Raw genomic sequence first — 48,153 nt, forward strand, 5'->3', positions numbered from 1 at the left:
GTGGGGCCGAGCCTGGCGTGGAGTAAGCGAAGCTGCCAGTGCACCATGAAGCACGCGTGCCGGCAGCCAGTACCTTCGATAACGATCCCTGATCGCCAGCCCACGCCAGCATCGCCGTCGCCATAGCATCTTTTGATGCGGGCGCCTGACCTCTCCGATCAACATCGAAGCGTTTCTCTTCAGTGACGCCCTCCCCGCTTGACCAGCGCTCGTAGCTGAAATGGGATGCCGACAATCAGCGCCAGCAGGAGCGTGCCTTGGACGCCCAGCAGGAGCGGATCCTTCAAGCCGGTTGCCAGCGGGGCTTCGGCAGGAAGCCTTCGCATCGTCTCGCTTACTGTTGGCACCATCAGGAGAAACACCGTAATGGTGAGCGCGACGCATTGGAGGTATGTCCACAAACGCTTCGCCGGTCGCCCCAGCGCGATGCCATATCCGAACAGAAGCAGGATGAGGGTGACGCTCGCGATGATGGTGCTTACCGGTTGATGCGCGATCGGATACACCGTAAGTACGCCCAGCAGCATGAACCAGAAATAGGCACGCCCAGGTGAGGTCCCAGGGACGATTCGTCCGTGCTTGACAAGCATGTAGACCGCAAGCGGAATCGCGGGAAGACTGCCCAGCGTGTGGAGCCATCCGATTGGAGAGATGTTCATCGTTCATTCCATTCTGATCAAGCGATATCTGACTAATGCCGGAGAGGCAGAGAAACAGTCCGGAGGGACTCGGGTCACTTGGCCGCCGCCTTGCTGGCGTCGACGTTCTTCAGGTCCAGCTTGCTGCCAGCCAGCCTCCTGCTGAGAACTGCAGCCGCCGTCATAGCGATGCTGATCAGGAGGCATGCGACCGCAAAGCTTGATTCCACGCGATCGGCAGCCGCTCCATCGGGCGCCAGTGTGAAGAAGGCCCCGCCGACCAAAGCGACTGACAGTGCGGCGCCAAGTTGCATTGCCGCGCTGAGCATGCCGGCCGCGAGGCCCGCCCAGCGGGGCTCCACCAGATCGATGTTCAGCCGCACCAGCGCGGGTACGGCGATACCCTGGCCGACACCGATAAGCACCAGGGGCAAAGGAATAAGGGAAGGCTTGCCGATCACAGCCGCGCCGGCTGTCAATACCAGGCCCGCCACCTCCAGCCCCATACCGAACGCAGCCGCGTTCGACCCCAACCATCGCGAGAGCCGCAGGCCCAACGGCGGCCCCAGCAGCTGTCCCACCCCGACCGGAAGGATCGCGAGCCCCGCAGCCAAGGCATCGCGGTGTAGACCCGCTTGCTGATACACCGCGAAGGTCAGGAAGAACGCCGCCAAGGCGTAGAAAAGGACCGCGGCCGCCAGGCCGAGATACAGCCCATTGGCTGCCGACATGACCGAGGGCGGCACCAGGGGCGTCCTGGCCCAGCGTTCCCGATGCTTTTCGTAGCGCCAGAAGATGACGAGGAGTGATGGACTCAGGCCCAGCAATCCCAGACTCCACCAGGGCCATCCATGCTCGCGTCCTTCAATGAGGGGCACCACAACCGCGAGAACGCCGAGCGCCAGCAACACCGCCCCTGGAAAATCCATTCCCCCTGCATGTTCTTCCTTGGTCTCGCGCACCAACATCAATGCGGCAGGTACGGCAAGAACAATGACGGGAATGTTGATGAGGAAGACGCTGCGCCACCCCATGCCCCAGAGGTCTGCCGAGACCAGCACACCTCCAAGAAGCTGGCCGCCGACAGCGGCCAGCCCGAATGTTGCCCCGTACAGACTGAGCGCACGACTCTTCTCGCTTGCCGGAAACATCGCATGAATGGACGCCAGTGCCTGCGGTGCCATCACGGCCGCAGAGATGCCTTGCAGCAGCCTGCCCAAGACCAGCACACCGGCCGAGCCTGCGAGCCCACAGATCGTCGATGCCAGCCCGAATCCGAGCATGCCTGCAACAAATGCGCGCCGACGCCCATGGATGTCACCCAGGCGACCGCCAAGGATAAGGGTGACGGCGTACGCCATCGCGTAAACAGATACCACGAGCTGCGCCACATCTGCTGACGCGTGCAGATCCGTCCTGATCGAGGGCAATGTTACGTTGACAATGAAAAAGTCCAATGGCGGCAGAAGCGTGCCGGTCAGGAGAACGGCCAAGGCAGGCCAGCGGCGTGCGTCGGTCGCACCCGGATTGGAATCAATGGGCATGGAGCTGGTCCTGGTAAGTTTCGCTCGGTCTTCGGGTCAGCGCATTCCGCCGGCGCCAATGATGCGTTCGCCGGTCACCCAGGCCGCATCAGAAGACGCGAGAAACGAGACGATCGAGGCGATCTCTGTTACCTGCCCAATCCGTCCCAGTGGTGTCTGCTGCTCGTTCCACACCTGAAAGTCAGACCCCATCACGCCATTGGCGTGCGTACCGTCCGTCTCGATCAGCCCTGGGTTTACTGAGTTGACGCGGATTCCACGTGGCCCCAGCTCGCGCGACAGCACGCCTGTGATGGCGTCGATGGCTCCCTTGGTACCGCTGTAGATCGAGCTCTCGGCCGGCAATATCCGCGTCACGAAGGAACTGATATTGATGATGCTGCTGCCTTCGGCGAGGAACGGGGCGGCGGCGCCGGTGACCAGAAGCGGGCCAAGCACGTTCAGATCAAACTGCTGGCGATACAGTGCCTCGGTGGTGGCCTCGATCTTTGCGAACTGGTAGATGCCAGCGTTGTTGACCACGATGTCCAGCCGACCGAAATGATCGATGGCCGACTTGATCAGGCTATCCACTTCCGGCTTGTTGCGGACGTCGGCACGCACCGCAATCGCGCGACCACCCTCCCCTTCAATTCCAGCGACCACGTCCTTTGCCTCGCTATCGCTCGTCGCATAGTTCACAACCACCTCGGCGCCTTCGGCTGCCAAGCGGCGCGCTATGCCCGCGCCGATTCCTTTGGATGCGCCCGTTACCAGCGCCACTTTACCGTTCAGCTTACTCATGTCGTCCAACTCCGATGGCAGCAACGTCAATGCAGGGCGGCATGTTGCCCCTGACAGGGTTGTTTGGGGACTGCCATTCCTGCATATTCCGCGTACATTCTTGAACGGGTGGCCGTAGCGTGGACTGGAGTGATATCCGCATATTTCTTGCGGTCGTCCGCGGAAGATCGCTGGGCGAGGCAGCTCGAACCTTGGGCGTGAGCCATCCGACGGTGGGCCGTCGGATAAAGGCGCTCGAGGACGAGGCCGAGCAGCCCCTCTTTCGTAGAACGAAAGACGGCCTGGTGCTCACCGATACCGGAGACGCGGTGCTCTCACTTGCGGAATCCATGGAGGAATCGGCGCTGTCCATGGAGCGGCGCCTGGCTGGCAACCATGGGCGCCTGGAAGGCATCCTGCGGATAGCCGCGGCCGATTGGTTCGCCGCCTACGTCCTGGCGCCCGTTTTCATGGAACTCGGGCGGCTCCACCCTGCCGTCGTGCCCGAGGTAATCGCGAGCTACCGCCTTCTTGATCTCTCCCGTCGCGAGGCCGACGTTGCCTTTCGCATCGTGCCATTCAGTGAGCCAGACATTGTCCAACGCCGACTGATGACCATGCCGTACGGCCTGTACGGATCGGCAGCAGCGGTGCAGGCGGTGATCGATGACCCGCAGTCGGTGCGTTTGATTCTCATGAATTCAGCCCAGGCCCACTTCCCTGATGTCACGTGGCTGCTGGACCGGTTCCCACACTCCAAGCGCTCGCTGACCAGCACCAGCCGTAGCGTTCAGGCTCAGATTTGCCTTCGAGGCCACGGCGTTGCTGTGTTGCCAAGACCATTGGCGGAAGGCATGGAAGGTCTTCGCCGCATCGATCTGCTCGGGCAGCCCCCCGGTAGGGACATCTGGGTTGGTTACCACCAGGACCTTCGCCACATGGATCGGCTGCGCGCACTGCTGGAGATCACTGAACGAACGCTACGTGAACCCGCAAATCCTCCCGATGGCCAGAGAAAACTAAGCGCGAGGGCCGGGCACGCGTCAGACGTTGGGCAAACCTGACAGCCGCGCCAGCACATCCGCCCGGCACACATCCAGGATCTCGTCCGCCAGCGGTGAGTCGTCCGGGCAGGACCGGGACAACACCGTCGCGCCGACGGCCTGGGCCATCAACGCGATACGCCGCGCACGTGACTGTTCGGGTGTGGGACTGTCGGCCTGACCTGCCGGGTAACGGGATACGGCCAGCTGCGCTTCGATACCCGCCGCGAAGGCTTGCTTGACCGACGTTGGCTGCCGCGCCGCATCACTGCAGAGCGCCGCCATCGTGCAGCCCTGGCCTGGATTGTCGCGATGCTCCCGCGACAGGTAATAGCCAAGGAACGCCGCCCCGTCCGTCTCGCCGAGCGACTCGGCCGAGTTGGCGAAGCCGCAGCTGGCAGATTCGGCCATCAAGTCCGCTTTGGACCCGAAGTGTTTGTAGAAGCCGCCGTGGGTAAAGCCCGCAGCGGCCATCAGGTCCGCCACGCCCACGCCGTCGAAGCCCCGTTCCCGGAAAAGCGCGGAAGCGGTTTCGACGATGTGTGCCCGGTTGGCCTGCGCTTGTGCCTTGGTGACCTTCATGACGGCTTGCCTCTTGGTGCTCTGCCCTGCTGGAAGCGCAGTTTACCACGCATAGATGATGCGCATCATCAAACCGTTGACATCTAAGATTACGCTCATCATCATTGCGCCATCCCCGCTTCCGAGTCCTCCTCGCCATGACAGCCACGACGCTCTTCCAGCCCTACCCCCTTGGCCGCGTCACGCTGGCCAACCGCATCGTGATGGCACCGCTGACGCGCAACCGCGCCGGGGCCGGCCTGGTGCCCAGTCCGCTGGCTCCCACCTACTACGCCCAGCGCGCCTCGGCCGGCCTGATCATCACCGAGGCCACGCAGATCTCGGCCCAAGCGCAGGGCTACCAGGACACACCCGGGCTTTACACGCAGGACCAGATAGAGGGCTGGCGCAAGGTCACCGATGCCGTGCACGCAAGCGGCGGACGCATCTTCGTGCAGCTATGGCACGTAGGCCGTATCTCGCACGTGGACCTGCAGCCGGGCAACGCCGCGCCTGTGTCCGCCTCGGCCATCCGGGCGCAGACCAAGACCTTCGTCCACAACGCCTTTGTCGATGTGTCCGAACCGCGTGCACTGGAGATCGACGAGCTGCCGGCCATCGTCGACGACTTCCGCCGCGCGGCTGCCAATGCGATTGCGGCCGGGTTCGACGGTGTGGAAATCCACGGTGCCAACGGCTATCTGCTTGAACAGTTCATCAAGGACGGCGTCAACCAGCGCACCGATGCGTACGGCGGTTCGATCGAGAACCATGCGCGCCTGCTGCTTGAAGTCACCGCCGCCATCGCGGAGGAGATCGGTGCCGATCGCACCGGCGTGCGCATCTCACCGGTCTCCCCGGCCAACGCCATCGCAACCCTCAGCGACCCGCAGCCGCAGTACGACTACATCGTCGACCAGCTCAGCGCGCTGGGCATCGTCTACCTGCATGTGGTCGAAGGCGCGACGGGCGGGCCACGCGACGTGGCCGCGTTCGATTTCGACGGCCTGCGCCGCCGTTTCACCGGAACTTACCTGGCCAACAACGGCTACGACCTGGAGCTGGCCAACGCGCATCTCGCCGCTGGCAAGGCCGACCTGTTCGCCTTTGGCCGTGCCTTCATCAGCAATCCGGATCTCGTCGAACGCCTGAAGACCGGCGCGCCCTTGAACGCCCTGGACCCGGCCACGTTGTATGGCGGCGGCGCGGAAGGCTACACCGACTACCCCGCCCTGGCCGACACGCCCGCGCAGTAACCCCGTCTCAATCGCCATCGCGGCGTCCCCGCTGCCACATTCCCTTTCAAGAGACACACCATGAGCCTGCCCACTGTCCTCATCACCGGCGCCTCCAGCGGGATCGGCACCGTCTACGCCGAACGTTTTGCCCGCCGCGGCCACGATCTGGTCCTGGTCGCGCGCGACAAGGGGCGGCTGGATGCACTGGCCGAGCGCCTGCGCCACGCCACCGGCGTTGCCATCGACGTACTGCCGGCCGACCTCACCCAGCGCAGCGACCTGGCCATCGTTGAAAGCCGCCTGCGCGACGATGCCCGCATCGGCATCCTGGTCAACAACGCGGGCATCGCCCAATCCGGCGGCTTCACCGAGCAATCGGCCGACAGCATCGAACAGCTGCTCACGTTGAACACCATCGCCCTGACCCGCTTGGCCGCGGCAGTTGCACCGCGCCTGGCCAACGCCGGCGAAGGCGCGATCATCAACATCGGCTCGGTGGTTGGGCTGGCGCCGGAGTTCGGCATGTCCGTCTACGGTGCGTCCAAAGCCTTCGTGCTGTTCCTGTCGCAGGGACTGAGCGTGGAGCTGACGCCCAAGGGCGTCTATGTGCAGGCTGTGTTGCCTGCGACCACGCGTACCGAAATCTGGGAGCGCGCCGGCATCGACATCAACACGCTGACGGACGTGATGGATGTCGGCGAGCTGGTCGATGCGGCCCTGGTCGGCTTCGATCGTCGCGAGACCGTAACCATTCCGCCGCTGCATGTTGCCGAACGCTGGGACACGCTGGACGCCTCCCGCCAGGGACTGCTCTCGGACATCCGGCAGGCACAGGCGGCGGAACGTTATCGCCCCGCCCAGTGAAGCCCTGACCGCACCGGCACCCACCCTCCCCGGTCCGCAACCCGACGGCCCCCTCAACCAGAGACACACCGCTCATGAAAGCCTTCCTGATCGACCGTTATGGCAAAAAGGAGACCGGCCGCATCGGCGACGTACCCCGGCCTTCGCTTCGGGATGACGATGTTCTCATCCGCGTGCACGCGGCCAGCGTCAATGCGCTGGACACCAAGATCCGCACAGGGGAGTTCAAGCTGATCCTGCCCTTTCGCCTGCCGCTGATACTCGGCAACGATATGGCCGGCACGGTGGTCAGTGTCGGTGCCGCAGTGCAGGACTTCAAACCGGGCGATGAGGTGTACGCGCGTCCCGATGATGATCGCATCGGCACCTTCGCCGAGTTCATCGCGGTCAACGCAGCCTCTGTTGCCCTCAAGCCCAGCAACCTCACCATGGTGGAGGCCGCCTCGCTGCCATTGGTCGCGCTGACCGCCTGGCAGGCGCTGGTCGAAACCGCGCAGCTCAAACCCGGTCAGAAGGTCTTCATCCAGGCCGGCTCCGGCGGTGTCGGTACCGTGGCGATCCAGCTGGCCAAGCATCTGGGCGCCTTCGTTGCCACCAGCACCAGTACCGCCAACGTGGGCTGGGTGAAGGAGCTTGGCGCGGATGTCGTGATCGATTACAGGCGGCAGGACGTCGTCACGGAACTGCGTGACTACGATGTGGTGCTCAACAGCTTGGGCAAGGATGAACTGAACCGCTCGCTGCAGATCCTCAAGCCGGGCGGGCATTTGATCTCCATCTCCGGGCCACCCACGCCGGCATTTGCTGCGGCGCGCGGACTTGCATGGCCGCTGAAGCAGGTGCTGCGCTTGGTCAGCCGTGGCATCCGCAGCAAGGCCAAACGGAAGCGAGTGACGTACACGTTTCTGTTCATGCGCGCCGACGGGCATCAGCTGAGCGAGATCACTTCACTGGTGGAGTCCGGTGCCATCCGTCCGGTCATCGAACGGGTCTTCCCCTTCCAGGAAACCCGCAGCGCGCTGGCCCACGTGGAGAGCGGGCGGGCCAAGGGCAAGGTGGTGGTGGAGGTGCTGTAGCGCGCAATGCGTTCGGTAGGCAAGGACATGGCAACGGGTTAGAAGGTCCGACCCACAGAATGGAATACAAGGTAATGAACTGAATCGTCCCGGCCACGCATAACCTTGAATCGATAGCGACGCAGCGTTTCCCTTGCTGCAACGTCAAGCACTCTATCTCCCGAACTCTCGTCGATGGCCAGGTCCACCGGAACCCCGGACCGATCGATCTTGAAGCGAGTTCGGGTACAGGATCCAGCCACAGGCTCTTCGCCCATCGGCCCGCGTGGAATCACGAAAGGCTCCCGGTGAACGATGAGGGCTTCGGTTGCCAGAATCCGAGCGTCTGTTGCGCCGCACGGAGATGGCGCAGGCGCTGGCGGAGACAGATGCCAATGCAGGTTGATGAGCAGTCGATCGCAGATGGGGGGATCGCGGTTGCTCAGGCAGGCCATGGTCATGTCATTGGTGGGATAGACCGAAAGCGCCGCGCTGGTCCCAGCCGCGCCCCCGCCGTGTCCCCAATGCGGGAACTCTTCCGGGCCGGAAGAGATGAAGCCGTAGCCATACCAATCGGTCTGCTGCTTGATCGCCTCCTGCAACAGCGGCAACGGGATCAAGGTGCCTGCCTTGAGCGCGCCGACGAATCGCAACTGATCTTCGACGGTCGAAACTCCGCCCCCGGCTGGCGATCCTCGCCACGGTAGCTGGCTGGCACTGGGCACCAGCTTCCCGTCGTCGTCCCGGGTGTAGCCGCGTGCGATTCCCGACATGTGTTCCCTGTCTGGATAGTGGGTCGCCGCCATGCCGGCGGGATGGAAGATGTGCTCATCCAGATAGGCGTAGTAGCTCTGTCCGCTTACCTTTTCCACCAGCGCGCCGAGGAGCAGGAAGCCGTAGTTCGAGTAATCGAAGGCTGATCCGGGTGCAAACGACGGGCCGCGATCACCGTTGAGCTTTATGAGGTCGTCGATGGTGCGGGCCCAGGCGCGATTGACGCCCTCCTCCGGCTGGAGTACGCCGATATCGCCGGTGCCACCCTGATGGGTGAGCAGTTGCCGGATGGTGACCTTCGCCATCTCCTTGTTCGGATAGTCCGGCAGGTACTTCCCGACGGGATCGTCGAACTGCAGCGTGCCGGCGTCGATCATCTGCAACACCGCAACCGCGGTGAACATCTTGCCTTGGGAGGCGAACAAGAAGGGGGTGTCCAGATGCACCGGCACCTGGTTCTCGCGATCTGCCGGTCCGAATGCCTTGCCGTACAGACGCTTGCCATTGCGTTCGATGACGAGCGCGCCAGAAAAACGGTCGGCCCTCGCAAGCTGCGTGGCGAATGAATCCAGCGCCTTCAGCGCCTCGTCCTCCGGCAGGGGCTGCGGTTCCTGCTTGATCTCAGCGAGTTTCGTGTCGCCAGCCGCTCCAGCCGTGATCGTGACCCGCCGGTATGCCGGGAAACTGCGCTCGCGTGTCATCGCCACGAAGATTCCCGGCTCATTCCGCTCAACCGTCACCACGTCCAGGCCGCCGGTTTCTTCGCGGCTGTCGAGCAGGTAGTCCAGGTTGAGATCCGCGTCGGCGAAGTGATGCGCGTTGAACGCCTGAAGCTTGGCCTTGTCGTTGCTGTTGAACGCCACCAGCCAGGCATCAAACGCGGCTTCGGCAGGCGGCTTGGCAACGGTGGTTGACGCCAGCACAAGCAGCGCGGCCGCCAAACCCATGCGTTGGAACGTGATCATGCTTGTCGCTACGGTCATGCGCTCTCCATTGCGTCCCGGCCGAGTTGACTATTGGACCAGACGCAAGCGCAGTCAATGCCCGTACCTGCGGAACCGGCCGGTTTGCCTGAAGTAGCCCTTATCACCGATCATTCAGCGCTAACGTTTTGAACCCACGGAGAACATCATGAAAGGACTCTTGCTCAACATCGCCATTTCGTTGACGGCGGTGACGATATCGCTTTACGCCCTGCATGAAGCGGGCCACGCAAATGACCCGTCCCGCGTCCTGGAAGCCCGTGGCCTGATCGTCAGGGACGCCTCCGGAGTCGCCCGCGTGGAGATAGGCGCGCCGGTGAACGGGCCCATGGTCCTTGGAAAACGCGAAGAACGCGTCGCGCCCGCGGCCGGCATCCTTCTCAACGGTCCAGACGGCAATGAGCGCGGCGGTTACCTGACGGTCGACACCGGCGATGAGGCGGTGCTGACGCTGGATGGTGCAGGCGACGGCGGTGAAGTCTTCAAGGTGGTGGCCAATGAAAAGGCCGGTGCGTCCTTGTTCGTCATCCACCAGAACGGATCGGTCGCCATGTTGACCACCTACCAGGGGCATCCTGAGCTCCGCTTCATCGAGCAGGATGGCACGGTGAGCTACTCACAGGGGGCCAAGGAGTAGCGCGCCCGCCGGGACTACATCATCACCTTGTCCGGCGTGATCGGCGTACTGCGGATGCGCTTGCCCGTGGCGTGATGGATGGCGTTGCAGATCGCCGCCGACACGCCCACCAGGCCGATCTCCCCTACTCCCTTCGCCCCGATACTGCTGACCACCCGGTCGTCTTCCTCCACGAACAGCACGTCCACGTCATGGATATCGGCGTTGACCGAGACGTGGTACTGGGCCAGATCGCGGTTCATGAAACGCCCAAACCGATGGTCGGATTCGGTATGTTCGTGCAGCGCCGCGCCGATGCCCCACACCACCCCGCCGATGATCTGGCTGCGTGCGGTAGTCGGATTGAGGATGCGACCCGCGGCGATCGCACTGACCACGCGCATCACCCGCACCGTGCCGAGTTCCTCGTCCACCCGTACCTCCACGAACACGGCGCTGTGCGTGGCGCGGGTATAGCGGCGCTGCTTCAACACATTGGGCAGCAGCAGGTACTTCGCTTCGATGCTGGCTTTGCCGGCGTCGGCCAGCAGCGTGGTGAGGGCAACGGCGCTGCCCGGGTCAGCCCGCAGTGCCATGCTGCCGTTGGCGAATACCACGTCATCCACGCCGGCACGGCTGAACGCCGAGTCCTTCCTTCCAGCAGCAAGCGCGAGCAGCTGCCGGCGCAGCTTGGCACAGGCCCCATCCACTGCCGAGCCCACCGTGCTGACATGCGATGAGCCGCCCTCGATCGGGGCCACCGGCAGCGTGGAGTCACCCAACTGGAAGGTGACCTGTTCCAGCGGCAGGCCCAGTGCTTCGGCGGCGATCATGCTCATCACCGTATAGGTGCCGGTGCCGATATCGGTGGCCGCACTGCTGACCACCAGCCGGCCATCGGCATGTAGCTCGGCATGGGCGCGCGCGAACATCTGCATCGCGTCCCACTGGCCGGTCGCCATGCCCCAACCCACCCATTCGTTGCCTTCGCGGCGCGCGCGCGGTAAGGGCGCGCGATCGGCCCAGCCGAAGCGCTCGGCACCGCGGCGGTAGCACTCGCGCAGGGCCTTGGTGGAGAACGGTTTGCCGTCGGCAGGATTGGTTTCGGCGTAGTTCTTCAGCCGCAGTGCCAGCGGGTCCATGCCGATCTCATTGGCCAGCTCGTCGATCGCCACTTCCAGCGCATGCATGCCATGCGCCGCGCCGGGGGCGCGCATGTCGATCGGCGTGTACTGGTCCTGGTCTACCAACTTGTAGCCCACATGCACGTTGTCGCAGGCGTACAGCTGGCCGCTCCAGTTGACCACCACTTCCACGTAGTCCTCGATGCGCGATGTCTCGGCCACGGCCTCGTGCCAGATCGAACGCAGGGTGCCGTCGGCATCGGCGGCAAGCTTTACCCGCTGCACGGTCTCCGGTCGGTGGCCGAAGGTGAACATCTGCTGGCGCGTGAGGACAACGCGCACCGAGCGCTCCAGCGCCAACGCGCCCATCACCGCCAGCGGAAGCTGGTACTGCGGGCGAAGCCCGGAGCCGAACGCACCGCCCACGTAGGCATTGCGCACGGTGACCTTGCGCTTGGGCAGGCCGAACACATGCGAGACATACCAGCGGCTGTTCTGCGAGCCCTGGGTCTTGTCATGGATGGTCAGGTGGCCGTCGTCACCGCGGATCACCGTGCTGGCGAACAGCTCCATCGGATTATGGTGCTCCACGCCGCTGTAGAAATCGGCCGATATGCGGTGCGTGGCCTGTGCGAACGCCTGGTCCGGCTCGCCCTTGTCCTTCGGCGGCGCGGAGAATCCGGCCTTCATCTTGCGCGGCTCACGCGCTCGTTCAACGGAGGTGACCAGGTTGGTTTCGTGCGCCTCGACCTCATACCGCACGCCCACCAGCCCGGCCGCGTGACGCGCCGCCTCGAAGGTCTCGGCCAGCACCAGCGCAACCGGCTGGCCGCTGTAGCGTATCTGTGCGTCGTACAACGGCCGGAAGGGTGATCCTGCCGGGGCCGTCATGTCCTTGTAGAAGATGCCGGCACCGCGCATGTGCGGACGGTTGAGGTGGGTCAGCACCTGCAGTACGCCCGGTACCGCCAGCGCGGCGTCCAGGTCGAAGCCGACGATGCGCCCCTTTGCGATGCTGCTGTTGACCACCACGCCATGGACCAGATCCTCGGCCGGCCACTCCGCCGCGTAGCGTGCCTGGCCGGTCACTTTGGCCCGGCCATCGATGCGCGGCGTTCCGGTCCCGGTCGGCACATGGCCGGTTCCCGGCTCGGCTACGGGAACCTGCGGTTGCTTGGGATAGGGACTCATGCGGCATGCTCCGGTTGGCCGCGGCGTCGGCCACGATTGTCGATGGTGCCCTCGGTGGCTGCCTGCAGGGCGCGCACCACCGCGCGTCGTGCCAGCGGGATCTTGAAGGCGTTCTGCCCCTGCGACTGCGCCCCTTCCAGCAGCCGATCGGCCGCTGATTCGAAGGCTGTATCGCCCGGCATCGCGCCAATCAACAGCCGTTCGGCGTCGGTGCTGCGCCATGGCTTGTGCGCCACGCTGCCCAAGGCCAGCCGCGCATCGGTGATGCGTCCGTCGGGCCCGATTTCCAGCGCGGCGGCGACCGACACCAGCGCGAACGCGTAGGACAGGCGCTCGCGGATCTTCAGGTAGGCACTGTGCGCGGCAAAACGCCCGCCTGGCGGGAGCGTCAGATGGGTGATCAGCTCGTCTGCCGCCAGTGTGCTGTCCTGTTCAGGCTGGTCGCCAGGCAGGCGGTGGAACGCGCCGAAGGGAATTGCGCGGGTGCCGCGCACGCTGGTGACATGCACTGTGGCATCGAGCGCTGCCAGCGCGACGCACATATCGGAGGGATGCGTGGCGATGCAGTGCTCGCTGGCGCCGAGGATCGCGTGGTACTTGGTCAGCCCGCCCACGGCCGAACAGCCACTACCCGGTTCGCGCTTGTTGCAGGGCGTCGCACGGTCATAGAAATAGGTGCAACGCGTGCGCTGCAGCAGGTTGCCGCCGTTGCTGGCCATGTTGCGGATCTGCGGCGAGGCCGCCGCCAGAATGGCCGCCGCAAGCAGGGGATACTCGCGTTCCACCAGCGGGTGGTACGCCGTGTCAGCATTGCGGGCGGTGGCGCCGAGCTGCAGACCGCCCTCTTCGGTGGCGGTGATGGCGTCCAGCGGCAGCGCGTTCACATCCAACAACCCGCTGGGCTGCATCACCTGCAGCTTCATCAGATCGAGCAGGTTGGTGCCGCCGGCGATGGGCTGGATGGGGCGCCCGGGGGTGCTGGCAAGCTGCTGCAAGGCCTGCTGCAGCGACGCGGCGCGTTCGTAGGTGGGGGGAATCATGCGGGCACCGTGCCGGGTGTCCAGTGCGCAGGGGATGGCTCGGGGGCATCCGGCGGGCCTTGGGCTTCCTCAAGCACCGTCATCACCGCATCGGTGATCTGCGGGTAAGCGCCGCAGCGACAGATGTTGCCACTCATCAGTTCGCGCACCTGGTCACGGGTGCAGGCCTGGCCCTCATTGATCAATCCTTGCGCCGAACACAGCTGGCCGGGCGTGCAGTAGCCGCATTGCAGGGCATCCTTGGCGATGAAGGCCTGTTGCAGGGGATGCAGGGCATCCCCGTTCGCCAGGCCCTCGACTGTGGTGATGTCGGCGCCCTGCTGCATGACCGCCAGGGTCAGGCAGCTATTGATGCGGCGGCCGTCGACCAGCACCGTGCACGCGCCGCACTGGCCGTGGTCGCAGCCCTTCTTGGTGCCGGTCAGCTGCAGGCGGTCACGCAGCAGGTCCAGCAGGCTGACCGTGGATTCGACCTCCAGCGTATACGCCTCGCCATTGATCGTCAGGCGCAGCGGATACAAGGGGGAAGCGTGCGTGGCGGGCGGCGGTGGGGTAGCCACCCCGGATGTGGGGAAATCGCTCATGGCAGGTCCGGCTAGGGCGTCTGCCAACCACCCTGCGCCTCGGCTCGTCTATTTCGGGTGCACGTTGCATGTGCTGCGTGCGAAGTCGTGTCGGACGAGCTCGGCGGTTCCCTTCTCTGAAGCGCCCGGAAGCGCCACGGTTCCCTTGCTTCCCGCAGCGGAGGCCGGGGAACGGCCTGCCGCTGTTGGAAATACGACGGCAACGCCGAGGGTGAGCAGTTGTCGGGTGCACATGGGCACGTCTCCTTGAACGAGGATCAGCCGGCAGGCCGGGAAAGGTGCGGGTATCCCGCTTCGGCAAGTGCGGCGAGGAACACGGCGGGCTCCCGCACCGTGTCCACGCTCACCGTCCGCGCTGCCATGTCGATCTGGATCCCGGCCGAAGGATCGGCACCCAGCAGGGCGGCCCTCACCGGCTTGGCGCAGGAACCGCATGTCATCCGGGGAATGTGGAACTGAAGCATGGTCATCTCCTGGTGGGTTGGTACGCCGACTACTTTCGGCGTTGCCAACGTGGCAAGGTCAACCTGCTTCTTTGAAGAAATCGCATCGTCCTTGGCTTGCGTTCATGTGGTCGCAGATGCTGCCGAGGGCACTCCGGTTCAACCTTTGCGCTGCAGGCTCCTGCGCGCACGCGGCGAAGCCGGCGTATCCGTGCCGAAGCGCGGCGTCCTGCGCGGGGATGCCGCCGTGGCGCTGACTTTCCCGGCACCGACGGGCTCTGCGAGCTCTTCGATGATCGGGCAGTCGGGGCGATCGTTGCCGTGGCAGCTGCTGGCAAGATCACGCAGCGTGCGCGCCATGGCCTGCAGTCCGCTGATCCTGTCTTCCAGTTCGGCAACGTGCGCCAAAGCGACCCGCTTCACGTCCGCGCTGGCACGTTCGCCGTCACGCCACAGCAGCAGCAGCTCGGCGATCTGTTCCACCGTGAAGCCAAGGTCGCGCGAGCGGCGGATGAAGCGGAGGGTGTGGGCGTCCTGCTGGGTGTAGCAGCGATAGCCGGCCTCCGACCGGGCAGCGGGCGGGATCAGGCCGATGCCTTCGTAGTAACGGATCATCTTGGCCGAAACGCCGGAGGCCTTCGCTGCTTGTCCAATGTTCACGCTGGTTTCCCCTGCACGCTGTGCGGTCAGTATGGAGCACGCGCGAGCGGTGCGCGGAAGCGCTTGAGCCGCAGCGCGTTCACCAACACGAAGATGCTTGAAACGGCCATTGCCGCAGCGGCGAAAACCGGTGACATCAACGTGCCGTTGAAGGGATACAGGACGCCGGCCGCTACCGGGATCAGCACGGCGTTGTAGGCGAAGGCCCAGAACAGGTTCTGTTTGATGTTGCGCAGCGTGGACCGGCTCAGTGCGATGGCGTTGACCACCCCGCGCAGGTCACCGGCCATCAGCACCACGTCGGCGGCCTCTATCGCCACATCGGTCCCCGTGCCGATTGCCAGGCCGACGTCTGCTTCAGCCAGGGCCGGCGCATCGTTGATGCCATCACCCACGAAGGCGACCCGTGCGCCGTCTGCGCGGAACCGCTTCAGCGCGGCGACCTTGCCATCGGGCAGCACCTCGGCCGCCACGTCGTCGATGCCAAGCTGGCGAGCGATCGCCGCTGCGGTGGCGGCGTTGTCACCGGTGATCATCGCGACGCGCAGCCCGAGCGCATGCAGCGCCTTGATCGCCTCCGGCGTGGTGTCCCGGATCGGGTCGGCTACCGCGATGATCGCCGCCAGGCGACCGTCGATCGCGGCATACAGAGGACTCTTGCCCTCCGCGCCCAGCCGCTGCGCAACCGGCAGGAACACGCTGGCATCCAAGCCCAGCCGGGCCATGAAACGGTCCGCTCCGACGGCCACCTGCTGACCGTCAACGGTGGCGGTGACCCCGAAGCCCGGGGTCGCATCGAAGCCTTCGGCCGCCCCGACGGCAAGCCCGTGACGGGTGGCAGCGGCCACGATGGCCTCGGCGACCGGATGCTCCGAGCGGGACTCCACGGCCGCGACCAGCGCCAGCACGCGGTCATGATCGAAGCCTGCGGCCGGCACCAGATCGGTCAGTTCAGGGTGGCCCTTGGTCAGCGTTCCGGTCTTGTCCAGTGCCACCACGCTGACATCGCGCAGGGCCTGCAGTGCCTCGCCTTTCCGGAACAGCACGCCGAGTTCGGCTGCGCGGCCGGTACCCACCATGATCGACGTCGGCGTGGCCAGCCCCATCGCACATGGGCAGGCGATGATCAGTACGGCCACCGCGTTGACCAGTGCGAAGGTCAGCGCTGGCGAAGGCCCGAACACCAGCCACGCCACGAAAGTCAGCGCCGCCGCAGCCATCACCGCCGGCACGAACCACAGCGTCACCTTGTCCACCAGTGCCTGGATCGGCAGCTTGGAGCCCTGCGCCTGCTCGACCAGGCGGATGATCTGCGCCAGCACCGTGTCCGCGCCCACCCGGGTGACGCGGAAGCGGAACGCGCCGGTCCGGTTCAGGGTGCCACCCACTACGCGGGCACCCACGCCCTTGGATACGGGCGCCGGCTCCCCGGTGATCATGCTTTCATCCACCCAGGAAGCGCCTTCGACGACCTCCCCGTCCACCGGCACCTTTTCACCGGGGCGGACCGACACCACGTCGCCGGCCACCACCTGGCCCAGCGGTATCTCCACGCTGGCGCCGTCGCGCTCTACCCGCGCGGTCCGCGGCTGCAGTCCGACCAGTCGCTTGATCGCCTGCGAAGTGCGTCCCTTGGCGCGCGCCTCCAGCGTGCGGCCCAGCAGGATCAGTGCAACGATCACCACGGCAGCTTCGAAGTAGACGTTCGCGGTGCCAGGGGGAAGCACCTGGGGGGCGAACGTTGCGACCACCGAGTAGGCATAGGCTGCAGAGGTACCGAGCGACACCAGCGAGTTCATGTCCGGCCCGCCGCGCAGCAGCGCCGGCACGCCCGCGCGGAAGAAGCGCAGCCCCGGCCCGAGCAGGACCAGCGTGGCCAATGCGAACTGCAGGTACCAGCTGGTCTGCTGGCCGAGCGTATGCATTACCCAGTGATGCACGGATGGCACCAGGTGCGAGCCCATCTCAAGCACGAAGACCGGCAGACCGAGGACCGCGGCAAGCCACAGTGAACGACGCAGGCCAGCCGCTTCGGTCTCGCGGCGCGCGGCCTGCTGGTCTTCCGCCCCGGCATGCGCATCCATCACCGGATGCGCACGATAGCCCGCTTTTTCGATGGCACCGGCGAGCTGGCCGAGGCTGACCACCCCGGCAAGGTGGCGCACCTGGACGCGTTCGGTGGCCAGGTTCACATCGGCCTGGACCACGCCGGGCAGCTGTCGCAGGGCTTTCTCCACCCGCCCCACGCAGGAGGCGCAGGTCATGCCGTGGATCGTCAGCGCGCTGTTTTCTTCCGCCAGCGCATAGCCTGCCTTGACCACCGCATCAGCCACTGCCTGCGGGTCGGGCACGCCGCTGAACGTGACCTGCGCACGCTCGGTAGCCAGGTTGACCACTGCTGTTCTCACGCCGGGAGCCGCGTTGAGCGCGCGCTCGACGCGTGCGGCGCAGGACGCACAGGTCATACCCTTGATCGGGAGGCTCAGCGCCCCGTTGGACGGGTCGCCTCGCCCGTAAGCGTCTGGAAGAACGGCCGAAGCCATGGGATACACCTCGAAAGCCCAAGTTGCGGACAGCTTGGGGATTCCCACCGTGGGAAGGTCAAGGCGGCGCCTCGCCGCCGTGCCGACCCGGCTGGCCCGGCACGCCGGAATCACCGGCTCTCAGTGCGGCGGCTTGTATTTACGCAGTTCAGTGGTCAACACACCGACTTCCTGTACGGCCCGCTTGAGTTGGTCTTCGTCCAGGCCCAGCTCCTTCGCCCAGAAGCGGAGCTCCCATTCTTCATTGATGTTGATCCGGTCCGGATCCTTCGGTTTGCCGCCCGGGGTCTGCACAGGTTTGGGTGGCTGGGTCACGGGGGTCTCCTGAAGGCTGCAGTCCCGGAGAATCTAGCGAGCGGGTAGCGAAGGTGCCCTGCTTCCGGTGTCGCGACGATGGCAACGAAGCGGCGCGTTTCGTCACCCCGGCTGAACCCTCGGGGCGGCCGTCAAGCGCGCGTGACCTGTGTGTCTACGCCTGCGCTCCATCCGCACACAGCTGCATCTCACGGCGTTGCCGGGCCAGGCGGCAGCATCCAGCTTCCTCATCCATGAGATCCGCGCCATGTCTTTCATCGTTCCCCTGCGTGCCACTGTCGTCGCCCTGGGCCTGATCGGCAGCAGCGCCGCCAGCGCACAGACGAGTGCAGCCCCTTCCCCCTCAAGCAGCGCCGCTTCCACCGCCAACGCCCCGTCTGGCGAACTGCGCCAGCAGCAGGCCCTGGGCGTGCTTTCGGCGATCAACCAAGCGGAAATCAACGCCGGGCAACTTGCTCTGTCGCGGGCCCAGACCGAACCTGCCCGCCAGTACGCGCAGGCCATGGTCCGCTCGCACACGGAAAACGAGAAGATGTTGGCAGCGTGGAAGCCCGACCGCAGCAGCGCGCCGGCGCAGGCCAAGACGGCCGAGGCAAAGGCTGAAGCCGCCGCATTGGCCAAGCACCAGGGCGCCGCGTTCGACAGTGCTTACCTGCAGGCCATGGTGAAGGACCACCGCAAGGCGCTGCAGACGCTGGATGACAGCCTCCTGCCTGCGGCAGCCGATGCCGAGGTGCGGGCATTCCTGCAGAAGACCCGTGGACACGTGGCCGATCACCTTGCCCAGGCAGAACGCCTGGCCGGCACCCCCGCCACCGGCCGCTGATCTACGGAGCCCACCATGCACGTTCCCGATCCCCATGACAGCGAAGCTGCCCGCCCAGCACCGATCAGGCGGGCGATTACCCTCCAGGCCAGCGTCGAGCGCGTGCTGGATGCATGGACCGACCCGGCCGTGCAATCCGTCCTGTTTGCCGGCTTCGCCGATTTCGTCGAGTCGAGCAGGGAAGGCAGCCGCTGGCGGGTGAGCGCACCGTTGGGCCAGCATCCGATCGTATTCCTGCGCACCGTGGGGCAGTCCGCGCTGCGGGTGCAGCAGGACGTGGAGGGCGACGCCGGCGTGCTGGCGTCGCTCTCGCTCACCGCCAGGCCCTGCGTCAACCGGGATGGCGTGGAAGCGGAACTGCAGGTGCGTTACGCGCCGGACGGCGTGGTCGAACGGCTGGCAGCGCGACTCCTGGATCCCGCCCCCCCAGCCCTGGCCGGGCAGATTCTGCGCCGCCTCCGCGCCGGCCTGGAAACCGGCGAAGTCCCTACCCTGCAGTCCAATCCGGCCGCGCGTTGAGGCCGAACAGGAGATTCCCCATGCGTGCCCTCTGCTGGAATGGTGTCAACGACCTGCGGGTGGAAACAACCCCCGATCCGATCCTGGTCAACCCGGGCGATGCGATCATCAAGGTCGGCCTGAGCACGACCTGCGGTTCGGACCTGCATTTCATCGATGGCTACATCCCGGGCATGCGCGAAGGCGACATCATCGGCCACGAATTCATGGGAACAGTGATGGAGGTCGGCCCGGCGGTCACCGCGATCCGCCCGGGCCAGCGCGTGGTGATCCCGTCCTTCATCTCCTGTGGCCGCTGCTGGCACTGCGGGCGACACGAATATTCGTTGTGTGACAACACCAATCCGAACGGTCACCTGCAGGAGCCCGTGCTGGGCTACCCCACTGCCGGGATCTACGGGTACACGCACGCCTTCGGTGGCTATGCCGGTTCGCACGCCGACTACATCCGCGTGCCGCATGCCGACGTCGGCTGCTTTGCCATTCCGGACGACGTCAGTGACGAAGACGCGTTGTTCCTGTCCGATGCCGGACCGACCGGGTTCATGGGCGCGGATTTCTGTGCCATCCGGCCCGGCGACGTCGTGGCGGTATGGGGGTGCGGCGCGGTGGGCCTGATGGCCCAGCTGAGCGCACGCCTGCTGGGCGCCGAGCGGGTGATCGGCATCGACCGCCTTGCCGAGCGCCTGGCCATGGCGCGGGACGTGGTGGGCAGCGAAACCCTCGACTACAGCGCCGTGGACAGCGTGCCCGAGGCGCTACGCGAACTGACCGGCGGCCGCGGGCCCGACGCCTGCATCGATGCGGTGGGAATGGAAGCCCATGGCACGGGCGCCGGCTACGCCTATGACCGCGTGAAGCAGGCGCTGCACCTGCACACCGACAGGGGGCAGGCGCTGCGCGAAGCGATCCTGGCCTGTCGCAAGGGCGGCACGCTGTCGGTGCTCGGCGTCTACGGGGTCATGGACAAGTTCCCGCTGGGCACGTTGATGAACAAGGGCATCACCGTGCGCACCGCGCAGCAGCATGGCCAGCACTACCTGCCCAGGCTGCTCGCGCTCGCCCAGCAGGGTGATCTGCTGCCGCGCTTCATGGCCACCCATCGCATGCCGCTGGAGGATGCGGTGGGTGGCTATGACCTCTTCAAGCACAAGAAGGAAGGCTGTGTCCGCGCCGTGTTCGTACCCGGCGCGTGAGCCGCACCAGTGGCAGCGAAAAAGCCCGGCCATGGCCGGGCTTTTCAATGAGCGATGGTCCCGCCCGCCGCAATCAGGGCTCGCGGGGCCGGCGCAGCACCGCGCCGGCGCCCACGCCAGCACCCAGTTCGGCGCCTGTCGCAGGCTCGATTTCCGGATTGGACATCGTTCGCAGGGTCATTTCCTCCACTGCCGCCTGCTCGGCCGGCGTCAAGCCCACTGAGAACGATCCGTCGCCGCCGTCCAGGGCCGCCTGCGCATCGCGGTCAGTGACCCGTTCCCACAATTCCCCGCTGTTCCAGCTGCCAACCTGGTCACCCTCGCCCTGGGACATATCCATGTACAGATCGGTGAAGGCCGGATCGCCCGGCATCTTGCCCGGCGGGAAGTTCGGCGTGATGCTGTAAAGAGCCTTCTCGAAGGACTTCTGGTGGGCCACTTCGCGGGTCATCAGGAAACGCAGTGCATCCTTGATGCCCGGATCGTCGGTCACGTTGATCAGCCGCTCGTAGACCAGCTTCGCACGGGCTTCGGCGGCGATGTTCGAACGCAGGTCTGCGGTCGGCTCGCCAATGGAATCGACGTAGGCGGCAGTCCACGGCACGCCGCTGGAATTGACCAGCGCAGGGCCGCCACCGTAGAGGATCTGCTCGGTATGGCTGGTGCTGTTCTGGCTCAGCAGCCGCATGTCCTCGACCTCGGCCATCGCTTCGGACTGCACGGCCTTGGGGCCCTTGTTCAACATCGCGATGATCGTACCGATGATCTCCAGGTGGCTGATCTCTTCGGTGGCGATGTCGTACAGCATGTCTTTGCGCCCGGGATCGCATTCGCCCAGTGCCTGGGTGAAATAGCGCATGGCGGCCGCCAGCTCACCTTGTGGCCCGCCGAACTGTTCTAGCATGAGGGTGGCAAGCGCTGGATTGCTTTCGCGCACGCGGACCGTGTACATCAGCTTTTTGTGGTGAAGAAACATCAGCAACTCCTCTGTTTGCGACGGCGCCGCAGCGTCTGCGCGGTGCGCGCACGCTGGGTCCGATGGCTCGACATTGATGGTGTGCGCCCAAGGCTTTCGGCCCACGCAACGAGGATGCGCGTGGCACCCGTGTACGGCCGTGGATGGCACGTGGGCAGCGCATGAGTACCTGCCGCCTCGATGCTGATATGGCGTTCACGAAGCGGTCGCCGGCGCAAAGAAAAACCCCGGCCGTCGCGCCGGGGTCTTCCTTGCGCTGCTGCCGCGGACCGGTTACTTCTTCGCGGTCACGCCGGGGGTCGCGTCACGCACGAGAAACTCTTCGGTAACCTCCGGCAGGTTCTCGAGCAGCCAAGCGGCCATCGCCTCTTCCTGGACCAGGATCTCACCGCACACCTGTGCGACTTCATGCTCGCCGGCGGTGCGCGCTGCGGCGATCAGCGAGGTGTAGCTGGCGATCTCGAAGCACTCGAACACATAGCCCGCCATCGCACCCTTGACGATCTCGTCCGATGCGGTCATTCCGCCGACGGCCTGGCCCATCGCCGCCATCTTGCCCAGCGCATCCTTCACGATGGACGGCGACCCGCCCAGGTTGCTGATGCACTGTTCCAGGCGCTCACGCTGGCCCACCGTCTCCTGGATGTGTTCTTCGATACGCGCCTTGAGTTTCGGATAGTGATCGATCCGACCTGCCTGTGCTTTCAGCATCTGCTCGGCCTGCTGTTCCATTGCATGGGCATCACGCAGCCAATCCAGCAGGTTTTCCTTGATCTCTGTCATGTCGTTGCTTCTCCGCGGGTGGGAAGGGACAGCATGTCCGCTGGCCCGTCAATCAGCCGCCAACGGGTCGTGGAAAGCGTGTCCTTTTACGGTGCAGGGGCCGTTAGCCTGCGCTTGTCGCGGTTGCTCACCCGCGCTTCGATCGTGATGAAAACAGCCCGGCACCTACGCGCGGAGCGCTTCAGGTGCCGGGCCCAAGGAGGGGAGGTGCAGATTACCTCTGCTGGCGCCCGCCCTGCTGGTTGCCCTGGTTGCCGCCTTGGTTGCCACCGCCGTCCTGGCGCTGCTGGCCGCCCTTCTGCCCGATCTCGGACATGTGCTCGCGGTCCTGGCTTACCGCCTCGCCACCCTTGCGACCGGCTTCGCGGGCCTCTTCCGAACTGAACTCATGTGCGTTACCGGATTCATGCGCAGCACGTCCGCCCTGCGCGGCGATCTCGCGCTGCTTGTCTTCGTCCATGCCAGCGAAACCACGATTGGACTGGTTGTTGTTGTTTGCCATTTCGTTCTCCTGGATAGCGTAGAAGTCGGTGGAAGTACCGACGTGCACAGCGTAGGCGGCGCAGTTTGAAAACGCCGTCGAACGCATGACGATGCCACGTGACACCAGACGCGGCAGTACTGCACGAGACGATGACGCGGACGGCGACTCCTGTGTCGACACGCGACCGCGCAGCCGCAGAGCGGCGTGCACTCAAGCAGCATTGTCGGCGCAGGCACCTGCTTGGCGCGCTGCAGACGCACCGCGCATCCTGTGCAACACGGTCACGGAATCAACGCGCGCTGGAGACTCCCGCACCTGCCTCACGGGCCTGCAGCTGGAAACCGTCGATGGCGTCGATGCGCCCCCGCCACAGCGGAAGCGCAGGGGCCATCGCATCCGCGCTGCCGGCTGCCGTGACGCGCACATCGATCAGGTGCAGGTAATCAGGCGGGTCGGTACTGTCGTCGGCGTTGCGGCTGCCGTAGCGCGCCGCATGCATGGCGATGCTGTCGTGCGCGGTCTGGCGCTGCGCCTGGTCGGCGAGGTCGAGCGCATCCGGAAACGCGCGCGCGAAACGTTCGAAGTAAGCCGTGCCCGAAACCAGGCTCCCGCTTATCTCCAGCCCATGCACATGCAGCACGATGCCAAGGCGCAGGTGCGGGCGATGGTTGACCAGGCTGACCAGTGATTGCAGGAACCAGTCACCCGGGCGACTGCCGCCCGCGCCCGCATCCGGCCACGTCCGGCTGGCCGGATCGTTCGCGGCCGCATCCTCCACACGACGGCGCATCGGGTCCGTCATGCCACGGTCCCGGCGCGAATGGGTAACACGCAGGCGGTCAGCACCGCAGCGCCAGGTCCTCCGCGCGGCGTAGCGGACGGTGCTGCGTGCGCAGCAGGCGCGACGTGGTGATTCGGGACGAGGGATCGCAGCACGTGGTGGTGCATCCTTAAGCCAAGGTTGCAGTCACTATCGGCGGCGCCCGTCATACAGCACGTGGCCGGCAGGTAACGAATGCATCAACCCCGGCATCACGTGCCGTCACACTCCCTGCACGCGGTGCCTGGGAGTGCGCTGGACGACCGTGTCCACACAGTGTGGTAACCCCGTGCGGCGGCATGATAGTCGGTATTGAACCGGTTGACACATCCACCAGACGGCGGCGAGCATGGCCACTATTTCTCAATTCGGGGCACACCGCGACATGGTGTCAGAAGGAAAATTCCACGTCGTCGGCATCGGTGCTTCCGCTGGGGGCGTAGAAGCGCTGGAGGGGTTCTTCCGCGGCGTTCCCAACGACACCTACATGGCATTCGTGGTGGTCACCCACCTGAATCCTTCGCGCAGGACCCAGCTTCCGGAAATCATCGCGCGCTTCACCCCGCTGCCCGTGGTGCAGGCCGAGGAAGGCATGCCGGTCGAACCCCGCAATGTATACGTGATGCCAGAGGACAGCGTGCTGGGCATCCGCGAAGGCAAGCTGACACTGCAGGATCTGCACGGCCATCGCGAGCCGAAGCCGGTCGACATCTTCCTGAGCGCGCTGGCCGACGATGCACAGGCGCTTGCGGTGGGCGTGATCCTGTCCGGTGGCGACGCTGACGGCACGCTGGGTCTGAAGGCCATCCAGGAAAAAGGCGGCATGACGCTGGCCCAGGTCGCGGACGGATTCGGGCCCCAATATGCGGACATGCCCGATTCGGCCATCCAGCTGGGCTTTGTTGATTTTGCATTGCCGGTTGAATCCATGGGGCCGAAGATCGCCGAGTTCGCCGCCAACATCGGCATGCTCGACCAGGCCATAGCCGGCGCGCGGACGCAGCGCTCCTCGGCCCAGGACGCCGATTCGGTGGCTGAGATCTACATGCTGCTGCGCAGCCAGGTGGGCCATGATTTCAGCGGCTACAAGACCCGCACGTTCCTGCGCCGCGTGCACCGGCGCATGCAGGTGCTTGGCCTGCGCGATCTCGGCGCCTACGTGGACGCACTGCGGAAGGATCCACAGGAGCCGGGGCTGCTGTTCCGTGACCTGTTGATCAATGTCACCAATTTTTTCCGCGACCACGATGCCTTCAAAAGCCTGGAGGACAACGTCATCCCGCAGCTTCTGGCCAACCGCGGGCCCGAAGAGACGGTGCGCATCTGGGTACCTGGCTGCGCGACCGGCGAAGAAGTCTATTCGCTGGCGATCCTGATGCTGGAGCACATGGCGACGTTGCCGGTTGCCCCGCGCGTGCAACTGTTCGCCACCGATATCGATGATCGCGCGCTGGCCGTTGCACGCGCTGCGCGTTACCCGCGGCCGCTGTTGAGCGCGGTCAGCCAGGAGCGCCAGCAGCGCTTCTTCGTCTCTGACGGCGAAAGCATGGTAGTGGCCAAGCAGGTGCGCGAGCTGTGCATCTTCTCGCCCCACAGCGTGATCCGCGATCCTCCTTTCTCGCGCATCGACATGGTGTCCTGCCGCAACCTGCTGATCTATTTCGGCGCGGACGTGCAGGCGCAGGTGATCCCCACCTTCCACTATGCGCTGCGCCCGGAAGGCTTCCTGTTCCTGGGTACTGCCGAGAACCTGAGCCAGTTCGATGAACTGTTCGTGGCCGTGGACAAGCGCAACCGCATCTTCCGGCGACGCAACGGCTCCACGCCGAGCGTGCGGCTGCCGATGTCGCTGATCCTGCCGCGCCAGCAGGCCGCGACCGACAGCAGTACCCGGCGCCTGCCCGCGGCCGGCTCCATGCGCCACAGTGCCGAATCGCAGGTGCTGGACCGCTATGCCCCGCCCCACGTGGTGGTGAGCAGCGACGGCGACGTGGTGTACTTCTCCGGTCGCACCGGCAAGTACCTGGAAGTCCCGGCCGGCGCGCCCACCCGGCAGCTGCTCACCCTTGCACGGCGGGAACTGCGGCTGGACCTGCGCACGATCTTCCGCGAAGCGGTGGAAAGCGGCCGCAGCGCCCAGCGCAGCGGGCTGGCAATGGAAGTGGACGATGGCCGGGTGCAACTGGTCAACATGGTCATCGAACCGCTCAACGAGCGCATGGGCAGCGAAGCCCTGTTCCTGGTGCTGTTCGTGGACCAGGGCCCGGCGCTGACCCGCGAAGAAGCCTCCGAACGCGCGATCGGCCACGGCGGGGACCGCGCCGACCACGCCTCGCAGACCGAGCGCGAGCTGCATGAGACGCGTGACCGCCTGCAATCGCTGATCGAAGAATACGAAACCGCGCTGGAAGAACTGAAGTCCTCCAACGAGGAGCTGGTGTCGGTCAACGAAGAGATGCAGTCCACCAACGAAGAGCTCGAGGCCTCCAAGGAAGAGCTGCAGTCGGTCAACGAAGAGCTGCACACCGTAAACTCCGAACTGCACGGCAAGCTGGAGGCGCTGGACCGCGCCAACAATGACCTGGTCAACCTGTTCCGCGCGACCGAGGTAGCGACCGTGTTCCTGGATGAGCGGCTGGCGATCCGCTCCTTCACTCCGGCGGTCGAGTCCATTTTCAACATCCGCAACAGCGACCTCGGGCGGCCGATCACCGATCTGTCGGTACGCGTGGCCTTGCCTGGGTTCGACGTCGACCTGCAGCGGGTGCTGAAGGAAGAAGTGATGATCGAGCGGCGTGCGTCCTGCGCCGACCGCGGCTGCAGCTACCTGGTGCGCGTGGGTCCGTACGTGGACGCCGCAGAACGTTCCAATGGCGTTGTAGTGACCTTCCTGGACGTGACCAGCCTGATGCGTTCGGAAGAGCGCCAGCAGATGCTCATCGCCGAATTGCAGCATCGCACCCGCAACCTGCTGGGCGTCGTACAGGCCATCGCACTGCGCACCCTGGGCAAAGGCGAGGACGTCGCCGATTTCGGCCAGCGGCTGGCCGCACTGGGACGGGCGCAGAGCCTGCTGGGCGGTACGCTGGCCGGCGAAGTCGACCTGGGCGAGATGGTCCGCACGGAACTGGCCTCGCTGGGCGTGCCGATGGAGCGCGTCAGGTTGAGCGACAACGCGGTCGCGCTGAGCTTCGACATGGCCCAGACGTTCAGCCTGGCTCTGCACGAACTTTCCACCAATGCGACCAAGTACGGGGCGTTCAAGGTGGACGGGGGCCAGCTGCTGGTCGCGTGGGAACTGAAGGAGAATGAAGGCCAGCAGTGGCTGGCGCTGACCTGGAAGGAGACCGGCGTGCCGATCGACCACGCGCCTTCCCGGACCGGCTTCGGGACCCAGCTGATCGTGCACGCGATGTCGCACACGCTCAACGCTGAAACACGACTGGAGTATGCAAGCGACGGGGTCTTCTGCAGCATCGAAGTGCCCTACGACCACACACATTGACAGCCATTCGCGGACGGGGGGCCGCCTGGCGGGAGGCTGAGATGAGCAACGATATTCTGGCCGGATGCCGGGTGTACGTAGTGGAAGACAACTACCTGCTGGCCCTGAGCGTTTCCGAATTCCTCGAATCGGCAGGCGCCGAGGTACTGGGGGTCACCGGCAAGCTGGCCGAAGCGCAGCGCTACGTTGCCGAGCACGACGACCGGATCGACGCGGTGCTGCTGGATGTGAACCTGCGCAGCGAGATGTCCTACCCTCTGGCCGACCAGCTGGTCGCGCTGGACATCCCGTTCCTGTTCACCACCGGCTACGATGCCGCAGCCATCGATGCACGCTTCGGCGACCACCCGGTGTGCAGCAAGCCGTTCGTTCCGGCCACCCTGTGGGAGATGGTCAGCGCGATCTGCACCCGGCACTGAGCCGGGCGCGGGTCGCGCCGACGTGGTCTCGACGCCACTGCGTGCACCATGGACCGTCCCGACCACAGGTAATGCGATGGCACCGCATTCGACGGCGATCTATCAACTTGACGTTTCCCTGTTCCGTGATGGCTGCGGGAGGGGCTGGGGCACTTTGTCCGGTGTCGTCGAGAAGCTCGACTACCTGCAATGGCTGGGCATCACCCACCTGTGGCTGTTGCCGACCTACCGCAATGGGGGCCGCGACGGTGGCTACGATGTGATCGACCACTGCGCGATCGATCCGCGAATCGGCGATTTCGACAGTTTCGATCTCCTGATCCGGGAAGCCACGCGGCGTGGCATCAGGGTGATCGTGGAGCTGGTCATGCAGCACACCTCCGACCAGCATCCCTGGTTCCTGCAGGCGCGCAGCGGCGACGCGCGGATGGCAGCGCGGTATATCTGGGCGGACTCGCCGCCGGAGCAAGGGCCGGACCCCATGTTTCCCCCGATCGAAGCGTCGGTGTGGAGCTGGGACGCGGATGCCGCGCGGTTCTACCAGCATCGGTTCTACCGGCATGAACCCGATCTGGAGCTGGCCAATGCCGAGGTGCGCGAAGAGATGGGACGCATCATCGCCTTCTGGCTGGACAAAGGCGTGGCAGGTTTCCGCGTCGACGCGGTGCCCTACATGGTGGAACGCGCGGCCCTCGCCGACCCGCGCGACGAAGGCCGCTGGCTGCTGGAGCTGATGCGCGGACAGGCGGCCGCGCACCACGATGCGCCCATCCTCATCGGCGAAGCCGACGTGGAGGCGGGTGAGTATGGGCAGTACCTGGACCACGGACGGCGCCTGTCCCATCTGCTTGATTTCCACCTCAACAACCATCTGTTCCTGGCGTTCGCGCTGGAGGACGCCAGCCAGATCACCTCGACCCTGGCCGAGTACAACGCCGATGCGCCGGCACGTTCGCGGCTGGCGTGGTTGCGCAACAACGACGAACTGGACCTGGAGCAGCTGAGTCCCGAAGAACGCGCCTGCGTGATGGCCCGGTTTGCACCCGAACCGGGCATGCGTGTCTACGAGCGCGGCATCCGGCGCCGGCTGGCCCCGATGTTCGATCACGACGTGGACGCACTGGCGATGGCCCACGCCGTGCTGCTTTCGCTGGGCCAGGTGCCGGTGCTGCGCTATGGCGATGAGATCGGCCTGGGCGATGACCTGCGCCTTCCCGAGCGCGATGCCGTGCGCGTGCCGATGCAGTGGGCCCCTGGCCCGCGGGCCGGCTTCAGCGATGGCCCCGCACCGCCCTGGCGCGCTGCGCTGTCCAGTCATGACCGCGGCCTGGCCAGCGATGCGGTCAATGTGCAGGCGCAACGCGACGACCCGGATTCGCTGCTTGGTCGCGTGCGTGAACTGCTGCAGGCGCGCCGTTCGCTGCCATGGCTGGAACAGGACGCCGAAGCGCTGCCCGGCCTGCCGCGTTCCATCCTCGGGCTGCGCTTCCGCAGCGGCGACAGTGCCTTGCTGACCCTGGTCAACGTGGGTCGCACGCCCCATCGCCTGCACCTGGCCGAGGCAACCGACGCGCGCCCAGTGGTCCTGCGCGGCGCGGATGTCGAGGAGCAGACCGTGGTGCTGGCCGGCTACGGCTACGCCTGGCTGCTGGTGGACAGCGGCGGGAGCTGAAGGGCAGGCAGCACCTGGGTCGCGAAGTCGTCGATGAAACGTTCCTGTTCGAGGTTGACGTTGTGCAGGTACAAGCGCTGGAAACCCATGTCCAGGTAGCCCTGCAAGGCCTCACGATGCACGCCGGGATCGTGGGAGACGATCACCCGCTCGGTGAGCCGTTCATCGCTCACCTGCTGGCCGAGCTGTTCATAGGCTTCCGGCTGGCTGAGCTGTTCACTCTGTTCGGCGCTCAGCACGTTCTGGCGCCACTGCTCGCGCGCCCCGGCGAGCGCGGCGTCATAGCTGCGCGCATAGGAAAGCTTGACCTGCAGGTACAACGGTTTGCCCGCGCCGCCTCCTGCTTCGAAGGCGCGCACTACCGCGCGCAGCTCGTCCATCGGCATGCTGGTGGTGATCAGCCCATCGGCCCAGCCGCCCAGCCAGTGGGCGGTTTCCGGGGTCAGCGCAGCGCCCAGCAAGGGGATCGGGGTGGCAGGCCGGCTGTACAGTCGCGCCTCGCGCACGTGCACGCCCTCTTCGCCATCGAAGCAGACCTTGTCGCCGGCCCAAAGGCGGCGGATCACCTCTGCGGACGCGCGCAGGCGCGCGTTGCGGATGGCCTTGCTCGGCCAGGGCTGCCCGGTGATCGCCTCGTTCAGGGCCTCCCCGCTGCCCACTGCCAGCCACACCAGGGTGGGCGCGAACTGTTCCAGCGTCGCCACCGCCTGTGCCACCACGGCGGGATGGTAGCGCCCGGACGGGCACGTCACCATGCCCAACGATACCGGCACCTGGCCGAGCAGCGCCCCGGCCCATGCCCAAGCCTGGCCGGACTGACCCTGGCGGCGCGACCAGGGATGGAAATGATCCGAGCACATCACCGCACCGAACCCACTGTCCACCGCGCGCCCTGCAAGGGCCAGCAGGCTGGCGGGGGCGAACTGCTCATGCGAGGCATGGAATCCAATCACGGCGCGCTCCTGTACGTTTGACACGATTGCAACAGGGCACGATTTAAAACCGCGTCATGAACATGCCAAAAGAATGCATCGGCCATCGCCGCTGGGCGATCGCCGAAGGGTACATCCCGGGCTGGAGCAACGGCCCACAGCCGGCGCTGGAAAGTCACGAAACCTGCTGCATCCTCAATACCTGTGAACGACCTGCACAGGTCGAACTGTGGTTGTACTTCGAGGACCGCGAACCGGCGGGGCCGTATCGCGTCGAGGTGCCGGCGCAACGCACGCGCCATGTCCGCTTCAACGACCTGGACGATCCGATGCAGGTGCCGCGCGAAACGCCGTTCGCCACCCTCATCCACTCCAGCGAACCGATCATCGTGCAGCACACGCGGCTGGATTCGCGGCAGGCGGAAAATGCGCTGATGACGACCATCGCTCACCCGCTGTGACACCGCACTGACACCGCATCGGCAGGTCATTTACGGGCGAGCGCGCAGCATCGGTATCTCCTTTCACCGCACTGGAGAACGCGATGTCCCTCCCCGACTACCCACGCCCCCCTTTCAAGCCGCAGCAGCAGGGTTTCCCCGGCAAAACCGGACCGATGGAACCCACCCCGGACCACGGCGAGACCACCTACCAGGGCCATGGCCTGCTCGCCGGCAAGCGGGCCTTGATCACCGGTGGCGACAGTGGCATCGGCGCGGCGGTGGCCATCGCCTTTGCCCGCGAAGGGGCGGACGTGGCCATCGCCTACCTTCCCGACGAACAGGCCGATGCCGAACGCATCGGCGCGCTGATCGAAGAGGCGGGGCGCAAGGCGCTGCTCGCACCGTGTGACATCAGTGACCCTGCCCAGGCCGAGCAGCTTGTGGACCGGGTGGTCAAGGAGCTCGGCGGACTGGACGTGCTGGTCAACAACGCCGCGTACCAGCGCTATTTCGAGAGCTTCGACGAGATCACCCTGGAGGAATGGAAGCGCACCTTCGATACCAACGTGCACGCAGTGTTCAACCTGGTGCGACTCGCGGTGCCGCATCTGCAGAACGGGGGCAACGTCATCAACACCGCCTCGGTGAACTCCAAGAAACCGACCCCGAACATCCTTCCCTACTCTGCCACCAAGGGCGCGGTGGCCAATCTCACGATCGGGCTGGCCGGCCTGCTCGCGGACAAGCAGATCCGCGTCAATGCGGTGCTGCCCGGTCCGATCTGGACGCCCTTCATCCCTGCCGGCATGGCGGCCGAGGAAGTCGAGAGCTTCGGCTCGCAGACGCCATTCGGCCGGCCGGGCCAGCCGGCTGAACTGGCCTCGGCCTATGTGATGCTGGCCTGCGACGGTGCCAGCTACACCTCCGGCGCGCTGCTCACCGTGTCCGGCGGCGCCGTGACACTGTGATGGAGCGTTGGCACGCGCTTCGCTCCGCGTTGCCAACCTGGCTGGACGAATGGCTGGACGTGGTCGTCCCGGTCAGCGAGTTGCTGCTGATCGGGACGTGTGCGTGGCTGCTGGTGCGCTTCGTCGCGATGACTGCGCGCACGATGGCCAGCCGATACGAGTTCCCGCCCGCGTATGCCGTCGGCGCGCGTCGTATCGCTGCCACGCTGGTCTATGCGGCCGCCCTGCTGCTGGCGCTGGAGCGGCTGGACGTCTCCGCACGCGTGTTGTGGAGTGCGTTGACCGGCTTCGCCGCCGTGGGGGCGGTCGCGTTTTTTGCCGCGTGGAGCGTCCTGTCCAACATCTTCTGTTCGTTCCTGATCTTCGCGACCAAGCCGTTCCGGCTGTATGACCAGATCGAGGTCATCGACAGCCCGGACAAACCCGGGATACGTGGACGCGTGGTCGACATCAATCTCATCTACACCACCCTGCAGGACAGCAACCCGGCATCGCAGAACTGCCTGTTGAAGGTGCCCAATTCGCTGTTCTTCCAGCGCATGATGCGGCTCTGGCATTGAGTCCGCGCCGCCAGGACATCGAGGAACTCCATGACCCCGCTCGACAAGCCACTGCGCCGTGAACTGCAGGTCGGTGCCGATGCGTTCACCCTCACCATCGACCCGGATGGCCTGAAACTGGTGCGCAAGGGGAAACGCAACGGCATCGTGCTGCGCTGGGAGGAGCTGGTCAACGGTGATGCCGCGCTGGCCAAGGCCCTGCAGGCATCGCTGCAGACGCAGTGACCGCTGCGGAGCCCGCGTGCTGCACAGCCAGGCTCAGCGCCCCTTTTCCGTCGTGCCGCGCGAGGTGGCATTCTCCCCCGCAGGCTGCGGCATCAGTTGGCCGGAGGGCGCGCCGTGCTGTGCGTGGCGGTGGCCGGAAGGGTCTTCGATCTGGACGACCTGGCCGCGCTGCCAGGCATCGGCACCTGGATCGATCGGCGGCGAGGGAATATCGGCGCGCGCCGCCCTGCGCTCTCCGCTGTCGATGCCGATCCGCTGATCACGCGCCGCCAGCATGGCCTGGTCGATCTGGCCGTCAGCGGTAAACCCCATCATCAGCTGGGGCATGCCCCGCGGCAGGTCCTTGTCCAGGTCGGTATGCCAGGTGTGCCAGGTCTTGCCATAGGTGCCTACGAGTTTCTCCATCAGCGCATGCTCGGCCGGGGCGGGGATGCCGGGCGCCACCAGCTGGCCCGATTTCACTTCGTGCACGTGGCTGTGCCAGAGTTTCTTCTCCGGCTCGGGCAGGCTGCCGAACAACGCCGCGCTGATGATGTACTCCACGCCCATCAACTTGGCGTCGCGGACATTGCCATCGTAGATGGTGCACTGGATGACGTCCTCGTTGAGGATGCTGCAGTAATGGTGCGCTTCCATCTGCCCTGCCGGGTGCCCATTGTAGAAATGAAAACCGTCGAGGTAGGCGTTTATCGCTTCGATCGGCGGGCGGTCCTGCAGCAGCGCCGCACCCGCGTCCAGTGCCTTGGTGGTCGGCGCCGCCTCGGCCCCGGGCGCCTGCACGCTGGAGGAGGTGGTGCCCCCACCGCAGGCGGCCAGCGCGAGCACGGCAGTAGCGTTGAGGAAAGCAATGCGCATGGAATACCCCTTGTGCTTGATGGAAGGGCGGGCAGCTGCAGTCAGTCGTCCTGCGCCCACCGTGAAAGGTTCTGCTGGAGCGTGTCGATGCCGGCCCATGGATCCTTGCGGCGTCGTTTCAGCCGGGCGGGTACATCTCGGAGGGTGAAACTGTCGGCGCGCTTCAGCCTGGGCAGCTCGTTCCAGGAGATGGGGAGTGCCACCGGCGCGCCCGGCCGGCCGCGCAGCGAATAGGACGAGACCGCCGTCGCACCGCGTCCGTTGCGGAGATAGTCCACGAAGATCCGCCTGTTGCGCAGGCGCTTGCTTGAGGTGGCCAGGAAACGATCGGGCTCGGATCGGGCAAGCGCGTCGGCGAACCCGTGCGCGAAGCGCTTGGTGAGGTCCCAATCGCAGCCCGGGTGCAACGGCACCACCACGTGCAACCCCTTGCCGCCGGACACCCGCAGGAAGGATTCCAGCTCCAGCTGCTGCAGCAGCCTGCGGATGTCGGTGGCGGCTTTCTTGACCTCCGAAAAAGGCACGTCCGGGCCCGGGTCGAGGTCGAATACCACGCGATCGGCCTGATCGGGCGAGGCAGCATGGCTGCCCCATGGATGGAACTCCAGCGCGTTGAACTGCACCAGCTCCAACACGCTGGCCGCATCTTCCACGACCAGGTAGTGCGCATTGACGCCGGTGTCCTCCTTCAGCCGCACCGAGCCCACGCGCTCCAGGCCGGTGGTGTGGTGCTTCTGGAAGAAACACGGCTTCGAGGTCCCCGAGGGGCAGCGGATGATCGACAACGGACGCCCGATGATTTCCGGCAGCAGGTGGTCCATCACGGCGGTGTAGTAGTCCCAGACCTCCTGCTTGGTCGCCTCGATATCCGGAAAGATCACCTTGGTCGGGCTGGACAGCGCCGGCGACGCATTGGCCGCCCGCCCCGCAGGCGGCGCCGTGGCCACGGCACTGCCTTGGCCATGGTCGCTGCTGGCGAGGTCTGAAACGTTCTTGTCCGGCCGCACCGCCTTCAGCGATGCCTGGCGCAGCAGCTGCTGGCCACCGATCCCCCGATAGAACACCTCCACCACGAAGCGCGGCGGAAACCACGTGGCCCCGCGCAGATCGGTCTCGGTGGTCGGTACGTACGCGGTTGGCTGCTTGCCGCCCCCCTGCCCCATCATCGCGCTGAGCTCGCTGATCTGGCTGTCGGTGAAGCCCGAGCCCACCCGACCGGCGTACACCCAGCCATGGCGCGCGTCAGGCCTCGCCAGCAGCAGCGAACCGAATCCGGTCCGGCTCCCCTTCGGCGCCGTGTAGCCCACCACGGCAAACTCGTCGCTGGCCAACTGCTTGGTCTTGCGCCAGTCCTCGCTACGCCCTGCCTGGTAGCCGCGGTCGGCGCGCTTGGAAATGATGCCTTCGAAGTGCTGCTCACCGGCCAGGCGGTATGCCGTGTCACCGTCGCCGGCGATGTGCGAACTCAACGCCAGGTGCGGCGGCGGATCGGCCAGCAGTTCCTGCAGCAACGCCTTGCGCTGCAGAAGCGGCGCATCGGTGACATCCACCCCGTCCAGATGCAGCAGGTCGAACAGCACATAGGACAGCGCACCTTGGCGCTCGCCGGACAGCGTGGCCTGCAGCAGGTTGAAGTCCTCCTTGGTGCCGCCGCCCGCGATCAGCTCACCATCCAGCGCCGCCGACGTCACCCCGAGCGCGGCCACCGCCTCGCGGATCTCGGGCAGCTTCCCGGTCCAGTCCAACGCGTTGCGCGACCACAGCCGCACCTCGCCATCGGCCACGGTCGCCAATATCCGGTAGCCATCCCATTTGATTTCGTGGACCCACTGGTCTCCTGCTGGCGGATGATCGCCAAGCCTGGCCAACTGTGGCTGGAACGGCCCTTCCGGCGCCTCGGCCTTGCGCGCCCCGGCCAGCCGCAGCGCTTTTCCGGACCACCCACCCCGGCGCGACCGCGCGCTCACCGATACCGCCGTCAGCCGACGCTTGACAGACTTGCCACTACCGGCGCGCTTGAGGTCGGCGGCAGGTGCCGCCGTGACGTCGGCTAGCAGGTCGTCCGCCTCGACATCGCCGGCATAGGCATCGTCCTCCTTGAACAGCAGCCACTGTGGCTGCCGCGCCGGCTTGCCGGAGCGCACCAGATGCCAGCCGCCCTTGAGCTTGGTGCCGAACAGTTCGAATCGCAAGTGGCCCTTCGCCAGCTGTGCCTCCGGGTCGCCGCGGGTGGACCACACGCCGTGGTCGAACTGCGCCACGTGCCCGCCTCCGTACTCGCCCTTGGGTATCTCTCCTTCGAACCCGGCATAGTCAACCGGATGATCCTCCACTTCCACCGCCATCCGCTTCACGCGCGGATCGTAGCTGGGCCCTTTAGGCACCGCCCAGCTCTTCAACACGCCGCCGATCTGCAGCCGGAAGTCATAGTGGCGCCTGCTCGCATGATGCAGCTGGACGACGAAGATGGCCCGCTGGCCGGCCGGCACTTTCTTGCCCGGCTCCGGCTCCCGGGTCCGGCCGAAGCTCCGCTTGCGCTGGTACTCGCTCAGCGACATCCGGAGCGGCCTAGCGGCGAAGGTGCGTGCGCACGGCCTCGGCGGTCGGTCCCACCGCCTTGACGGCCGCCTCGAGCGCTTCGCGGCTGACGCCCAGCGTCCGGGTCCAGTACTGGACCTCGTAGTCCTCGTTGACGTTGATCCGGTCGCGGTCGGGGCTGCCGGTCTGCTGCTTGTCGTCACTCATGTCGATCTCCGTCTGAAGCTGAGGTCCGTCGAGCATCGTTCCGCCGCGGTAGCCGGGACGAGAGCGCCACGTGAGCCCGGAAACAAGAATCCGTTGCTGGAAGTGAAGAAAACGCGGCACCCACGCAACCCTCACGTTTCTCTTCGCACCCGCATGACGAGCCGCATACACCTGCGTGCCTAGGCTCGGAGTCTCTGTTCACCCAATCCAACACGGAGCTTTCGATGGCTATCAAAACCGCTGAAGACCTTTTCATCCACGAACTGTCGGATATCTACAGCGCGGAAAAGCAGTTGACCAAAGCGCTGCCGCGCCTGGCACGCGCCGCCACCAACCCCGATCTTGCCGCCGCGTTCGAAACCCACCTGGAAGAAACACAGGGCCAGATCGAGCGCCTGGACCAGGTGGTGGAGGTGCTGGGCATCCGCCTGAAGCGCATCAAGTGCGCCGCGATGGAGGGCCTAGTGGAAGAAGGCAAGGAAGTGATCGACGGCATCGAGAAAGGCCCGGTGCGTGACGCTGCCCTGATCGGCGGCGCGCAGAAGGTCGAGCACTACGAGATCGCCTCCTACGGCACGATCGCAGCGCTGGCCAAGCAGCTCGGCTACAAGGATGCCCTGCCGCTTCTGCTGGAGACGCTGGAGGAGGAAAAGGCCACCGACGAAAAGTTGACGATGCTGGCCAAGTCCGGCGGCAATGCCGAGGCCGCAGCCGCCTGAGACCCGACCGCCTGCCAGGAGACCACCATGCAACCCGATCATGATCCGGCACACGAACCCGCTCGGCAGGCAGAGCCCTCTGCCGATGACCAGCGCGCCACCGAGAATGCCGGATACAACCAGCGCGGCCATGGCAAAGGCGGCAAGCTCGGCGAAGGAGAGCCTGACGGCAAGGCCGAGCGCGATGGCAGTACGCAGCCGAACTTCGGCCAAGCCGGCAGTTGGGGCAAGACCCCCGATCCAGAGCCCTGACCTGGGGCGGCACTGCGGTGCCGCCCTCCTGTCGAGGTGGCCACGTGTCGAAGTGAGCACGTGGCCGATGGTGAAATCAACCAGACCGGGTGTATCGGCATGTGGAAACGAAACGGCCTGTCCATCGTATTGTTCGCGCTCCTGCTGTGCTTCCTGGGAGGGCAGGTGTGGACAGGCTTCCTGGACCATAACCAGGAGCTCGCCGAGCTCCACCGCCCCGCAATGGGCCTCTGGGACTATCTCCACAGCGGTCACTTCATCAGCGCTACCTTCGAGAACTGGGAAAGCGAATTCCTGCAGATGGGCATGTACGTCCTGTTGACGGTAAGCCTGCGGCAGAAGGGATCGGCCGAATCGCGGCCGCTCTCCCATGCAGAAGAACACGAGCGTATCGAGCCTGGTCGCACGCCGTGGGCGGTGCGCAAGGGCGGTTTGTGGAAGACCCTGTATGGCCACTCATTGGCCATCGCGTTCATGCTGTTGTTCCTGATGAGCTTCCTGCTGCACCTGGCGGGCAGCTGGCGCGCCGAGGTCGACGACCAGCTGGCGCGCGGCCTGCCGCCGCCTACGTGCTGGGAGCATCTGGCGAGCAGCAGTTTCTGGTTCGAGTCCTTCCAGAACTGGCAGAGTGAGTTCCTTGCCGTGCTGTCGCTGGTGATCCTGACCATCTTCCTGCGCCAGAAAGACTCGCCCCAATCCAAGCCACTGGCTGCTCCGCACAGCCAGACCGGCGACTGAGCGGCGCAGGGACCGAACCGATGCGTACGTCTTCGCCTGCCCTGCTGATCATCGACATGTTCACCCTGTTCGACTTCCCGGACGCTGATCGGCTGAAGCCGGGCGCGGTGCGGGCCGCGCGCCAGATCGCGCAGTTGGCAAAACAGTTCCGCCTGCGCGGTCATCCGGTCATCCACGCCAACGACAACTTCGCCAACTGGCAGCTTGATTTCAAGGAGCTCGTCGATGCCTGCCTGCGCACGCCCGGTGCGTCGTCCACGATCGCGCGCCTGCTGCAGCCCGAGCCGGGGGATTATTTCGTGCTCAAACCCAAGCACTCCGCCTTCCTTGCCACTCCCTTGGTGGTGCTGCTGGCCAAGCTGGGAGTGGACGAGCTGGTGGTAAGCGGCATGACCGCCGAATCCTGCGTCGCAGCCACCTGCTTTGACAGCAATGCGCGGGAATACGACACCGTGGTCGTGCATGAAGCGGTCGCCGGCATCGGTCGAGCCAAGGCGACCGCGCTGCGGCTGCTGGAGGACGGCAAGGCCGCCCGCGTCGTGCCACTGCAGCGTTACCTGGCGCAGTAGGACGCTGAAGGACCAGCCCACTGCGCAGCACACGGATACGCGCTCGATCCGGCCGTCGCGCTCAGGGTACCCCTGCGTCCATCAGGGCGCGCAGATGGAGGATCGCTGTCGCCACACGCGATTGTTCGGCGATGCGCAACGCGCCCTCGCGACTTGCCTCCCCGTGCAGATCGACCAGCATGTCGATCACCCGTTGCCGCTCGTGCAAGGCACGCAGCGCCCGCCATAGTTCGTCGTCGGTGTGGCGTGCCTGGGTCTGGTCCAGCGCGTCCAGGGTGTAGGCGTGTCCGGTATGGCAACGGTAGCGTGGCGGCGCGCTGTCGTCGATGTGCCATAGCACCCCGCCGCAGGCCGGGCAGCTCACTTTGGAGGGGCGACCGATGGCGTCCAGCCCACTCATGTCGTTGCCGGTATCCATGCTGAGGTCATTCTCGTGGCGCACCGCGGCAGGCACTGCCGGCGCGGAGCGGGTGGGTTCGCCGATGGCACGCTGCAGCGTGGCGGCCAGCTGTTCGCCGGGTGTCGTCCAATCGACTGCGACGTGTCGCAACGCACTGCGTGGCATGCTCGGCTCCAGTGCATCGGCCGGATCCTGGACGATGGCCAGCCCGCCGCACGCCTTGATCGCCTGCAGCCCGGCGGTGCCATCGTCCAGCCGGCCGCTCAACACGACCCCGATCACCCGCGGTCCGAAACACGCCGCTGCCGAGCGGAACAACGGATCGATCGCCGGGCGCGCGAGATTCTCCTTGGCACCCCGCGTCAGCCGGATCACGCCGTCGGCCACCAGCATGTGCTGGTCCGGCGGTGCGATCAACAGGGTGCCCGGCTCGATGGCGTCACCGGCCACGGCGTGGCGCACGCGCATCCTGCCGGCACCGGAAAGCAGCTCGGGCAGCACGCTCTGGTGGCTGCCGATATGCCGCACCAGCAGGACGGGCGGAAAGTCGGACGGCAGCAGGGCGGCCAAGCGCGTGAGCACCGGCGTCGCACCCGCCGAGGCTCCGATCACGATGATGTCGCGGTGAATCCGATTGCTGTTCGACATGCCTACCCGCAGGATTTTCTCGTCCTATGCATTATGGTCAATGCCCCCTTCATGGCGGCGTGCAGAAACTCCAGGACGACCGGCCTGTGCACCGCATCACAGAATGAATGCGATCAGGCCATGACCGATTCAGAATGTCCTTTTACAGAAGACACTTTCTTACGGGGCTGCACGCTAGATTTCAGCTCCAAAGGAAGAAAGGAGTCGCCGTTTTGCCAATCCGTGCGTTGGCGTATGCAAGTCAAGCAATACCGGGCCTGAGTATCGAGCGCATCGAGGCTCTTACACGCGATGCCGAACGTTTCAATCTGCAGGCCGATGTCACCGGGGTATTGCTGTTCGACGGCAGCCGTTTCATGCAGTACATCGAGGGGCCTGAGGACAGCTTGTGGAAAGTGTATTCACGCATCCTCGAAGCCAGCAGCCATTGCGAAATGATGGAGCTGGGCCAAGGGCAGATCAGCGGCCGCCGCTTCCCCTACTGGTCCATGCGCATGGTTCCCGCCGGCGAGGCGGACCTGCGTTTCGTGTGCCGGGGTGACTGGACGGGCTTCAGCCGAAGCCGCGGCGATGATGCGCGCACCGGCACGGACCGGCTGGTACGGGTGGTAGCGCCGCACATCGGCTGATGGCCGATGCTGCAGGCTGGCGAGGACAGCATCGGGGGAACACTTGATTTTCTATAAATTCAAACCTGTGGAGCAGCTCGCCCACCTGCTCGATATCGTGGTCAACGAACGGCTCTACTGCGAGCATTACGAAGCGTTGAACGACCCCTTCGAAGGCCAGTTCGCGCGCATGGTCGGCCAGGGTGCGGCGCGGCCGCAGTTCGGCACCGCCCGCGAGCTCGACCGTAACCTGCCCACCCGCATCTGCAGCCTCACCGATCGTTTCGACGATGTGCGGATGTGGTCGCTGTATGCCGGTCGGTTCGCCGGTGTTGCCATCGCGCTGGAGCTCGATCCACAGCGCCTGCCGCTGTACCCGGTGCGTTACACGCGCCGGCTGCCTGCGATCGACGTCGCGGCAGGCGGTGGTGCCGCCTTGCGCGCCCTCACCACCAAGACGTCCCACTGGGCCTATGAGAACGAGTGGCGGCTGCTCAGCCAGGAACGCCATATTCCGGTACCGGGAGCGGTGCTGCAGGTGATCCTTGGCATGCGCATGCCCACCGAGATCATGCAGATCATCGCGCGGGTGGCCCGTCCCCACACGCGGGTGCACATGGCCCGGCTGGACCCGGCCGGCACCTGCATCGTGCGGGGCCAAGCGCTGGAAGCGGGGCTGGTGGAGCGCATCGTCACCTGACCGGCCCGGCCGCTTGCAGCATCGCCAGCAAGCGCTGCACGACTCCGGCGCGCACGTCCTCGGCGATCTTCCCGTTGTACATGCCCTCGTACACCCATAGACCGTCCGCAGCCAGCCGCGCGATGAAGTTGTCCCAGGCCGCCGGATCGGTCTCGCCAGGCCGGGGTGGCGCCGGCGCCCAGCGCGCCATGGCCTCGCTCCAGGGCGCCACGTCGGTATCCGGCTCGACCGATTCAAGCATGAAGATCAGCTCGGCGCGGGTAGCGCTCTGTGCCGAAACCCGCAAGTAGGCCGCGTGCCGTTCGACCGCGCTCGATTCGCTGGCCGGCACCGCGAGCAGCTGCTGCATCGAAGCCTCCCAGCCCTGCACGAGATGCTCGTCGATAGCGCGTAGCAGCGCTTCACGCGAAGGGAAGTGATACAGCAGTCCGCCACGGGTCAGTCCGGATTCGGTGGACACCGATTCGAACGTCACCGCACGCACGCCATCGCGGTTGATCACCCGCACGGCCGCATCGAGGATCCGGGTTCTATTGCTCGTTCTCATGCGATCAATGTACGGCAACCGGTGCGGCTTCGCGGCTGCCGGGCCCGCTGCGGAGCAGCAGCGCGGTGAGCATCGCGCCGATGGCCAGCGCCACCGCAATGACCACCAGCACCCACTGGTATGCGCGGTCATACGCGGCATGTACCGCATCCAGCCACTGCGGCGCGGGAGTGCCGACAGCCTGCAGCGCCTGGCCGATGCCCTCGCGTGCCGCCGCCGGCAACGCAGCGTCGGGCGGCAGGAAGGCGGTGTACAACGCCGCCGCCAGGCTGCCCAGGACCGCCACAGCCAGCAGCCCGCCGAATTCGTAGGCCACCTCTTCCACCGAGGAGGCCATGCCGGCGCGGTCGGCCGGCGCATTGCCGATGATGGCCGTGGACGCCACGGAAATCGTCGCACCCATCCCCACCCCGGTGACTGCCATGCCGGTGATCGCCCATCCCAGTCCGTGGGCAAAGCCCAATGCGACCACCGCCACGCCCAACGCGCCGCACGCCAGGCCGCCACTGATCAATGGCCGCAGGCCGACCCGATGCAGGAACATTCCGCCGAACAGCGCGCTCGGCAGGCTGCCCAGCGCCGCCACCGAGACCAGCAGGCCCGCCTGGAGCGGAGTAAAGCCGGCAATCAGCTGGAAGCGCTGGGTGGTTACCAGTTGCAGCCCAGCGAGCGCGAACAGGGTGAACACCGCCGCGAGCGTGCCGCAGAGGAAGGCCGGATTGCGGAAGATGGCAACGTCCAGCAGCGGATACGGCAGCACGCGCTGGCGGCGCACGAAGGCGGCGGCGGCGATCGACGCCACGCCGGCGGCGATGGCGGCGGTGATCCACGCAGGCGGTGCGGCAATCACCGATTTGATCCCCAGCACCAGACCGGACAATGCCACCAGCGCGAGCAGCGAAGAGGCGAAATCCCAGCGCCGGCTGCCGTCAGGCACGCCTTTCGGCGCCAGTGCGAGCGTGGCGATGAAGGCCAGCACCACCACCGGCACGTTGACCAGGAAGACCGATCCCCACCAGAAACGCGCCAGCAGCACCCCGCCGATGATCGGGCCGAGCGCGGCGCCGATGATCGCCACTGAACCCCAGATGGCGATGGCGATGTTGCGCTCCCGCTCTTCATGGAAGGTCAGCCCGATCAGTGCGAGGGTCGCCGGCATCATCGCGGCGGCACCCACTGCCAGTGCGGCGCGCGCGCCGATCAACTGGCCAGCGGACTGCGAGAACGCCGCCACCAATGACGCCGCGCCGAAAGCGGACAGCCCGATCAGGAACATCCGCCGATGACCGATGCGATCGCCCAGGGTGCCAGCGCCCAGCAACAGGCCGGCCATCACCAACGGATAGGCATTGATGATCCACAGCTGCTGGCTGTCGCTGGCATGCAGTTCGCTGGCCAGGGTGGGCAGCGCGGTGTACAGCACCGAATTGTCCAAGGTGACCAGCAACAGGCCGGCAGCCACGGTGAACAGCAGGCTCCAGCGACGTGCGGGAGACAATGCGGAGGTGGGAGGAGCAGTGGCAGGCAACGACATGGTGATCAGCAAGGCGGTGGCGGGACAGACGTAACTATACCGGACGTCCTGTATAGTTATGCCGATTGGGGCAGCGGCCGTTTATGTGCCAAATGGCGGTCCGGCGCAGGCAGCCGCGCCGGCAAGCGTGTAAAATCGCGTCTTTTGGCCTCCTGACAATGGCGAAACCGTCACTTCGGCCGCCCGTTGCCGGGCCGCCCCTGATCCGCGCACTGCAGCGGCTTGATCCCCCGTCCGCTGCTCCCGAGAGACCTGCCCTGCCTGCGGCGCTGGGCAGCTGGGTCGACTGGAACCGCGCCGTCGCCCTTGCACGGGCACTGGATGGCAGCCTTCCCGAGCTCCCGGAACAGACCGCCGATACCGATGCCGACCGCCTTGCCGAAGAGTGCGCGCGTGCGCGCAGCGCCCACGCCGAGGCCATCCACGCGCTGGTGACCGCACTGGCGCAGCCCATGGCGGCGGCCGAACTGGAGCGGCGGCACGCCGCGCTCCAGCGCGCCCAGCTGACCAGCACCGGCCGCCTGCGCGGCCGCCTGCGCGACGCGCTGGCGCGAACCGGCGAGCAAGGCGCACGCCTGGCCGAGATCGATGCCGTGATGGAGCAGGTGCTGGCCCCGCGCGAGTACCGGCTGCTTAGCCGCCTGCCCGCCAGCTTGGCAGCCTGCCTGCCCACTGTCGCGAGCGCGGACGCCGCCACGAACCCGGACGCCACATCGCCTGCCGTGATGCCCGACTCCCTGCCCGAGCCGTCCTGGCCGCCCGCGCTGCGCGATACCGTGCGCGACCTGCTGCTGGCCGAACTCGACCTCCGTTTCCACCCGATCGACGGGCTGTCCGCCGCCGTCCATCCGCACCGAGCACCGCCCCATGCTGCGTAACGCCCTGCACCTGATCGTCTTCCTCCTCGGACTTGCCGCTGCCGTCTGGATCGGGATCGGCTACATCGGCCACAACACGCTCGGCGCCGCCGTCGCACTGCTCATCGCCGCGTGCTACTGCGTTGGCGGGTGGGAGCTGCTGCAGTTCCGCCGTGCGACCGACGCACTGCTTGGCGCCACCCGCAACGGGGGCGACCGGGAAAACCTGGATGACTGGCTCACGCGCGTGCCCTCCCCCCTGCGCGGGCCGGTGCGGCTGCGCGTGGAAGGCAATCGCAGCGCCCTGCCCGGCCCTGCGCTCACCCCGTACCTGGTCGGCCTGCTGGTGCTGCTGGGCATGCTCGGGACGCTGCTGGGCATGATGGCGACGCTGCGCGGCACCGGCATGGCCCTGCAGAGCGCGACCGACCTGCAGGCCATCCGCGGCTCGCTGGCATCGCCGGTGGAAGGACTGGCCGTAGCGTTCGGCACCTCCATCGCCGGTGTCGCGGCATCGGCCATGCTCGGCCTGCTGTCGGCCCTGCTGCGGCGTGAGCGTCTGGCCGCCGTGCAGCTGCTCGACCAGCACATCCGCACCGACCTGTCGGTGCACGGCCAGGCATGGCAGCGTTCTGAAGGCCTGCGCCTGATGCAGGACCAGGCGGCCGTACTGCCCGCCCTGGTGCAGCAACTGCAGCAGATGGTGGACGGCGTGCAGCAGGCAGCGGCAGGCAGCCACTCACAGCTGGAGGCACGCCAAGAGGCGTTCATGGCACGCCACGATGCGGCGCAGGCGCTTCTGGTCGAACGGCTGGAGCAGTCCCTGCAGCGCGGCGTGCTGACCGGCAGTGAAGCCATCGGCACCACGCTGCAACCGCTGCTGCGCGATGCCCTGGGGAACATTGAGACCACCGCCGCGCGCACCCAGGCCAGTGTCACCGATGCTGTCCAGCGCCAGCTTGATGCGCTGCAGGCATCGTCGCAGACGGTATCCAGCGACCTGCGCGTGCAGTTCGACGCAGCGCTCGGCTCGCAGCAGGCCGCCAACGCAGCGCTTGTCACCGCATTGGGCAGCGCGCTGTCCAGCGTCATCACCAGCCAGCAGGACGGCACGGATCGACTGCTGGGCGAGATCGATGGCCGCTTGCGCGAGCAGGTAGAGCAATTGGGCGCCCATTGGACCACGCTGGCCGAACAGCAGCAGGCTGCAGGCAACGCCGCCAGCGAACGCGACGCGCTTGCGCGTGCCGCGGCGCTGGAGGCGCAGCAAGCCCATGCGCGTGAGCTGGTGACCCAGCTGCAGAACACGCACCAGGCCCTGCTGGAGCGCAGCGCACACGACGACCAGGCACGCCTGCAGCAGTGGTCGCAGGCCTTCACCGCGCTGGCCGAACAGGCCGGTGCGCAGTGGGTCACGCACAGCGAACGGGCCACGGCACAGCAGCAGCACATCAGCGAAACGCTGCAGCAGACCGCGAGCAGCATCGGCGAAGAGGCGCGCCGACAGTCCACCGCCACCATCGCTGAAATCATGCGTCTGCTGGATGCCGCCAGCGAAGCGCCGCGTGCCGCCGCCGAAGTGGTCGCCGAGCTGCGCCAGCGGTTGTCAGAGAGTCTGGTGCGCGATACTGCCTTGCTGGACGAACGCGCCCAGTTGCTGGGTACGGTCGGCAGCCTGATGGAGTCGATCCAGGCCACGTCCAGTGCGCAGCGTAGTGCCGTGGACCAGCTGATCGAAAACGCCGCGGGGCTGATGCAGCACACCGGCGAGCGCTTCGCCGAACAGGTTGACGCCCAGGCGGGCACCCTGCAGGAGCTGGTGGGCAGCGTTGCCGATGCGGCCACCGGCAGCCGCGAACTGGCCGCCGGACTGGAAGGCGCAGTGACCGCGTTCACCGCGACCAGCAGCAGCCTGTCCACTCATCTGCAGCAGCTGGCCGGCGCCCTTGACGCCTCGTTGGCGCGCAGCGATGAGCAGCTGGCCTACTACGTGGCGCAGGCGCGCGAAGTAGTCGACCTGAGCCTGCTGTCGCAGAAGCAGATCACCGATGAATTGCGCCAGCTCGGTAACGGCAGCACCCCGGCAGGGACCGCATGAGCGATCACGACGAACTGGATGGCGACAGCGGCACGCCCATCTGGGCCGCGTTCGGTGATCTGATGTCGGTGCTGCTGGGCGCTTTCGTGCTGATCCTGGTGGGCGTGGTGGCCATGCAGCTGGAGCTGAGCGGGCGACTGGATGCGGAAACCAGACAGCGCCAGGCCGCCGAGCAGACACTGGAGCAGGCCTTGGCCGGACCACTGGCGGGCGGCCGGGTTACGCTGGTGGACGGCCGTATCGGCATCAGCGGCAATGTCCTGTTCGCACTGAATTCCGACCAGTTGCAGCCGGAGGGACGCGAGGTACTGCGCAGCCTGGCCGGCCCCCTGAAGGGCTGGCTGGCGCAGCGCCAGGACATCCTGATGGTCAGCGGTTTCACCGATGACCAGCCGGTGCACGCGCACAACCGGCAGTTCGCCGACAACTGGGAACTGTCCGCCCAGCGATCGCTGACCGTGACGCGCACCTTGATCGCCGAGGGCCTGCCGTCGTCGTCGGTGTTTGCCGCCGCGTTCGGTGCCGAGCAGCCGGTGAGCTCCAACGCCGATGCAGCCGGACGGGCGCGCAACCGCCGCGTGGAAATCGCGCCGATGCCGCGGCCGGGCGCGGAGGAGGCCAACGATGCGCGATGAGCGCACCGGTACAGGGCTGGCCGGACTGGTGCGCCAGCTGGAGGCGGGCTCGGTCTCGCTGCAGCACTATCCGCAGTTGCCGGCGCTGCAGCCGATGCGCGATGCCTGGCAGCAGCTGCATGCCGAAAGCCGCCTGCGTATTGCGCTGGAGCAGACGCCTGCCGAGGGCGGCCCGTTGAATTCGACCGTGCTGGTACATCGCATGCTTGACGCGATGCAGGCCCTGTCACCGGAATACCTGCGGCATTTCATTGCCTACGCCGACACGCTGGCATGGCTGGAACAGCGGCCCCAGCCAACGCCGGCAGCGACCGCAGCGACGCGCAAACGCAAACCGAAGCCCCGGTAGCGACGGCCCGTAGGGTGCCGGTCAGGACGAGCGGCATAGCCATGCTCGGCGGAAAGCCTCTGTCGCGATCGCGCCAGGTGCCGACTGAAGTCGGCACTACCAGATCTCGGAGACGGAGACGGAGACGGATGGACGGTAGCGCCGAGCCATGCTCGGCGGAAAGCCTCCGTCACCAGCGTGGCAGGAACGCCGAGCATGGCTCGGCGCTACCACGAACCACGCGATCAGGCGTCGCGCTGGGCCTGCTTGCGGGTCAGATCACCGAAGCGCGACAGCGACATCAGGTGCTGGTGCACCAGGCCCAGCCAGCCATTGCGGTGCCATGCCAGCACCACGTCGTCGGGCAGCTTCTGGAACTTCTCCACGTCCACCACGTTGAAGCCCTGCAGGGTCAGTTCGCGGCCATTGGGCAGGCGCACATTGGCATTGCGCATCACCAGCAGGTCCTGCTCGATCAGTGCCTTGGAGAAGGCCTGGGTATGGTTGTGGTCGGCGGTGAAGCGGCCGCAGAATTCCATGGCCTGCTGCAGCAGCTCGCTCGGCTTGCCGTCCACGAACAACGCCTCGCCCTCGGTCCCGCCCTTGACGATGCGCTCGGTGCCCTCGTCGAAGCCCAGCACGTAGTTCTGGCTGCCGTCGGTATCGATGAAGATGAAGGGATGACGACGCACGTAGGCCGGTACGTAGGTGTCCGGCTCCCACTGGCCATCAGTGACGAACAGGTTGTCCTCGGTCACGCCGAGGGCGGCCATCGGCACCGCTTCCGGGCCGGCGAACAGAATCGGGAAGTGGTGCAGTGCCAGCGAGAATTCGTTGACGATCAACGGAATCGCATTGGTCTTGGCAGCGAAACCCAGCTTGCCCGGCAGGATGCGCAGGTCGCCGTGGATATCCGACTGCAGCGGCACCGGGCGGCTGTAGAACAAAGGGGAGCCTGCTGCAGGCGCGGTGTCGTTGCCGGTGGTCATCAGAAAGCCATCTCTACTTAACGCGCCAGCCATCCCGGGCGCGAATGCGGGTGGAACATGAAGCCCGCATTATCAACAAGCCACGTGGCAATCACCACCCCGCCGTATCCGCCTTACTTGAGCTGCAGCGGATAACGCTGCCACAGCACGTGCACCAGGAAGCCGGTCAGCTCCGGATCCTTGCCCCTGATCGCGCCACGGATCTTGTCCAGCAGCACCATGTCCGAGCATTTGCGCACGTCGGCGTGGTTGGCCTGGCCCGCACGGCGCGCACGATAACGGGCGGCACGCTGCGCATCGCTCATCGCGTACCCGAATTTCGGCGGCCTGCCCCGCTTGCGCGGGAGCGCCAGTTCGAACGTGCCGGGGTCTTTGTCGTCGCGCATGCGGAAGTAGAGCGGAAAACGGCCGCGCACTTTATCGTGAGGCATCACTTTAATCCAGTCTTTTCGAACGAAAAGTGCTGTTTTTCTGCATCGCGGGCCGCAAGCCTCGCCCAGAAAACGCTGCTTGCGCGACGTTGGCAGCGGCTCCTGCCGCTGCCTTCGGCACTACCGCTTCATGTCTGCGGCCACCGGGACCTGTCAGGGGGTCGGGCGGGGGGGGGGGGGGGGGGGGGGGGGGG

General features: G+C 66.1%; 50 protein-coding genes and 1 pseudogene (1 of these 51 only partly in view). 26 read left to right on the forward strand and 25 right to left on the reverse strand.

All coding sequences use genetic code 11. The annotated features are described in order from the left end of the window. Positions 1–26: the final stretch of an MFS transporter gene (locus tag H9654_RS02180; protein ID WP_191768649.1), read on the forward strand. It extends 1,396 nt beyond the left edge of the window; the window shows 26 of its 1,422 coding nt (coding positions 1,397–1,422); its start codon lies beyond the left edge, outside the window; its stop codon occupies positions 24–26. Between the two features lie 153 nt (positions 27–179). On the opposite strand, the gene H9654_RS02185 is transcribed toward H9654_RS02180, so the two are convergent. From H9654_RS02185 to H9654_RS02195, 3 genes are all read right to left on the reverse strand, one after another. Continuing rightward, on the reverse strand, positions 180–659 hold the full coding sequence (locus H9654_RS02185; protein WP_191768651.1) for a hypothetical protein: 480 nt from the start codon (positions 657–659) through the stop codon (positions 180–182). A gap of 74 nt (positions 660–733) precedes the next feature. Further along, positions 734–2,182 carry an MFS transporter gene (locus tag H9654_RS02190; RefSeq protein WP_191768653.1) on the reverse strand — a complete coding sequence of 483 codons (1,449 nt, stop codon included), beginning with the start codon at positions 2,180–2,182 and terminating at the stop codon, positions 734–736. A gap of 36 nt (positions 2,183–2,218) precedes the next feature. Further along, on the reverse strand, positions 2,219–2,965 hold the full coding sequence (locus H9654_RS02195) for an SDR family NAD(P)-dependent oxidoreductase (protein ID WP_191768656.1): 747 nt from the start codon (positions 2,963–2,965) through the stop codon (positions 2,219–2,221). A 119-nt stretch (positions 2,966–3,084) separates the two neighbouring features. Between H9654_RS02195 and H9654_RS02200 the strand changes: the two genes are divergently transcribed. Continuing rightward, positions 3,085–4,008, forward strand: a complete 924-nt coding sequence (locus H9654_RS02200) for a LysR family transcriptional regulator (RefSeq protein ID WP_191768657.1) — start codon at positions 3,085–3,087, stop codon at positions 4,006–4,008. On the opposite strand, the gene H9654_RS02205 is transcribed toward H9654_RS02200, so the two are convergent. Continuing rightward, the gene (locus H9654_RS02205; protein WP_191768659.1) at positions 3,988–4,569 is read right to left on the reverse strand and encodes a TetR/AcrR family transcriptional regulator; all 582 of its coding nucleotides are present in this window, start codon (positions 4,567–4,569) and stop codon (positions 3,988–3,990) included. The two genes, H9654_RS02200 and H9654_RS02205, sit on opposite strands and share 21 nt — an antisense overlap. 137 nt (positions 4,570–4,706) lie before the next feature. On the opposite strand from H9654_RS02205, the gene H9654_RS02210 reads away from it, so the two are divergent. The 3 genes from H9654_RS02210 to H9654_RS02220 all read left to right on the forward strand — a co-directional run bounded on the left by H9654_RS02210 (position 4,707) and on the right by H9654_RS02220 (position 7,726). After that, on the forward strand, positions 4,707–5,804 hold the full coding sequence (locus tag H9654_RS02210; RefSeq protein WP_191768661.1) for an alkene reductase: 1,098 nt from the start codon (positions 4,707–4,709) through the stop codon (positions 5,802–5,804). Between the two features lie 60 nt (positions 5,805–5,864). Beyond that, positions 5,865–6,650 carry an SDR family NAD(P)-dependent oxidoreductase gene (locus tag H9654_RS02215; protein WP_191768662.1) on the forward strand — a complete coding sequence of 262 codons (786 nt, stop codon included), beginning with the start codon at positions 5,865–5,867 and terminating at the stop codon, positions 6,648–6,650. 74 nt (positions 6,651–6,724) lie between these two features. Further along, the gene (locus H9654_RS02220; protein WP_191768664.1) at positions 6,725–7,726 is read left to right on the forward strand and encodes an NADP-dependent oxidoreductase; all 1,002 of its coding nucleotides are present in this window, start codon (positions 6,725–6,727) and stop codon (positions 7,724–7,726) included. Between the two features lie 38 nt (positions 7,727–7,764). On the opposite strand, the gene H9654_RS02225 is transcribed toward H9654_RS02220, so the two are convergent. Continuing rightward, positions 7,765–9,462, reverse strand: a complete 1,698-nt coding sequence (locus tag H9654_RS02225) for a serine hydrolase (RefSeq protein ID WP_191768666.1) — start codon at positions 9,460–9,462, stop codon at positions 7,765–7,767. A 148-nt stretch (positions 9,463–9,610) separates the two neighbouring features. On the opposite strand from H9654_RS02225, the gene H9654_RS02230 reads away from it, so the two are divergent. Then, positions 9,611–10,099 carry a hypothetical protein gene (locus tag H9654_RS02230; RefSeq protein ID WP_191768668.1) on the forward strand — a complete coding sequence of 163 codons (489 nt, stop codon included), beginning with the start codon at positions 9,611–9,613 and terminating at the stop codon, positions 10,097–10,099. A 14-nt stretch (positions 10,100–10,113) separates the two neighbouring features. On the opposite strand, the gene H9654_RS02235 is transcribed toward H9654_RS02230, so the two are convergent. From H9654_RS02235 to H9654_RS02265, 7 genes are all read right to left on the reverse strand, one after another. Beyond that, positions 10,114–12,393, reverse strand: a complete 2,280-nt coding sequence (locus H9654_RS02235) for a xanthine dehydrogenase family protein molybdopterin-binding subunit (protein WP_191768670.1) — start codon at positions 12,391–12,393, stop codon at positions 10,114–10,116. Continuing rightward, complete coding sequence (locus H9654_RS02240; RefSeq protein WP_191768914.1) at positions 12,390–13,457, reverse strand: FAD binding domain-containing protein; 1,068 nt, start codon at positions 13,455–13,457, stop codon at positions 12,390–12,392. The genes H9654_RS02235 and H9654_RS02240 overlap by 4 nt, the downstream gene beginning before the upstream one ends. After that, positions 13,430–14,017, reverse strand: a complete 588-nt coding sequence (locus H9654_RS02245; protein WP_191768672.1) for a (2Fe-2S)-binding protein — start codon at positions 14,015–14,017, stop codon at positions 13,430–13,432. The genes H9654_RS02240 and H9654_RS02245 overlap by 28 nt, the downstream gene beginning before the upstream one ends. 257 nt (positions 14,018–14,274) lie before the next feature. Further along, a complete protein-coding gene (locus H9654_RS02250; protein WP_191768673.1) occupies positions 14,275–14,481 on the reverse strand; it encodes a heavy-metal-associated domain-containing protein in 207 nt (68 codons plus the stop codon). Positions 14,482–14,619: 138 nt separating this feature from the next. Continuing rightward, a complete protein-coding gene (gene cueR / locus H9654_RS02255) occupies positions 14,620–15,120 on the reverse strand; it encodes a Cu(I)-responsive transcriptional regulator (protein WP_191768675.1) in 501 nt (166 codons plus the stop codon). Between the two features lie 26 nt (positions 15,121–15,146). Beyond that, complete coding sequence (locus H9654_RS02260) at positions 15,147–17,663, reverse strand: heavy metal translocating P-type ATPase (protein WP_191768677.1); 2,517 nt, start codon at positions 17,661–17,663, stop codon at positions 15,147–15,149. A 120-nt stretch (positions 17,664–17,783) separates the two neighbouring features. Then, positions 17,784–17,957 (reverse strand): DUF3606 domain-containing protein, encoded by a 174-nt coding sequence (locus tag H9654_RS02265; RefSeq protein WP_101100494.1) that lies wholly within the window; start codon positions 17,955–17,957, stop codon positions 17,784–17,786. Positions 17,958–18,225: 268 nt separating this feature from the next. Here H9654_RS02265 and H9654_RS02270 point away from each other — a divergent pair, with 268 nt between their 5' ends. The 3 genes from H9654_RS02270 to H9654_RS02280 are packed head-to-tail and all read left to right on the forward strand — an operon-like array spanning position 18,226 to position 20,519. Continuing rightward, positions 18,226–18,804 (forward strand): DUF4142 domain-containing protein, encoded by a 579-nt coding sequence (locus H9654_RS02270; protein ID WP_191768679.1) that lies wholly within the window; start codon positions 18,226–18,228, stop codon positions 18,802–18,804. 15 nt (positions 18,805–18,819) lie between these two features. Beyond that, complete coding sequence (locus tag H9654_RS02275) at positions 18,820–19,323, forward strand: SRPBCC family protein (RefSeq protein ID WP_191768680.1); 504 nt, start codon at positions 18,820–18,822, stop codon at positions 19,321–19,323. 20 nt (positions 19,324–19,343) lie between these two features. Further along, positions 19,344–20,519, forward strand: coding sequence for a zinc-dependent alcohol dehydrogenase (locus H9654_RS02280; protein WP_191768682.1), 1,176 nt, complete (start codon positions 19,344–19,346; stop codon positions 20,517–20,519). Between the two features lie 73 nt (positions 20,520–20,592). On the opposite strand, the gene H9654_RS02285 is transcribed toward H9654_RS02280, so the two are convergent. From H9654_RS02285 to H9654_RS02300, 4 genes are all read right to left on the reverse strand, one after another. Beyond that, complete coding sequence (locus H9654_RS02285; RefSeq protein ID WP_101100491.1) at positions 20,593–21,495, reverse strand: manganese catalase family protein; 903 nt, start codon at positions 21,493–21,495, stop codon at positions 20,593–20,595. Positions 21,496–21,768: 273 nt separating this feature from the next. Then, entirely contained in the window at positions 21,769–22,278 is a 510-nt protein-coding gene (locus H9654_RS02290; RefSeq protein ID WP_191768684.1) for a ferritin-like domain-containing protein, read from the reverse strand. Between the two features lie 214 nt (positions 22,279–22,492). After that, positions 22,493–22,780, reverse strand: coding sequence for a KGG domain-containing protein (locus tag H9654_RS02295; RefSeq protein WP_101100521.1), 288 nt, complete (start codon positions 22,778–22,780; stop codon positions 22,493–22,495). A gap of 271 nt (positions 22,781–23,051) precedes the next feature. Further along, positions 23,052–23,552 carry a hypothetical protein gene (locus tag H9654_RS02300; protein ID WP_225211800.1) on the reverse strand — a complete coding sequence of 167 codons (501 nt, stop codon included), beginning with the start codon at positions 23,550–23,552 and terminating at the stop codon, positions 23,052–23,054. Positions 23,553–23,967: 415 nt separating this feature from the next. On the opposite strand from H9654_RS02300, the gene H9654_RS02305 reads away from it, so the two are divergent. From H9654_RS02305 to H9654_RS02315, 3 genes are all read left to right on the forward strand, one after another. Then, on the forward strand, positions 23,968–27,087 hold the full coding sequence (locus H9654_RS02305; protein WP_191768688.1) for a CheR family methyltransferase: 3,120 nt from the start codon (positions 23,968–23,970) through the stop codon (positions 27,085–27,087). A gap of 41 nt (positions 27,088–27,128) precedes the next feature. Continuing rightward, positions 27,129–27,506: a response regulator gene (locus H9654_RS02310; protein ID WP_157825056.1), complete on the forward strand. Its 378-nt coding sequence runs from the start codon at positions 27,129–27,131 to the stop codon at positions 27,504–27,506. Positions 27,507–27,582: 76 nt separating this feature from the next. Further along, positions 27,583–29,178 carry an alpha-amylase family glycosyl hydrolase gene (locus tag H9654_RS02315; protein ID WP_191768690.1) on the forward strand — a complete coding sequence of 532 codons (1,596 nt, stop codon included), beginning with the start codon at positions 27,583–27,585 and terminating at the stop codon, positions 29,176–29,178. Here the strand turns inward: H9654_RS02315 and H9654_RS02320 are convergent. Then, a complete protein-coding gene (locus H9654_RS02320) occupies positions 29,142–30,131 on the reverse strand; it encodes a TIGR03885 family FMN-dependent LLM class oxidoreductase (protein ID WP_191768692.1) in 990 nt (329 codons plus the stop codon). The two genes, H9654_RS02315 and H9654_RS02320, sit on opposite strands and share 37 nt — an antisense overlap. 56 nt (positions 30,132–30,187) lie before the next feature. Here H9654_RS02320 and H9654_RS02325 point away from each other — a divergent pair, with 56 nt between their 5' ends. The 4 genes from H9654_RS02325 (at position 30,188) to H9654_RS02340 (ending at position 32,306) form a co-directional block, all read left to right on the forward strand. After that, positions 30,188–30,571, forward strand: a complete 384-nt coding sequence (locus tag H9654_RS02325) for a sensory rhodopsin transducer (protein WP_191768694.1) — start codon at positions 30,188–30,190, stop codon at positions 30,569–30,571. An 83-nt stretch (positions 30,572–30,654) separates the two neighbouring features. After that, positions 30,655–31,521, forward strand: coding sequence for an SDR family oxidoreductase (locus H9654_RS02330; RefSeq protein WP_191768696.1), 867 nt, complete (start codon positions 30,655–30,657; stop codon positions 31,519–31,521). After that, entirely contained in the window at positions 31,521–32,081 is a 561-nt protein-coding gene (locus tag H9654_RS02335) for a mechanosensitive ion channel domain-containing protein (protein WP_191768698.1), read from the forward strand. The genes H9654_RS02330 and H9654_RS02335 overlap by 1 nt, the downstream gene beginning before the upstream one ends. A 30-nt stretch (positions 32,082–32,111) precedes the next feature. Further along, the gene (locus H9654_RS02340; protein ID WP_101100482.1) at positions 32,112–32,306 is read left to right on the forward strand and encodes a hypothetical protein; all 195 of its coding nucleotides are present in this window, start codon (positions 32,112–32,114) and stop codon (positions 32,304–32,306) included. A 33-nt stretch (positions 32,307–32,339) separates the two neighbouring features. Here the strand turns inward: H9654_RS02340 and H9654_RS02345 are convergent, their stop codons facing one another. Genes H9654_RS02345 through H9654_RS02355 form a run of 3 tightly spaced genes read right to left on the reverse strand, consistent with a single transcriptional unit; the run spans position 32,340 to position 35,906 of the window. Beyond that, on the reverse strand, positions 32,340–33,161 hold the full coding sequence (locus tag H9654_RS02345) for an OBAP family protein (protein ID WP_191768700.1): 822 nt from the start codon (positions 33,159–33,161) through the stop codon (positions 32,340–32,342). A 41-nt stretch (positions 33,162–33,202) separates the two neighbouring features. Next, positions 33,203–35,719 (reverse strand): DNA ligase D, encoded by a 2,517-nt coding sequence (ligD, locus tag H9654_RS02350; RefSeq protein ID WP_191768702.1) that lies wholly within the window; start codon positions 35,717–35,719, stop codon positions 33,203–33,205. 10 nt (positions 35,720–35,729) lie between these two features. Further along, positions 35,730–35,906, reverse strand: a complete 177-nt coding sequence (locus tag H9654_RS02355; protein WP_182655997.1) for a DUF3606 domain-containing protein — start codon at positions 35,904–35,906, stop codon at positions 35,730–35,732. A 224-nt stretch (positions 35,907–36,130) separates the two neighbouring features. On the opposite strand from H9654_RS02355, the gene H9654_RS02360 reads away from it, so the two are divergent. The 4 genes and pseudogenes from H9654_RS02360 to H9654_RS02375 all read left to right on the forward strand — a co-directional run bounded on the left by H9654_RS02360 (position 36,131) and on the right by H9654_RS02375 (position 38,184). After that, positions 36,131–36,625, forward strand: a complete 495-nt coding sequence (locus H9654_RS02360) for a YciE/YciF ferroxidase family protein (RefSeq protein ID WP_101100479.1) — start codon at positions 36,131–36,133, stop codon at positions 36,623–36,625. 27 nt (positions 36,626–36,652) lie between these two features. Continuing rightward, positions 36,653–36,856 (forward strand): annotated as a pseudogene (locus H9654_RS02365) (hypothetical protein); the annotation flags it as partial. A gap of 120 nt (positions 36,857–36,976) precedes the next feature. Next, entirely contained in the window at positions 36,977–37,615 is a 639-nt protein-coding gene (locus H9654_RS02370) for a DUF6766 family protein (RefSeq protein ID WP_191768704.1), read from the forward strand. A gap of 20 nt (positions 37,616–37,635) precedes the next feature. Further along, a complete protein-coding gene (locus H9654_RS02375) occupies positions 37,636–38,184 on the forward strand; it encodes a cysteine hydrolase family protein (RefSeq protein WP_191768706.1) in 549 nt (182 codons plus the stop codon). A 61-nt stretch (positions 38,185–38,245) separates the two neighbouring features. Here the strand turns inward: H9654_RS02375 and H9654_RS02380 are convergent, their stop codons facing one another. After that, positions 38,246–39,232 carry a chemotaxis protein CheB gene (locus H9654_RS02380; RefSeq protein WP_191768708.1) on the reverse strand — a complete coding sequence of 329 codons (987 nt, stop codon included), beginning with the start codon at positions 39,230–39,232 and terminating at the stop codon, positions 38,246–38,248. 212 nt (positions 39,233–39,444) lie between these two features. Between H9654_RS02380 and H9654_RS02385 the strand changes: the two genes are divergently transcribed. Both H9654_RS02385 and H9654_RS02390 read left to right on the forward strand, forming a co-directional pair. Then, a complete protein-coding gene (locus H9654_RS02385) occupies positions 39,445–39,861 on the forward strand; it encodes a BLUF domain-containing protein (RefSeq protein ID WP_182656151.1) in 417 nt (138 codons plus the stop codon). A gap of 43 nt (positions 39,862–39,904) precedes the next feature. After that, positions 39,905–40,540, forward strand: a complete 636-nt coding sequence (locus H9654_RS02390) for a DUF2971 domain-containing protein (RefSeq protein WP_157825054.1) — start codon at positions 39,905–39,907, stop codon at positions 40,538–40,540. On the opposite strand, the gene H9654_RS02395 is transcribed toward H9654_RS02390, so the two are convergent. Continuing rightward, positions 40,533–41,087, reverse strand: coding sequence for a TetR/AcrR family transcriptional regulator (locus tag H9654_RS02395; RefSeq protein WP_191768710.1), 555 nt, complete (start codon positions 41,085–41,087; stop codon positions 40,533–40,535). The two genes, H9654_RS02390 and H9654_RS02395, sit on opposite strands and share 8 nt — an antisense overlap. Positions 41,088–41,091: 4 nt before the next feature. Then, positions 41,092–42,621: an MFS transporter gene (locus H9654_RS02400; RefSeq protein ID WP_191768712.1), complete on the reverse strand. Its 1,530-nt coding sequence runs from the start codon at positions 42,619–42,621 to the stop codon at positions 41,092–41,094. A 158-nt stretch (positions 42,622–42,779) separates the two neighbouring features. On the opposite strand from H9654_RS02400, the gene H9654_RS02405 reads away from it, so the two are divergent. Genes H9654_RS02405 through H9654_RS02420 form a run of 4 tightly spaced genes read left to right on the forward strand, consistent with a single transcriptional unit; the run spans position 42,780 to position 46,560 of the window. Further along, positions 42,780–43,499, forward strand: coding sequence for a DUF3348 family protein (locus H9654_RS02405; protein ID WP_191768714.1), 720 nt, complete (start codon positions 42,780–42,782; stop codon positions 43,497–43,499). Next, on the forward strand, positions 43,489–45,576 hold the full coding sequence (locus H9654_RS02410; protein ID WP_191768719.1) for a hypothetical protein: 2,088 nt from the start codon (positions 43,489–43,491) through the stop codon (positions 45,574–45,576). Before H9654_RS02405 ends, H9654_RS02410 begins: the two co-directional genes overlap by 11 nt. Beyond that, positions 45,573–46,211 carry an OmpA family protein gene (locus H9654_RS02415; protein ID WP_191768721.1) on the forward strand — a complete coding sequence of 213 codons (639 nt, stop codon included), beginning with the start codon at positions 45,573–45,575 and terminating at the stop codon, positions 46,209–46,211. The genes H9654_RS02410 and H9654_RS02415 overlap by 4 nt, the downstream gene beginning before the upstream one ends. Continuing rightward, positions 46,201–46,560 (forward strand): DUF2894 domain-containing protein, encoded by a 360-nt coding sequence (locus H9654_RS02420; RefSeq protein WP_191768722.1) that lies wholly within the window; start codon positions 46,201–46,203, stop codon positions 46,558–46,560. The genes H9654_RS02415 and H9654_RS02420 overlap by 11 nt, the downstream gene beginning before the upstream one ends. Positions 46,561–46,784: 224 nt before the next feature. Here the strand turns inward: H9654_RS02420 and H9654_RS02425 are convergent, their stop codons facing one another. Both H9654_RS02425 and H9654_RS02430 read right to left on the reverse strand, forming a co-directional pair. Beyond that, complete coding sequence (locus tag H9654_RS02425) at positions 46,785–47,528, reverse strand: SapC family protein (RefSeq protein ID WP_191768724.1); 744 nt, start codon at positions 47,526–47,528, stop codon at positions 46,785–46,787. Between the two features lie 113 nt (positions 47,529–47,641). Then, positions 47,642–47,914 (reverse strand): hypothetical protein, encoded by a 273-nt coding sequence (locus H9654_RS02430; protein WP_042612942.1) that lies wholly within the window; start codon positions 47,912–47,914, stop codon positions 47,642–47,644. Between the last annotated feature and the right edge of the window lie 239 nt (positions 47,915–48,153).

The organism is Stenotrophomonas lacuserhaii (genome assembly GCF_014836545.1).
GTDB lineage: Bacteria > Pseudomonadota > Gammaproteobacteria > Xanthomonadales > Xanthomonadaceae > Stenotrophomonas > Stenotrophomonas lacuserhaii.

What these genes read in the sequence shown, in the direction of transcription:
- H9654_RS02285 (WP_101100491.1), bottom strand. Translation starts at nt 21,495, where the DNA reads ATGTTTCTTCACCACAAAAAGCTGATGTACACGGTCCGCGTGCGCGAA.
- H9654_RS02210 (WP_191768661.1), top strand. Translation starts at nt 4,707, where the DNA reads ATGACAGCCACGACGCTCTTCCAGCCCTACCCCCTTGGCCGCGTCACG.
- H9654_RS02395 (WP_191768710.1), bottom strand. Translation starts at nt 41,087, where the DNA reads ATGAGAACGAGCAATAGAACCCGGATCCTCGATGCGGCCGTGCGGGTG.
- H9654_RS02215 (WP_191768662.1), top strand. Translation starts at nt 5,865, where the DNA reads ATGAGCCTGCCCACTGTCCTCATCACCGGCGCCTCCAGCGGGATCGGC.
- H9654_RS02280 (WP_191768682.1), top strand. Translation starts at nt 19,344, where the DNA reads ATGCGTGCCCTCTGCTGGAATGGTGTCAACGACCTGCGGGTGGAAACA.
- H9654_RS02260 (WP_191768677.1), bottom strand. Translation starts at nt 17,663, where the DNA reads ATGGCTTCGGCCGTTCTTCCAGACGCTTACGGGCGAGGCGACCCGTCC.
- H9654_RS02270 (WP_191768679.1), top strand. Translation starts at nt 18,226, where the DNA reads ATGTCTTTCATCGTTCCCCTGCGTGCCACTGTCGTCGCCCTGGGCCTG.
- H9654_RS02230 (WP_191768668.1), top strand. Translation starts at nt 9,611, where the DNA reads ATGAAAGGACTCTTGCTCAACATCGCCATTTCGTTGACGGCGGTGACG.
- H9654_RS02420 (WP_191768722.1), top strand. Translation starts at nt 46,201, where the DNA reads ATGCGCGATGAGCGCACCGGTACAGGGCTGGCCGGACTGGTGCGCCAG.
- H9654_RS02235 (WP_191768670.1), bottom strand. Translation starts at nt 12,393, where the DNA reads ATGAGTCCCTATCCCAAGCAACCGCAGGTTCCCGTAGCCGAGCCGGGA.
- H9654_RS02355 (WP_182655997.1), bottom strand. Translation starts at nt 35,906, where the DNA reads ATGAGTGACGACAAGCAGCAGACCGGCAGCCCCGACCGCGACCGGATC.
- H9654_RS02250 (WP_191768673.1), bottom strand. Translation starts at nt 14,481, where the DNA reads ATGCTTCAGTTCCACATTCCCCGGATGACATGCGGTTCCTGCGCCAAG.
- H9654_RS02330 (WP_191768696.1), top strand. Translation starts at nt 30,655, where the DNA reads ATGTCCCTCCCCGACTACCCACGCCCCCCTTTCAAGCCGCAGCAGCAG.
- H9654_RS02410 (WP_191768719.1), top strand. Translation starts at nt 43,489, where the DNA reads ATGCTGCGTAACGCCCTGCACCTGATCGTCTTCCTCCTCGGACTTGCC.
- H9654_RS02400 (WP_191768712.1), bottom strand. Translation starts at nt 42,621, where the DNA reads ATGTCGTTGCCTGCCACTGCTCCTCCCACCTCCGCATTGTCTCCCGCA.
- H9654_RS02425 (WP_191768724.1), bottom strand. Translation starts at nt 47,528, where the DNA reads ATGACCACCGGCAACGACACCGCGCCTGCAGCAGGCTCCCCTTTGTTC.
- ligD (WP_191768702.1), bottom strand. Translation starts at nt 35,719, where the DNA reads ATGTCGCTGAGCGAGTACCAGCGCAAGCGGAGCTTCGGCCGGACCCGG.
- H9654_RS02430 (WP_042612942.1), bottom strand. Translation starts at nt 47,914, where the DNA reads ATGCGCGACGACAAAGACCCCGGCACGTTCGAACTGGCGCTCCCGCGC.
- H9654_RS02345 (WP_191768700.1), bottom strand. Translation starts at nt 33,161, where the DNA reads ATGCGCATTGCTTTCCTCAACGCTACTGCCGTGCTCGCGCTGGCCGCC.
- H9654_RS02190 (WP_191768653.1), bottom strand. Translation starts at nt 2,182, where the DNA reads ATGCCCATTGATTCCAATCCGGGTGCGACCGACGCACGCCGCTGGCCT.
- H9654_RS02370 (WP_191768704.1), top strand. Translation starts at nt 36,977, where the DNA reads ATGTGGAAACGAAACGGCCTGTCCATCGTATTGTTCGCGCTCCTGCTG.
- H9654_RS02315 (WP_191768690.1), top strand. Translation starts at nt 27,583, where the DNA reads ATGGCACCGCATTCGACGGCGATCTATCAACTTGACGTTTCCCTGTTC.
- H9654_RS02310 (WP_157825056.1), top strand. Translation starts at nt 27,129, where the DNA reads ATGAGCAACGATATTCTGGCCGGATGCCGGGTGTACGTAGTGGAAGAC.
- H9654_RS02275 (WP_191768680.1), top strand. Translation starts at nt 18,820, where the DNA reads ATGCACGTTCCCGATCCCCATGACAGCGAAGCTGCCCGCCCAGCACCG.
- H9654_RS02195 (WP_191768656.1), bottom strand. Translation starts at nt 2,965, where the DNA reads ATGAGTAAGCTGAACGGTAAAGTGGCGCTGGTAACGGGCGCATCCAAA.
- H9654_RS02185 (WP_191768651.1), bottom strand. Translation starts at nt 659, where the DNA reads ATGAACATCTCTCCAATCGGATGGCTCCACACGCTGGGCAGTCTTCCC.
- H9654_RS02415 (WP_191768721.1), top strand. Translation starts at nt 45,573, where the DNA reads ATGAGCGATCACGACGAACTGGATGGCGACAGCGGCACGCCCATCTGG.
- H9654_RS02305 (WP_191768688.1), top strand. Translation starts at nt 23,968, where the DNA reads ATGGTGTCAGAAGGAAAATTCCACGTCGTCGGCATCGGTGCTTCCGCT.
- H9654_RS02295 (WP_101100521.1), bottom strand. Translation starts at nt 22,780, where the DNA reads ATGGCAAACAACAACAACCAGTCCAATCGTGGTTTCGCTGGCATGGAC.
- H9654_RS02245 (WP_191768672.1), bottom strand. Translation starts at nt 14,017, where the DNA reads ATGAGCGATTTCCCCACATCCGGGGTGGCTACCCCACCGCCGCCCGCC.
- H9654_RS02325 (WP_191768694.1), top strand. Translation starts at nt 30,188, where the DNA reads ATGAACATGCCAAAAGAATGCATCGGCCATCGCCGCTGGGCGATCGCC.
- H9654_RS02380 (WP_191768708.1), bottom strand. Translation starts at nt 39,232, where the DNA reads ATGTCGAACAGCAATCGGATTCACCGCGACATCATCGTGATCGGAGCC.
- H9654_RS02225 (WP_191768666.1), bottom strand. Translation starts at nt 9,462, where the DNA reads ATGACCGTAGCGACAAGCATGATCACGTTCCAACGCATGGGTTTGGCG.
- H9654_RS02335 (WP_191768698.1), top strand. Translation starts at nt 31,521, where the DNA reads ATGGAGCGTTGGCACGCGCTTCGCTCCGCGTTGCCAACCTGGCTGGAC.
- H9654_RS02300 (WP_225211800.1), bottom strand. Translation starts at nt 23,552, where the DNA reads ATGCGCCGTCGTGTGGAGGATGCGGCCGCGAACGATCCGGCCAGCCGG.
- H9654_RS02375 (WP_191768706.1), top strand. Translation starts at nt 37,636, where the DNA reads ATGCGTACGTCTTCGCCTGCCCTGCTGATCATCGACATGTTCACCCTG.
- H9654_RS02220 (WP_191768664.1), top strand. Translation starts at nt 6,725, where the DNA reads ATGAAAGCCTTCCTGATCGACCGTTATGGCAAAAAGGAGACCGGCCGC.
- H9654_RS02290 (WP_191768684.1), bottom strand. Translation starts at nt 22,278, where the DNA reads ATGACAGAGATCAAGGAAAACCTGCTGGATTGGCTGCGTGATGCCCAT.
- H9654_RS02360 (WP_101100479.1), top strand. Translation starts at nt 36,131, where the DNA reads ATGGCTATCAAAACCGCTGAAGACCTTTTCATCCACGAACTGTCGGAT.
- H9654_RS02340 (WP_101100482.1), top strand. Translation starts at nt 32,112, where the DNA reads ATGACCCCGCTCGACAAGCCACTGCGCCGTGAACTGCAGGTCGGTGCC.
- H9654_RS02205 (WP_191768659.1), bottom strand. Translation starts at nt 4,569, where the DNA reads ATGAAGGTCACCAAGGCACAAGCGCAGGCCAACCGGGCACACATCGTC.
- H9654_RS02405 (WP_191768714.1), top strand. Translation starts at nt 42,780, where the DNA reads ATGGCGAAACCGTCACTTCGGCCGCCCGTTGCCGGGCCGCCCCTGATC.